Consider the following 57,671-nt stretch of genomic DNA (forward strand, 5'->3'; position numbering starts at 1 on the left):
CCCCCGATGAGCACCCTAGAATCTGCCCTGGAGAGCACCATGAGCGATGCATGCCCCACCCTTGTCACCGAGAAGCGGTTCTGTCCCCACTGCCAGGGCGAGCTGACCTACTGCCAGGCCCCGCCCTTCCACGTGGGCGACGGTCTGGGCTGGGGCTGCGAGGCCTTCTACGTCTGTTTCAACGACGAATGCCCGCTCTATGTGCGCGGCTGGAAGTTCATCGAGGCCAACTTCGGCCACTGCGCCTCCTACCGCTACATGCTGTCCGAGGGGGCGAGCGAAGGCTCCACCATGATGGTGGCGAGCCCCGATGCTTACAAGGGCTGCATCGTCGACCACGAGGCCTTGCGGCTGCAGGATGCCCGCTACCAGAAGGAAAAGGAGGCGGTGGCCAGCCTGGGCAGCTGTGTGGCCGAGCACAACCTGGCACCGGTCCTGCAACTCCTGCTGGACGAGGCGGCCCACCGGGAACATCGCCTGCAGGCCTGCGCCCTTTTGACCGAGCTGAATGACCTGGCCTGCGTCGACCCCTTGCGCAACCATACCTTCCGCACCTCGGATGTGGAACAGCAGGTGCACCTGGCAGTGGAAACGGTGCTGCGCCAGAACTTCAGCAAGATCTGCCCCCACTGTGCCGAGATCATCAAGGCCCAGGCCAAGCTGTGCAAGCATTGCCACCAGCCGCTCTGAGGCCCTGATTTGCCCTTGCCAACCACAGGGGGGCACACTATAATCCGTCGATCGTCGCAAGGCGTGTGGTGAGCGTGGCTCAGTTGGTTAGAGCACCGGGTTGTGGCCCCGGAGGTCGTGGGTTCAAGTCCCATCGCTCACCCCAGAGGATGCCTCAAGGTTACGGGCCCGCGCCCGTAACCTTTTTTGTTGCCCAGCCGCCGGATCGCGCCCTTGCGTGCGCCATCTGGCGGTTGCCAACGGCAGCCCGGTGACGCACAATGGTCAGGAGGCCGTGCCCCGCCGCCGGTCCAGCCTTCGCCATGCGCCGTGTCGATCTCCTGCGCCCCTTCTGGTGGGCGGCCCGCAACCGCCTTCTGCCCCCGGGCAGCGTGCCTCTCCGCTCCCTGGGCGCCCTCTTCCTGACCGCCGGCCTGTGCCTCATCCTTTACCTCACGGCCGTGCGGGTGGTGGGCTATTTCCACCGCCAGAATGAGCTGGGGATCATCCTCTCCCTCAAGCTCTTCCAGATGGCCTGGATCACCCTGTTTGCCATGCTGGTGTTCTCGTGCATGGTGTCGGCGGTCTCCACCCTCTTTCTCTCCCAGGACAACGAAATCGTGTACGCAGCGCCGGTATCGCCGGCCAGCATCTACTTTCTGCGCTACACCACCACCACCGTCTACACCTCCTGGATGACGGTGATCTTCTCCCTCCCGATCTTTGCCGCCTACGGCCGGGTGTTCGCCACTGACTGGCTGTTCTGGCCCCTGCTGGCCCTGGCGGTGACCGCCACCGCCGCCACTGCCACCGGATTCGGCATGCTGGTGACCGTCATCCTGGTCAACCTGTTCCCGGCCCGTCGCACCAAGGATATCGTCGTCTATCTGTCCCTGTGCTTCGGGGTGCTCATCTACGTGATGTTCCGCCTGATGCGGCCGGAGGAGCTGGTCAACCCGGACAGCTACGCCCATTTCGTCGACTATCTGTCCGGCATCTCCCGGCCCGCCGGTCCCTTTGTGCCGGCGGCCTGGGCCGCCAATGCCTGCGCCACCTATCTCCTGGACCGGGAGGTGGACTGGCTTCTGGTGGGCCTCCTGGCGGCGACGGCTCCGGCCCTCTTCATCCTCGGCGAGTGGAGCATGGAGCGTCTGTTCTTCTCCGGCTATTCCAAGGCCCAGGAGTCCTTTGGCGGCCACCGCCGCTTCCCGAGCCTCATCGGCTACCGGCCCCGTCCCTGGCTGTGGATCCTGGTCAAGGAGGCGAAGACCTTTCTGCGGGACTCGTCGGAGTGGGCGCAGCTGTTCATGATCGGCGCCCTGGTGGTGGTCTACCTGTACAACTTCAAGGTACTGCCGGTGGAGCGCTCCGCCTTCGAGGAGGAGTCCATCACCAACCTCATCGCCTTCCTGAACATCGGCCTCACCGGCTTTGTGATCACCTCCCTGGCGGCCCGGTTCGTTTTCCCGGCCATCGGCACCGAGGGCGGCGCCTTTGCCATCATCCGCGCCTCCCCCCTGCCCCTGACCCGCTTCCTCCTGGCCAAGTATCTCTACTACGTCCTGCCTCTCACCGCCCTGGCCCTGGTTCTGGTGCTGGCCTCGGACCACCTGCTGCGTATCGAGGGCCCGATGCGGCTGATTTCGGTCTACACCAGCACCCTCATCACCTGGACCGTGACCGCCCTGGCCCTCGGCTTTGGCAGCCTGTTCGCCGATTTCAAGGCCGAAAACCGGGCCGCGGCCCTGGGCGGCCTTGGCGCCATCCTCTTTCTCCTGGCCGCCTCCCTCTTCCAGGTGGTGATCATCGCCACGGCCGCGGTGCCGGTGTACCGGCTCATGCGCACCTGGCTCAAGGGCGGCTCTCCCGCCTCCTTCGACCTGAGCCTCCTGGTGGCCTGGGTGGTGGCCTCGCTCCTGATCGCGACCCTGGCTGTCCTGGTGACGGTGCGCCGCGGCCTGGCGCGGCTGGCCGCCGAAGGCGGCTGAGCCGGCCGGCAGCCCCCGGAATGCAAAGAGCCCTGACGCCACCGGGCGCCAGGGCTCTTGACCCCAGGAACCGTATCTTCTCAGCAGCCGCAGGAGCCGGAGGAGGTGCTGCAGCTGGAGCCGCAGCCACCACCGCCCCGCACCACCGGGACGGTGGAGGTGATGGCGAACCCGGAGCGGTAGCCGTCCTCCACAAAGTCCACCCGGATGCCGCCACTGCGGCTCAGAAGGTCGGATTCCACGACAAAGGTCAAACCATCCCGATCGAAGACCTGATCACTTCCTGTTGGCTCATCCAGAGCCAATCCCAGGCTGGGACCGGCTCAGCCACCGGTACTGACCATGACCCGCAAGGCCGAGGTGATGTTGCGGGCCTCCAGGTAGGCCTTGAGATTGCTGACTGCGCTGTCCGTGACTTCAAGCATGACCATGACCTCCATAAAGGAATGATTCCCCTTGCGGGGAAAGGTTGCGAGACATCAGCACGTCCGCACCCGCGGTTGTCGCCTGCTGAGCGAGGCGGACGCCGTCGGATCATTGTACCGTAAGGGGCGTCATCCCACAAGTCAAGAGCCGGCCGCCTTCGCCAGCGGTTGCAGGGCTTCCTGCCCCTGTGCTAGGATGAGCGGCACGCTGGCAGACACCTTCCTCTCCCTCTCTCGTGGCCCGGCCCACGTCCTTCAGGAGCCAGAATCTTCATGAAAAAGCTCGTCATCTCCACCGGCGGCGGCGATGCGCCCGGCCTCAATGCGGTCATCTATGCGGTGGTCAAGGCGTCGCACCTCCGGGGGTGGGAGGTCTATGGCAGCCGTTGCGGCTATCTGGGCCTGCTGGACCCGGACGAGCTGGTGCGTCTGGAGCCTGAGGACGTGGACGGCATCACCGCCACGGGTGGCACCATCCTGGGCTCCACCAACAAGGGCAACCCCTTTGCCATGCCAGTCCAGAACCTGGCTGGCGAATGGCAGATCCGGGATGTCTCCGACCGGGTGATGACCAACTACCAGCGCATGGGCTTCCACTGCCACATCGCCGTGGGGGGTGACGGCAGCCTGGCCATCGCCCATGCCTTTGCGGAAAAGGGTATGAACGTGGTCGGCGTGCCCAAGACCATCGACAACGATCTCCAGGCCACCGTACAGACCTTCGGCTTCGACACCGCCATCAGCACCGCCACCGAGGCCCTGGACAAGCTCCACTCCACCGCCAAGTCCCACGACCGGGTGATGGTGGTGGAGGTCATGGGCCGGGATTCCGGCTGGATCGCCCTCAACAGCGGCATCGCCGGCGGCGCCGACATCATCCTCATCCCGGAGATCCCCTTCGACATCGGTATCGTCAGCGCCAAGGTCGGGGACAACGACCTGCACGACAAGCATTACTCCATCGTCGTGGTGGCGGAGGGGGCCAAGCCCAAGGACGGCGAGGTGGTGCACAAAGGCAAGGGCGAGATCGGCCGGGAGGAGGTACTCCTGGGCGGCATCGGCGAATGGGTGGCCACCCAGATCCAGCAGCGGACCGGCAAGGATACCCGCTCCCTGGTGCTGGGCCATCTCCAGCGGGGCGGCAGCCCCACCACCTTCGACCGCCTCCTCGCCTTGCGCTTCGGCGCCGCCGCCGTCCGCCTGGTGGAGAGGGGCACCTTCGACCACATGGTGGCCCTGGCCTCGCCGGGCATGACCGCGGTGCCCCTGGCCGAGGCGATCCGGGAGCGCAAGAAGGTCGACCTCGACAACGACAAGGTTCTCACCGCCCGGGAGATCGGCACCTGCTTCGGCGACTGAGCCCCACCGGCACCGGTCGCCCCCCTTCTCCGCTCAGGGTGACGCAGGGGCCCCCGACAGTCTCAGCCTTGGGCCACCCCGGAAACTACCGGATCCCAAAGACCGTCTTCGGCGCCCATCGCCGGATCCAGGTTGACGAGCCAGATTTCGCCCTGCCTCATGCGAAATCCTCCCCGTCCAGGGCGCAAAGCACGGTCAGCTCCTGGTTGCTGGCATACTCCTCGGCCATCTCTGCCGCAATGGCCGACAGGCGGCTTCGCTTCTGCTCCTCGATGAACCGTTCCAGCGCCATCCGGTAAAGATCGGACCTGGAGACCTTGAGCTCCTTCCGGAGCGCTTCGACAGCACCGGCCAGGGAATGAGGAAGAGAGACGGTAATCCTGTCTACGCTGGTCGAAGCACGCATGGGCCCTCCTCACGTTCAGTCATAATATCCAGCATACTGTCCCGCACACGCATTGACAACGCCAAGGGTCGTCCGGTGACCGAGGGATGGCGCGGACCGGCCGCCGCCCCCTGCGCCACCCGCCCGCTAGCCGGCGGCCGGCGGCCCCTTGTTCTCCACGAAGCGCAGGCAGAGGATGCCCGCCTCGTACAGGAGGTACAAGGGGCCGCCCATGAGGGCCATGTTGACCACATCCGGGGTCGGGGTAAGCAGGGCAGACAGGACGCTGATGGCCAGGATGGCGTAGCGCCGGCCCTGGCGGAACCGCTGCCGGGAGCACAGCCCTACCTGGGCGGCAAAGACCATGAACAGGGGCAGCTCGAAGATGCTGCCAAAGCCGAGCAGGAACAGGGCCACGAAGCTCACGAAACGGTCCACGGAGATGACTGGCTTGAGCTGCTCGGACTGGAAGCCCAGGAGGAAATCGATCCCGAAGGGCAAGGTGACCAGGTAGCAGAACCCGGCCCCCAGGTAGAAGAGCAGCACCGTGCCGGCGGCGAACCCGAAGGCCGCCCGCCGGGAGAGGCGGAAGACCAGGGCCCGCCACAGCCAGAGCATCAGGACCGGCAGCACGGCAAACCGGGTGACCAGGACAGACAGCTTGGCCAGGGCGAGGAACGACTCGGTGACCGTAAACCAGGCCAGATCCTGACCGAGATGGCCACGGATGATTGCCAGGATCCGGGGGGAGAGCAGAAAGCAGGCGACGCTGCCGCCAGCGACCAGGCCTGCCACCCACAAGAGGGTGCGGCGCAGCTCGACGATGACCGCAATGATGGACTGGGCAACGTTCACGGCCGGGGCGGCCGGGCGGCTCAGACGAGATGGGCCCGGATGAAGCGGACGGCGTTCCGGAAGAGGCTTGCGCCCTGCCCTTCTTCGGGCAAATCCTCCCGGGTCCAGCGGGGATGGTTGGTGCGGTGCACAAAGGCCTCGGGATGGGGCATGAGGCCGAAAAGCCGGCCGCTGGGGTCGCAGATGCCGGCCACCCCCCGGGGCGAGCCGTTGGGGTTCTCCGGATAGCGGCTCGTGGGCGCTCCGGTTGCCGGATCCGCGTAGCGGACTGCCACCTGGTGCCGGGCGGCAAGCTCATCGAGGGTCCCCTGGTCCTGGGCCACGAACTTGCCCTCGCCGTGCCGGACCGGCAGATAAAGCCTTTCGAGGCCCTGGGTGAAAACGCAGGGCGAGGCCGGGTCCACGGCCAGGGTCACCCAGCGGTCCTCGAACCGGCCGGAATCGTTGTAGGTGAGGGAGACCAGCCGCTCGCCCTCCCGGCCAGGCAGGGCCGGCAGCATGCCCATCTTGACCATGAGCTGGAAGCCGTTGCACACCCCCAGGACCAGCTTGCCGGCGGCGACAAAGGCGGTCAGCTGCTCGAAGAGCCGCTCGCCGCTGCCCGCCACCCGGGCGTACCGCATCCGGAAGGCGGCCGCCTGGCCGGCCCCGAGGTCGTCCCCGTCCAGGAAGCCGCCGGGCAGGTTCAGGAAGTGGTAGTCATCCAGACGGCGCTCGCCATGCAGCAGCTCGCTCATGTGGACGATGTCCACCTGGTCAGCACCCGCCAGCCGGCAGGCGTGGGCCATCTCCATCTCGCAGTTGGTCCCGTAGCCGGTGACGACGATTGCCCGCACCTTGTCGGCCATGCTCACTCCCCCCGGATCTCCCGCGCCAGTTGCTGAAAGAAGGTCTCCATGAAGGCATGCCGGTCGTCAGCCAGCCGGCGTCCCACCGGGGTCAGCATCCCCTCCCGGACCCGGCAGAGCTTGACCGTAAACTCCCGGTAGGCGGTGTCTTCCTGGGAATAGGCCCGGGTGAGCTCCACTGCCACCTGGGCGCCGTTGTGCAGCCGAGCCCCCAGGCGACCGGCAAAGAGAAAGGCGCGGCCGATGCCCACCGCGCCGATGGAATCCAGTTTGTCGGCATCATAGAGGATGCGCGCTTCCAGGGTCAAGGGCGGCGGCCCGCCCCGGAAGCGGTGGGCCGCGATACAGGCCGCCACCGCCTCCACCGCGGCTGGCGCAAAGCCCAGGCCCGGCAGCAGGCGACAGGCGGCAGCAGCGCCAATGGCGGCATGGCAAACCGCCCCCTGGCGGCGGGTCTCTTCCGGCCGGCCGATATCATGGAGCAGAGCGGCGGCGCTGACGACCGACTCATCGGCACCCAGGTCCCGGGCCATGCGCACCGCCAGGCGATGCACCCGGGCCAGATGGTCCCGGCCGTGGACATCGTCGACACCGGCAGCGGCCACCTGGGCCAGAAGCTCTCCGGTCGTCTGCGGCCCCAGGGGAAACAGTGCCCGGTCCTGCAGGGCCTGGGGATGGAAAACCTCCTCGAAGACCATGGCCTCACCCCCGGGCCTGGCTGGCAGCAAGCCAGCTGGGCAGGCGATCCGCATGCCTGGCCAGCTCCGACAAGACGCTGGTGGCTTGGCACAGGAGGGCATAGGGGTCAGCGGCCAGCCCGGCCTGGGCCTCGGGCGCCAGGCCGTTCATGAGCACCGGGCCCAGGGGGCCGTCCAGGGAGCGGCTGAGCCCGTCGAGGTCATAAAGAATCCGGATCATGGCCAGGCCGAACTGGGGACTTCCGGCCAGGGCCTGCTGCACCACCGGCTGGCGCCGGGCGGCGAGAAAGGCGTCGTTCATCTCGTTGTAGACTCCAAGGCCCTGCCCCTGCAGCCAGTCCGGGATCGTCACCGGCTGCGGCTCGCCGAAGCCCAGGCAGTGCTCCTCCCGCACCAGCACGAAGAACTCCTCCAGCCCGGTTTCGGGATCATGGCGCACCGCCCGTCCCACCGGATAGGCCCGGCAGGCGCCGGGGCGGTGGGGGTAGACCGTGCAGCCTGCCGGCGCAACAAAGGGGCAGCTGGCCCGGCCATCGTCGATCATGGCCAGAAAGACCTGGGGGGTCCGGGCGCCTTCGGGGGTCTCGATCACCGCGTAGCGGTCCAAGAAGGTGTCCCAGTCCACGCCCAGGGCCTGGCGCAGCCGCAGCACGTCATAGGGATAGAGGGCCAGGTCCAGGGACCGGCAGCAGTCGGTGAAACAGGCCAGGCCGGGGTGGCAGCTGAAGCAGAAGGCCTCGCCGGCGGGCTGGGGGCGGATGGCAGGCATGGTCGGCTGGGCCTCAGCTCACCCGCTCCCGCCGCCACAGACAGAGAATCGGGCTGGCCACGAAGATCGAGGAGTAGGTGCCCACCACCACCCCGACCAGCAGCGAGAACGAGAAGTCATGGACGACGATACCGCCCAGGAAATAGAGGGCCAGGAGGGTCAGGAACACGGTCAGCGAGGTGACGACGGTGCGGCTCAGCACCTCGTTGACGCTGATGTTGACCAGGGAGGCGAAGGAGCCTGCCGCCACCCCTTTGTGCATGTTCTCCCGGATGCGGTCGAAGACCACCACCGTGTCGGTGAGGGAGTAGCCGGCCAGGGTGAGGAGGGCGGTGACAATGAGGAGGGTGACCTCCTTGTCCAGAAGATAGCAGACCCCCAGCACCGCCAGCACATCGTGGAAGGTGGCGGCAGCCGCTGCCACGCCGAAGCTCAGGTCGAAGCGGAAGGCCAGGTAGAGGACGATGCCGGCCATGGAGATGGCGATGGCCACCAGGGCCTTCTGCCGGAGGGATTGGCTCACCGAAGCGCCGATCTCGGCCTTGTTCTCCAGGGTGAACTGATGATCCGCCAGCTTGTCGGCCAGAAGCGCGCTCAACTGCTCTTCCACATGGCCCACCGTGGTCTCGCTGCGCTTGACCTTGACGATCAGCCGGTTCTCCCCCACCACCTCCTGGAGGTCGGAGTCGGCCAGACCGTTGGCGGCCAGCACCTGACGGACGGCATCCAGGGCGAAGGGCTTGGCGGCCTGATACTGGAGCAGGGTGCCGCCGGTGAAATCCACCCCCAGGCTGGCCTTGCCCCGGGCCACCTGGACAAAGGCCACCAGGCCGAGCAGACAGAGGACAGCGGACACGGCAAAGGCCACCTTCCGTAGCCCCATGAAATCGATGTTGGTCCGGGAGAGGATGTGCAGAAACGACAGGTCCCGCAGCCGGCGCTGGCTGTGCAGGACATCGTAGACCACCCGGGTCCCGAACAGCGCGGTGAACAGGTTCAGGATCACGCCCACGGACAGGGTGACGGCAAAGCCCTTGATGGGACCGGTACCGAAGAGGAAGAGGGCGAAGGCCGTGATCAGGGTGGTGACGTGGGAGTCGATGATCGTCCAGAAGGCCTTGTCATAGCCGCCATCCACTCCGGAGCGCACCGACTTGCCCAGGGCAAACTCCTCCCGCATCCGCTCGAAGATGAGGACGTTGGAGTCCACCGCCATGCCGATGGACAGGATGATGCCGGCAATGCCCGGCAGGGTGAGGGTGGCCCGGAAGGCGGCCAGGGTGGCGAACAGGAACAGCAGATTGAGCAGGAGGGCGAAGTTGGCGATCACCCCGGACAGGCGGTAGTAGACCGCCATGAAGGCCACCACGAGGAAGGCGCCCAGGAGGCCGGAGGACAGGCCCTTGTGGATGGAATCCAGACCCAGGGAGGGGCCGACGGTGAGGTTCTGGATGATGGAAACCGGCGCCGGCAGGGCGCCGGCCCGGAGGACAATGGCCAGATCCGTGGCCTCCTCGTGGGTGAAGTTGCCGCTGATCTGGGCGCTGCCGCCGGAGATCCGCTCCCGGATCACCGGGGCGGAGCGGACCACCTCATCGAGGACAATGGCCAGCCGCTTGTTGACATTCTTGGCCGTCACCTGGTCGAAAACCTTGGCGCCCCGGTCGGTGAGGTCCAGCCCCACATAGGGCTCGTTGAAGGTGCCGCCGATCTGCACCCGGGCGTCCTTGACCATCTCGCCGGTCAGGAGCACCTGGTTCTTGAGCAGGAGCGGCAGCTTATCCTCCCGTTTGGTGGTCGGGTCCACCCGGCGCTCGAAGTAGATCTCGGAGCCGGCCGGCAGCCTGGTCTGGAGGGCCAGGTTGAGGGCCTTGCGGCCGTCGGCCGGCTTCCAGGTCCCTGTTTCCTGGATCTCCCTGATGAGGCCACCCAGATCCACCCCCGCCTCCTGGTCCACCAGCTTGAACTCCAGCTGCGCGGTCTGACCAATAAGGCTCATGGCCCGCTTGGGGTCCCGAACCCCGGGCAGCTGCACCACCACCTCGTCGGTGCCCTGGCGGACGATCACCGGCTCGGCGACGCCGAACTGGTCGATCCGGTTGCGGATGATCTCCAGGGCCTGACTGACCGCATTGTTGCGGATGTCGCTGACCTCAGCGTCGGACAGGGCCAGGAAGACCCTGGGGAACCCCCCTTCCTGGGCTTCCACCGTGGCGTTGAGGTTGGGGAAATCCTCCTTGAGGATCTTCTCCACCGACTCCAGGGCACTCTTGTTGGGGATGACGAAGAGCACTTTGCCCGGCACGCCGCTGTCGCTGCGCACCACCGAGATCTGCCGCTCGGCCAGGCCATCCTTGAGATCCCGGGCTGCCAGATCCAGGGAGTTCTCGATGGCCCGGTCAAGATCCACCTTCAAGACCAGGTGCATGCCACCCTGCAGGTCAAGACCCAGCTGCAGCCCCTCGGGTGCCAGGTACTTCTTCCACCACTCCGGCACACCCTTCCACAGGGAAGGGGTCAGGGTGATACCGGCAAAGGCGACCAGGACGACAAGGAAGATGATCTTCCACTTCAGGGCCTTGTTCATGGGGCTGGAATCCTGGGGAAAAAAGGGAAGCCGGCGGCCCTTCAGGCGACCTGCCGGCGGAAGGCAACGGAGGGGAAATGATACCCACAAGGGGTCGGGATGTCAAAGCGGAAACCCGCCGCGGCGGAGGGATGGCAGCTCACCGGTGCGCCCGCGGATACCACCCCTTGAGGCGGAAGGTGTGTATGTGTATGCTGATGGCACCACCACATCCCAGAGGGGGACGCCTCCATGCAACAAGCTTCTGCGAACAACTTGATTCGCAAGCAGTTTCTGATTGCGCCGCGTCAGATTGAGAAGCTGAACCGTCTCGCCAGGGAGGAGCACACGTCCGTGGCACAACTGGTCCGGCGGGCCATCGACGCCTACGACCCGCATATCCCCCCGGACGTGGAAGCCCCAGAATTGATGGAGCTGGTGTCCGCACGGCTGAAGGAAGCCATCGCCGACACCCGCAGCACCCGCGAGCGTTTGCGGAGCACCCTCAGGAAGCTGGGATTGGAGGAAGGCTGATGTCGGGGTGGAAGGAGCTGCTCATCGACATGCTGAAGCTCACGGACGAGGTCAGGCGGCTGAACCAGGACATCGAACGGCTGGAGAGCCACGTGGTCGATGTGGACAAGAGGGTCGTACGCCTGGAGACCCTGGTGGAGATGGCAGCGGTGCCTACCCGCCTGGCCCGCGACACGTGAAGCCCCGCGGGGCCGCGGATCAGGGGCGGTTGATGGCCGCGGCCATGCAGGCGGCGCCGAAGCCGTTGTCGATGTTCACCACCGCCAGGCCCGGGGCGCAGCTGTTGAGCATGCCGAGAAGAGCGGCCAGGCCGCCGGAGCCGGTGCCGTAGCCGACGCTGGTGGGCACCGCCACCACCGGCCGGTCCACCAGGCCCGCCACCACCCCGGGAAGCGCCCCCTCCATACCAGCGACCACGATGAGGACCTGGGCGGCCAGGAGCTGCTCCTGCCGCCGGTACAGCCGGTGAATGCCGGCAATGCCGACATCGGCCAGCCGCTCCACGGGCTGGCCAAGCATGGCCAGGGTTACGGCTGCCTCCTCGGCCACCGGCTGGTCGGAGGTGCCGGCGGAGACCACCAGCACCGGGCCCCGGCAGGGGGCCGGGGGCGGGGGCGGGCCGGTGAGCATCCGGGCCTGGGGATGGTGGATGAGCCCCGGCAGGGCCTGGCACACCTGGGCCGCCTTGTCGTCGCTCACCCGGGTGGCGATCACCGGTCCACCGGCAGCCAGAAGCGCGGAGAGGATCTCCAGGAGCTGGGCAACGCTCTTGTGCTCGCCGTAGACCGCCTCCGGCCGGCCGGTCCGGAGCTGGCGCTGGTGGTCGAGACAGGCCCCGGCCAGCTCCTGGTCCGGCCAATGCCGGAGCCGGGCCAGGGCCTGGTCGACGCCGCAGGACCCCTGCCGCACACCGTCCAGCAAGGTCCGCAGCTGTTCTTCATCCATAAGGGTTCCGCCTCCCTTCGGGTCGCCCCTCGCACCCGGCCTTCATGCCCCGCCCTTGCGGCACCGCGTCCAAGCGGGCTCCTTGCAATCCGGGTCACGGTACCATAAAGTTGCCGGATGGTCACAGACAAGCCGCTCACGAGGGTTGCCGGGCTGGGGCTGGCGGTGGCAGTCGCCCTCCTGCTCCTCAAGCTGGTGGCGTACTACCTCACCGGCTCCAAAGCCATCCTCTCGGATGCCCTGGAGTCGATCATCAACGTCGTCTCCGGCCTCTTCCTTCTGTTCAGCCTCGCCGTGAGCGCGGAGCCGGCCGATGCCGACCACCCGTACGGCCATGGCAAGATCGAGTTCTTTGCCGCCGGCCTGGAAGGCGGGCTCATCAGCCTGGCCGCCATCCTCATCTTCATCGAGGCAGTACCGGCCTTCTTCAGCCCGGAGCCGCCCCGATCCCTGGATACCGGTATCCTCCTGGTGGTGGCGGCCGGGCTGGTCAATCTCGGGGTCGGCTGGGCCTTCGTCCGGGAGGGACGGCGGGTGCGGAGCGAGGCCCTGGCCGCCAACGGCCAGCATCTCCTGGCCGACTTCGTCACCAGCGCCGGCGTCATCCTGGGGCTGGTCCTGGTCCGGCTCACCGGCGCCATCTGGCTGGATCCCTTGACCGCCTGTCTGGTGGCCGCCCAGATCCTGTTCACCGGCTACCGTCTGGTGCGAGCCGCGGTGGGCAGCCTCATGGACACCACCGAGCCCCGGATCCTGGAGCGGGTGGTGGCGGCCTTGAACAGCATCCGCCAGCCTGGCATGCTCTGCCCGCACGCCCTGCGGGTGCTCCGCTCCGGCCGCCGGCTGCATCTGGATCTCCATGTCAGCCTGCCCCGCAACTGGACCCTGGAGCAGGTGCATGCCCAGGAAAAGGCCATCAGCCAGGCCCTCCTGGCCGCACTGGAGGAGGAAGGCGAAGCGATGCTCCATCTTGACCCCTGCGACCCCAGCTGCTGCCGGTGCTGCACCCTCGAGTCGTGCCCGCTGCGGTCGAGCCCGTTTGCCGAGGAGACACCCTGGACGACCAACGGCGTGACCGCCAAGCATGTCAACGCCTGCCCGCGACGGCTGGAGAGCGCCCCCCGGGCCGCCGCCAGCAAGGGCCGGCCATGAGCCCGGACGCCTGGCTGTGCCTGACCGTCGAGCCGGCTGCCGACCTCCTGGAGCCCCTGGCCGCCCGGCTCGGCGCCCGCCTGGGCGGGGTCGAGATCCGGGGTGGCTGCATCCTGGCCTACCTGGCCGAAGGACCGGAGCTGGCGGCGCAGGAGGCGAGGCTGCTGGCCGAGATCCAACAGCTGGCCGCAACGGCCCCGGACCTGCCGCCGCCCCTGGTCCGCCGGACACGGGTGGCGGCCGAGGACTGGGGCCGCAACTGGCAGGCCTTTTTCAAAGCCAGCCGGGTGAGTCCCCGCCTGGTGGTGAAGCCCTCCTGGGAGGCCTTCCCGGCTGCGCCCGGGGACGTGATCCTGGAGCTGGATCCCGGCATGGCCTTCGGCACCGGCCTGCACGCCACCACCCGTCTCCTGCTGGAGGCCCTGGATGAGGCCCTGGCTCCGGGCCAGCCCCTGCCGGCCCGGGCCCTGGATCTGGGCACCGGCACCGGCATCCTGGCCATGGCCGCCGCCGGCCTGGGGGTGCCGGCGGTCGTCGCCCTCGACAACGATCCCCTGGCGGTGGAGATCGCCGCGGCCAATGTGGCGGCCAACAGCCTGGCGTCCCGGGTGCGGGTCTCCGGCGAGGACCTGGCCGATTCTACCGGCCCCTTCGACCTTATCCTCGCCAACATCACCCAGGATGTGCTCCTGGAGCTGTCTGTGCCTCTGGCGGCCCGTCTGGCCCCGGGCGGCCGACTGCTCCTGTCCGGGCTTCTGGCCGGTGGCCAGGAGGAGCGGGTGTCGGCCTGCTACCAGGGGCTGGGGCTTACGGAAACCGGCCGCCGCTTCCGGGAGGAGTGGGCGGCCCTGACCTTGCGGCGATGATGGGCTCCGAGCGATGAGCCGGCACCGCTTCTTCGTGGCCCCAGACCAGCCGCTGGCCGGGGAGACCGTTCTCGACGGCGAGGAGGCCCATCACCTGAGCACGGTGCTGCGGCTGGGCCCGGGCGCGGCCATCGAGCTGCTGGATGGACAGGGCAGCGTCTACCAGGGGGAGGTTCTGGCCGCCAGCCGCCGCCAGGTGCGGGTGCGCCTCCTGGAGCAACGCTGGCAGCCGCCGCCGGCACGAAGGCTCATCCTGGCGCCGGCCCTCCTCAAGAAGAAGGGCTTCGACCTGGTGCTCCAGAAGGCCACCGAGCTGGGGGTGCATGCCCTCCTGCCTGTGCTGAGCCACCGCTGCGTGGCCCAGGCCAAGGACGAGGTTGCCCGCTGGCCACGCCTGGTGCGCGAGGCGGCCAAGCAGTGCGGGGCCCGCTATCTGCCGGAGCTGTTGCCGCCGCGGCCCCTGGCCGACCTGGCCGTTGGGCGCGGTCTGGGATTGGCCCTCCATGAAAGCGCCGGGGAGGATCTGGCTGCCTTCCTGGCCCGCTCCGCTCCGCCGGCAGACCTCCTGTGCCTGGTGGGCCCGGAAGGCGGCTGGGATCCGGAGGACATGGGGGACATCCGGGCCGCCGGGCTGGTGCCGGTGCGCCTGGGCCCGCGGATCCTGCGGGCTGAGACCGCAGCCCTGGCCGCGGCCGCCATTCTGCAGCTGTGGCTGGGCAATCTGGACAGTGGGGCGGTGTGACGGGAGGGCGCCGGCATGGACGGCATGGACAATGACGGAATGGACAATATGGACATGATGGACATGATGGACCACCTGCACCCTGTCCATGGGGTCCATACTGTCCATACCGTTCCCGCCACCGCACTCTGAAGCCAAGGAGCAGCTCATGCGGGCCGTGGTGCAGCGGGTGCAGGAGGCGGCGGTGGCGGTGGCCGGCCAGGAGGTGAGCCGCATCGGCCCTGGCCTGCTGGTGCTGGTGGGCGTCGACCGGGAGGACCGGGACCAGGACGCTTGCGCCCTGGCGGACAAGATTGCCCACTTGCGGATCTTCGACGATGAGGAGGGCCGCCTGAACCTCTCGGTGCAGGACAAGGTGGGAGCGGTGCTCCTGGTCTCCCAGTTCACCCTCCTGGGCGACTGCCGCAAGGGCCGCCGGCCGTCCTATGGCCGGGCGGCGCCGCCGGAGCAAGCGGAAGGGCTCTGCCAGCTTCTGGCCACGGCGCTGAGCCGCCACGGCCTGCCGGTGGCCACCGGCGTCTTCCGGGCCAACATGGCGGTGAGCCTGGTGAACGACGGCCCGGTGACCCTGCTCCTGGACAGCCGGCGGCTGTTCTGATCTTGACGGACCGGACGGCACCGGTTTTAATGTCATGATTTTTTTCGCTCCCTGCGACGCGGCCTCCGCGGCCCATCCGACCACCCCATCCCTGTGACCCTGGCGGCGTATACCTGGCTGACCCGTTTGGCCGCCCTGGTCGCTGGCCCACCCTTCCTGGCCTATGCCGGCCTCAGCGGCCGCCACCGGGATGGCCTGCGCCAGCGCCTCGGCCTCGGCCCCCCCCCGCTGCCGACTGCCGACCCCCGGCCGCGGCTGTGGCTCCATGCCGCCTCGGTGGGGGAGGTGCAGGTGGTGCGCTCCCTGATCGCGGCCCTGGACGGGATCCTGGGGGAGGTGGCGGTGGTGGTCTCCACGGTCACCCCGCACGGACAGGCCTGTGCCCGGCAGCAGCTGCCAGCAGAGATTCCCTGCTTCTTTGCGCCCCTGGACCTGCCCGCGGTGGTGCGGCGGGTGGTCCAGCAGGTGCGGCCGGCCCTCTATGTGCCGGTGGAGACCGAGCTGTGGCCCCATATGCTGGCGTACGCCCACGCCTATGGCAGCCGGCTGGTGCTCTTGAACGGCCGGCTGTCCGAACGGTCGTTTGACCGCTACCGCCGGATCCGGGGGCTCATCGCCCCGCTTTTGGCCCGCTTCGAGGCCCTGGCGGTGATCGACGCCGTGGATCGGGATCGCTACCTGGCCCTGGGCGCCGATCCATCCCGGGTGCGGGTGCTGGGCAACGCCAAGTATGACCTGGCCGCAGGTCCCGACGTGGCAGAGGCCGGCCGGCTGCGCCGCCGGCTGGGCCTTGCGCCCGGCCAGCCGGTGCTGGTGGCCGGCAGCACCCATACCGGCGAGGACGAGGTGCTGCTGGCCGCCTTCGCCTCGTTGCGGCCCCGTTTCCCGGACCTGGTCCTGGTGCTGGCGCCCCGCCACCTGGCCCGGCTGCCGAAGGTGGCCGAGTCGATCACCCGACTGGGCGCCGAGCACCGGCTGCTGAGCGCGGTGCAGGGCGATGGCCGGCCGGCGCCGGTCATCCTGGTGGATACCATGGGCGACCTGGGCCGGCTTTACGGCCTGGCCTTCATGACCTTCTGCGGCGGCAGCCTGGTGCCCAAGGGTGGGCACAACCTCCTGGAGGCCGCGGTGTGGGGCCGGCCGATCCTCTTCGGCCCCCATACTGCGGACTTCCAGGATGCCCGGGAGCTCCTGGAGCGGCGCGGAGCCGGCTTCCTGGTCGACGACGCCGGGGGCATCACCGGCACCTGGCTGCGGCTGGCCAGCGACCAGGCGGCCTATGCCACGTGCTGCCGGGCAGCCCGGCAGGCAGCCCTGGAGCAGCAGGGCGCAGCCCGGCGCCAGGCCAGGCTGCTGCACGAGATTCTGACCGGGCCGCTCCGGCGGGACCCGGCCCGTTCACACCCAACCACACCGGAGCTGCCATGAAAGCGCTCATCGCACTGGAAGACGGCACCATCTTCGCCGGCCAATCCTTCACCGGCGCCGGCGAGGCCGCGGGCGAGCTGGTCTTCAACACCGCCATGTCCGGCTACCAGGAGGTGCTCACCGACCCCTCCTACAAGGGCCAGATGGTGACCATGACCTATCCCCTCATCGGCAACTACGGAGTCAACCCCGAGGATATGGAGTCGGCGGCCATCCAGGTGGAGGCCTTCCTGGTCCGGGAATACTCGCCGTATCCCAGCAACTTCCGCTCCACGGGCTCCCTGGTGGACTTCCTCAAGAGGGACGGCATCCTGGGGGTGGAAGGGATCGACACCCGGGCCCTCACCCGCCACATCCGGCTGGGTGGGGCGATGAAGGCGTATGTCTCCACCGAGGACCTGGATCCCGTCAGCCTGGTGGAGCGGGCCCGCCGCTCGCCGGGTCTGGTGGGCCGCAACCTGGTGCAGGAGGTCACCTGCGCCGAGCCCTATGCCTGGGTGGACGGCCGTCCCCGTCCCGGCCTTCATCTGGCGGCGGCGCCGGCCGGCTGCCGGCGGGTGGTGGCCCTGGACTGCGGCCTCAAGTACAACCAGCTGCGCCTCATGACCGAGCGGGGCTGCTTTGTGCAGGTGCTGCCGGCCGGGACGCCGGCGGCCGAGATCCTGGCCCTGCAGCCGGACGGCGTCTTTCTCTCCAACGGCCCTGGCGATCCGGCGGCCCTGGCCGGCCTTGTCGCCACGGTGCGGGATCTCCTGGGGAGAGCACCGATCTTCGGCATCTGCCTCGGCCACCAGATCCTGGGCCTGGCCTATGGCGGCCGCACCTACAAGCTCAAATTCGGCCACCGGGGCTCCAACCAGCCGGTGAAGGACCGCACCACCGGCCGCATCGAGATCACGGCCCAGAACCATGGCTTTGCCGTCGATCTCGCCTCCCTGGATCCGGCCGAGGTGGAGCTGACCCACGAAAACCTCAACGACGGCAGCTCGGAGGGCATGCGCCACCGCCGCTTCCCGGCCTTCTCCGTCCAGTACCATCCGGAGAACGCCCCAGGCCCCCATGACTCGGTCTATCTCTTCGACCGTTTCCTGGAGCTGATGGCCGCCTGGAGCCCGGCCGCCGCCGCACCGGCACGCTGACCGCGGCCGGCCGTTCGTTTTCGTCCCCTTCGATCCCCCCTTGGCGGAAGGAAACCCCCATGCCCAAGCGCACGGATATCAAGAAGATCCTCATCATCGGCTCGGGACCGATCATCATCAGCCAGGCCTGCGAGTTCGACTACTCGGGCACCCAGGCGGTGAAGGCCCTCAAGGAGGAGGGCTTCCAGGTGGTGCTCATCAACTCCAACCCCGCCACCATCATGACCGATCCGGAGCTGGCCGACCGCACCTACGTCGAGCCGATCACCCCGGAGATGGTGGCCAAGGTTATCGAGATCGAGCGGCCGGATGCCATCCTGCCCACCCTGGGCGGCCAGACCGGCCTCAACACCGCCATCCGGGTGGCCGAGCTGGGCGTCTTGGAGCGCTTCGGGGTGGAGATGCTGGCCGCCGATGTGGAGGTGATCCGGAAGGCGGAGGGCCGGGAGCTGTTCCGGGCGGCCATGAAGCGCATCGGCCTTGCGGTGCCGGAGAGCGCCATCGTCCATACCCTGGCCGAGGCCCGCCAGGCCGGGGAGGAGATCGGCTTTCCCATCATCGTCCGCCCGTCCTTCACCCTGGGGGGCACCGGTGGCGGCGTGGCCTTCAACAGCCGGGAGTTGGAGGCCCTGTGCACCGCCGGTCTCGATCTGTCCTTGAACCACGAGGTGATGCTGGAAAAGAGCCTCCTGGGCTGGAAAGAATACGAGTTGGAGGTGATGCGGGACAAGAAGGACAACGTGGTCATCGTCTGCCCCATCGAGAACTTCGACCCCATGGGCGTCCACACCGGCGACAGCATCACGGTGGCACCGGCCCAGACCCTCACCGACCGGGAATACCAGGCGATGCGGGACGCCTCCATTGCCATCATGCGGGAGATCGGCGTCGAGACCGGCGGCTCCAACGTCCAGTTTGCGGTCAATCCGGCAGACGGCGAGCTCATGGTCATCGAGATGAATCCCCGGGTGTCCCGGAGCTCGGCCCTGGCCTCCAAGGCCACCGGCTTTCCCATTGCCAAGATCGCCGCCAAGCTGGCGGTGGGCTATACCCTGGATGAGATCCGAAACGATATCACCCGGGAGACCTACGCCTCCTTTGAGCCGACCATCGACTACTGCGTGGTCAAGATCCCCCGCTGGACCTTCGAAAAATTCCCGGAGACCGAAGACATCCTCACCACGGCCATGAAGTCGGTGGGCGAGACCATGGCTATTGGCCGCACCTTCAAGGAGGCCCTGCAAAAGGGGCTGCGCTCCCTGGAGATCGGCCGCTTTGGCTTTGGCGGCGACGGCAAGGACTCCCTGCGTCATCTCGATGCCTACGATCTGGAGCAGGGCCTCCGGCGGCCGCATTCGGCCCGGATCTTCCATCTCCACGAGGCCTTGAGCCGGGGGATGAGCGTTGCCGCCATGGCCGAGCTGACCGGGGTCGATCCCTGGTTCCTGCACAACCTGGCCCAGATCGTGGACGAGGAGCGGGCGGTGGCGGCGGGCGGCTTTGCCGGCCTCGATGCCGAGCGGCTGCGCGGTGCCAAGCGCCTGGGCTTTTCGGACCGCCAGCTCGGGCATCTCACCGGCACCGCCGAGGCGGATATCCGGGAGCTCCGGGGCCGGCATGGGGTGCAGCCGGTGTACAAGCTGGTGGACACCTGCGCCGCCGAGTTCGAGGCCTACACCCCGTATTACTACTCCACCTACGAGGAGGAGAATGAGGCCCGGGTCAGCGATCGCCGGAAGGTGATGATCCTGGGCGGCGGCCCCAACCGCATCGGCCAGGGTATCGAGTTCGACTACTGCTGCGTGCACGCCTCCTTCGCCCTGCGGGAGCTGGGGGTGGAAAGCATCATGGTCAACAGCAATCCGGAGACGGTGAGCACCGACTACGACACCTCGGACAAGCTCTACTTCGAGCCCCTCACCGCCGAGGACGTGCTCCACATCATCGGCACCGAGAAGCCCGAAGGGGTGATCGTCCAGTTCGGCGGCCAGACGCCTTTGAACCTGGCCCTGCCCCTGGCCCGGGCCGGGGTGCCGATCCTGGGCACCTCGCCGGACAGCATCGACCGCACCGAGGATCGCAAGCGCTTCAAGCAGTTCCTCCAGAAGCTGGGTCTCCGGCAGCCGGACAACGATACCGCCTTCACCCTGGAGGAGGCCCTGGAGGTGGCCGGCCGCATCGGCTATCCGGTGGTGGTGCGGCCCTCCTACGTGCTGGGTGGCCGCGCCATGCGCATCGTCTACGAGCCGGCCGGCCTGGTGAGCTTCATGTCCTCGGCCATCCTCGCCTCCTCGGAGCATCCGGTGCTCATCGACAAGTTCCTGGAGGATGCCATCGAGGTGGATGTGGACGCCATCTCCGACGGCAGCCAGACGGTGATCGGCGGCATCATGCAGCATATCGAGGAGGCAGGCATCCATTCCGGCGACTCGGCCTGCGTGCTGCCGCCCCACACCCTGGACCCGGGCCTGGTGGAGGAGATCCGCCAGGCGACCCGGGCCATGGCCGCGGAGCTCCGGGTGGTGGGCCTCATGAACATCCAGTTCGCGGTCCAGGACAACACGGTCTATGTGCTGGAGGTGAACCCCCGGGCCTCCCGGACCATCCCCTTTGTCAGCAAGGCCACCGGCGTGCCCCTGGCCAAGCTGGCCACCAGGGTGATGCTGGGCCAGAGCCTGGCCGAGCTGGGCCTCACCGGGGAGCGGCAGGTCAGCCACTTCGCGGTCAAGGAGGCCGTGTTCCCCTTCGATCGCTTCCCCAACGTGGATACCCTGCTGGGCCCGGAGATGAAGTCCACCGGCGAGGTCATGGGCCTGGACTTCTCCCTGGGCCTGGCCTACGCCAAGTCCCAGATCGCCGCCGGCCAGACCATTCCGGAGAAAGGCTCGGTCCTCATCTCGGTGCGGGACGAGGACAAGCCGGAGGTGGTGGAGATCGCCCGGGAGCTGGCCGAGATGGGCTTTGCCATCCTGGCCACCCGGGGTACCGCCGCCTATCTCGCCGAGCACGGGGTGCCCTGCCAGCGGGTGTTCAAGATCTCCGAGGGCCGGCCCCACATCCTGGACAAGATCCAGGATGCCGGCATCCAGTGGATCATCAACACCTCCATGGGCTCCCGCACCACCCAGGACTCCTTCCAGATCCGGCGTGCCGCCCTGGACTACCACCTGCCCTATTCGACCACCGTGGCCGGAGCCCTGTCCATGGTGATGGCCATCCGCACCGTGCGGGAGCGCCGGCTGGAGGTGAAGGCCCTGCAGGAGTATTTCTGAGCCGGCATTGTGCCCGCAGGACCGGTGAGCCGGGCGTTTCTCGGTCGCGGTCGCGGCACCAGGAAGCCGGCCCATGCCTCAGGAGGAACCGATGTTGACGAAGACCGTGGATGTCAAAGAGGGGCTGCCAGAGTTGAAGGGGTTGTTGTCCCTGGTGGCAGATGGCACCGAGGTCGTCCTCGTCGAGGGCGATACGCCCATCGCGCGCCTGCTGCCCGTAACCAAGCGGGTGGCGGGCCTGCACACCGGGTCCATTTGGACCAGCGAGGATTTCGATGAGCCTCTTCCCGATGCGTTTTGGACAGGAAGCGCATGAAGCTCCTTTTCGACACCCACACCTTCATCTGGTGGGACAGCGAGCCACTCAAGCTGAGCGCACAAGTCCTGGGCCTGTGTGAGGATACAGGGAATACTCTGCTGGTCAGCGTGGCGAGCCTTTGGGAAATGCAGATCAAGCTCCAGCTGGGCAAGCTCAGGCTGCGCACCCCATTGGCCGATCTGGTTTCGGGCCAGCAACGCATCAACCGGGTTGAAATCCTTGACGTCAGGCTCGAGCACGTCATGGCTCTGGAAGGGCTGCCGCCTCGTCATCGGGATCCCTTCGACCGCCTGTTGGTTGCTCAGGCACTGGTCGAGGAGGCTGTACTCCTGAGCAGGGACCCGATCTTTGCCGACTATCCAGTCCGGATCGAGTGGTAGGGACCACAGACAGCCTGGGCACGATCATCGCTTGGAAGCCGGCGGCAGGGCCACCCTGCACAAGGCCGGCTTCCCCGCGTGGCGGCCCGTCGGGTTTTCCGGCCGAGCCTCTTTTCTTTTGCTCGCTGCCCGAAGATGGAGTACAAAGGACGGAAGTCCGGGCACCAGGAGGCAGCCTTGGCCACCTGCACGGGCGGGCGGCCTGGCCGCCGGTCCAGGCGCCCGGCTCCACCCCGCCTCTTCGGGTTGACTATTCTGATGCAGTAGGGAGGCTTCCTTGAATTCGTTTTACAAAAATCTGTCCATGTGGCTGGTCATCGCCTTGACGATGATCCTGCTCTTCAACCTGTTCAACAAGCCGCAGGACACCGCCGTGGAGATGACCTACAGCGATTTCCTGGCCAGTGTCCAGGCCGGCGAGATCATGCAGGTCACCATCCAAGGCGACGAGATCCTGGGCAAAACCACCCACGCCACCGAATTCCGCACCGTCACCCCCCAGGACACCGAGCTGGTGCCCATGCTCCGGGACGCCGGTGTCATCATCGCGGTGAAGAAGAAGGAGGAGACCCCCTGGTACATGACCATCCTCATCTCCTGGACGCCGATGCTGCTCCTCATCGGGGTCTGGATCTTCTTCATGCGCCAGATGCAGATGGGCGGCGGCAAGGCGCTTTCCTTTGGCAAGAGCCGGGCCCGGCTCATGAACACCGAGACCTCCAAGGTCACCTTCAAGGACGTGGCCGGTATCGACGAGGCCAAGGATGAGCTGGGGGAGATCATCGAGTTCCTCAAGGACCCCAAGAAGTTCACCCGCCTGGGCGGCCGCATCCCGAAGGGGGTGCTTCTGGCTGGCCCTCCGGGCACCGGCAAGACGCTTCTGGCCCGGGCCATCGCCGGCGAGGCCAATGTGCCGTTCTTTTCCATCAGCGGCTCGGACTTCGTGGAGATGTTTGTGGGCGTCGGCGCCTCCCGGGTGCGGGATCTCTTTGTCCAGGGCAAGAAGAACGCGCCCTGCATCATCTTCATCGACGAGATCGACGCCGTGGGCCGGCCCCGGGGTGCCGGTCTGGGGGGCGGTCATGACGAGCGGGAGCAGACCCTGAACCAGCTTCTGGTGGAGATGGACGGCTTCGAGTCCAACGAAGGGGTGATCATCGTCGCGGCCACCAACCGGCCGGATGTCCTGGACCCGGCCCTCTTGCGGCCCGGCCGCTTCGACCGCCAGGTGGTGGTGCCCACCCCGGACGTCAAGGGCCGGGAGGAGATCCTGCTGGTGCACGGCCGCAAGACGCCGGTGGCGCCGGATGTGGACTGGAAGGTCATCGCCCGGGGCACCCCGGGCTTCACCGGTGCCGACCTGGAGAACATGGTGAACGAGGCGGCCCTGCTGGCCGCCCGGGCCAACCTGGAGCAGGTCAGCATGGAGATGCTGGAGAAGGCCAAGGACAAGGTGATGATGGGCGCCGAGCGCCGGAGCATGATCATCACTGAACGGGAAAAGACCATCACCGCCTACCACGAGGCAGGCCACGCCCTGGTGGCCAAGCTGCTGCCGGACGCCGACCCCATCCACAAGGTAACGATCATCCCCCGGGGCCGGGCCCTGGGGCTCACCCAGCAGCTGCCCATCGACGAGAAGCACACCTATCCCCGCCCGTATCTGTACAACAGCCTGTGCATCCTGCTGGGCGGCCGGGTGGCCGAGGAGTTGGTGTTCTCCGAGGTGACCACCGGCGCGGGCAACGATCTGGAGCGGGTCACCGAGCTGGCCCGCAAGATGGTCTGCGAATGGGGGATGAGCGAGGAGCTGGGGCCGTTGACCTACGGCAAGCGGGAGGAGCAGATCTTCCTCGGCAAGGAGATCTCCCGCCACAAGGACTACAGCGAGGCCACCGCGGTGCGCATCGACGAGGCCATCAAGGCCATGGTGCTCTCGGCCCATGAGCGGTCCCGCAAGCTCCTCACCGACAACGTGGGTCTGTTGCGCCAGATCGCGGCCGCCCTCCTGGAGCGGGAGACCCTGACCTCCGAGGATATCGAAAGGATCCTCCAGGGCCAGGTCCCGGTGCCCCAGGAAGAGACGGCTGCCCTGCCCGCCTGACCCCTGCCTTCCCGCCCCCTGGCGCGGCCCGCGCCAGGGGGCTTCTTGCCTCCGCCGCCATGCCCTTCGCCGTCGACCCCGCCCGCACCCTGGTGATGGGCATCCTCAATGTCACGCCGGACTCCTTTTCGGACGGCGGCGCCTTCCTGGACCCTGGCCAGGCCCTGGCCCAGGCCGAGGCGATGCTCGCTGCCGGTGCCGACCTGCTCGACGTGGGCGGCGAATCCACCCGACCGTTTGCCGCGCCGGTGGCCGCCGATCAGGAGCTGGCCCGGGTGCTGCCCGTGATCGAGGCCATCCGCGCCCGCTGGCCGATTCCCCTCTCGGTGGACACCCGGAAGGCGATGGTGGCCGAGGCGGCCCTGGCCGCCGGCGCCGACCTGGTGAACGACGTCAGCGCCCTGACCCACGACCCCGCCATGGTGGAGGTGGTGCGGCGCTGGCAGGTGCCGGTGGTGCTCATGCACATGCAAGGCCGCCCCGAGACCATGCAGCTCGCCCCGGCTTATGGCGATGTGGTCGCCGAGGTCAAGGCCTTCCTTGCCGAGCGCATCGCCTGGGCCCAGGCCCAGGGCATCCCCCGGCAGCACCTCATCGTCGATCCCGGTATCGGCTTCGGCAAGACCGTGGAGCACAACCTGGCCCTGCTGCGCGGCCTGCCGCAGCTCCGGGAGCTGGGCTGTCCGGTTCTGGTGGGCCACTCCCGCAAGGCCTTCCTGGGCAAGGTCCTGGGGATCGAGCGGCCGGCGGACCGGGATCTGGCCACCGCCGCCGTGTCGGCCCTGTGCGCCGCCGCTGGCGTGGCAGTGGTCCGGGTCCACGACGTGGCGGCCACTGCCCAGGCGGTGCGCATCGCCCGGGCGATCACCGGCGCCCACCCGCAGCCCTGACGGGCCGGCCCGGTGCCGGCTCGTCCATGCCGTCCATATTGTCCATACTGTCCATCAGCCAGCACGCCTCAGACACCGCGCCGGTTGCCGCCGGTCCGGCGGCCGGCAACCGCGCCCAGACCCAGGGGGGCCGGCCGGCGGTGGCTCTGGCCCGGGCCCGGCTGCCGCCGCTCGCCGGCAGGGGTGGACGGCCGGGCCGGTCGCGCCGGCCGGCTGCTGGGCCGGCTCGGCCGCCGGCTTTCTGCTGACGGCAGGGGACAGGGGGCGGCCAGGGCCTCCGGGGACAGGGTCACCTGCTGCCGGCAAAGGCGCTCGCCCAGGGTCCGCTCGATGACGCGGATCATGGCCGCATCCTCCGGGCTGGCGAAGGTGTATGCCTCGCCGGTGCGGCAGGCCCGGCCGGTGCGGCCGGTGCGGTGGGTGTAGGCCTCGGCGGAATCCGGCACGTCGAAGTTGATGACATGGCTGACCCCGGCCACATCGATACCCCGGGCCGCGATATCGGTGGCAACCAGGACCCGGAAGCGGCCACTCCGGAATCCCTCCAGGGCCTCCTGCCGCCGATTCTGGGACAGGTTGCCCTGGATGGCGGTGGCGGCCACCCCCGCCGCTTCCAGCTGCCGGGCCAGGCTCTTGGCCCGGTGCTTGGTGCGGGTAAAAACCAGGGTGGAGGTGAGCCCCGGATCGGTCACCAGGGTCTTGAGGAGGGCCAGCTTGCCTTCCGCCGGCACCGGGAACAGGCGGTGCGAGATGGTGGGCGCCGGCCCGGGCGTATCGGCCTGGACGGTCTTCGGCGCCCGCAGCACCTCGGCCGTGAGCACGCGGATCTCCTCGGGCATGGTGGCGGAAAAGAGCAGGGTCTGGCGCCGGGCCGGCAGGTGCCGGAGGATGCGGCGGATGGCCGGCAGAAAGCCCATGTCGAACATCTGATCCGCCTCGTCGAGGACCAGCATCTCCACCCGGGACAGATCGATGGCCCGGTCGCCCAGAAGGTCCAGCAGCCGGCCCGGACAGGCGACCACGATGTCGACCCCGGCCCGCAGCCGTTTCGTCTGGCCGACCTTGCTCACCCCGCCATAGACGGCCATGCTGGTGAGCCCGGTCTTGGGCCCCATGCCGTCGCAGGCCACTCGGATCTGCTCGGCCAGCTCCCGGGTGGGGGCGATGACCAGGGCCCGCACCTGACCCCGGGGGCCGGGCAGCAGGCGCTCCAGGATGGGCAGCACAAAGGCGGCGGTCTTGCCGGTGCCGGTCTGGGCCAGGCCCACCAGGTCATGACCGGCCAGGACCAGGGGCATGGCCTGGACCTGGATGGGGGTGGGGGTGGTGTAGCCGCAGGCCGCTATGCCGGCGGCTACCTGGGGATGGAAAGAAAACGCGTCAAAGCTCATGATGCTCCTTTTGTTGCTTGCGGGAAGAGATCGCCCGGCCCCGCCCCCGGCGGATGCCCTTTCCGGGAGACGGCGCTGGCGAGGGAATGGCGGTCCGCTGGCCGCCCCTTTCTTTGCGGGCAGCGGTCCATGGGTCACAGTTGGCTGGGCTACGAAGGTGACGAGCCGGGGCTGGTGGCTGGCCGGGGTCTCCGGCCAAGTCACGGACATCGACCGCCCCGTGACGGCCGTCAGGTGACCAGCAGCTTCACAGCATCAGACGAGGCGGAGGGTACGCGCGCGGGTCGGGGGGAAATGACGCGGAAAGAAGGTGCGGGGCACGTCCTTGAGTCGTGCAAGACAGCACTATGACCGAGATCCGCCCGACTGGCAAGGCCATTTTGATGTTCCCGGCCCAACCCCGCCATCGCTGAGACAACCATCCGTCGCCGCCAGCTGCCGTTCGTCGCAGCAAACCAGCCAGGCTGCACCCGCTCGGCTACCCTGGAGGAAAGGGAATCCTCCACCACTTCTCCAGGGGCACTGGCCATGGAACGACTGACGACCATCCTTCTTGCCCTGCGGGGCTGGCCCAGCCTGGGCCTCTTCTTCCTGCTACGGCAACATGGCGGCCCGGCCCCGGCCATCCTTGCCGGCCTGGCGTACAGCCTGGCCTACACCCTCCTGGCCATGGCCCATGGTCGCCCCAGCAAGCTCGATTTCGGCCTGGCCGGCTTCTGGGCCATGGGCGCCGCCAGCCTGGCCGGTCCGCCGGCCACCACCGCCGGCTTCGAGGCCCGGCTCGGCCTGTGGCTCAACCTGGCCCTCTTTGCCGCCAGCTATCTTCCTCTGGTGGCCGGCGCCGAGCCCTTCACCATGGTCTTCGCCCGCCGCCGCACCCCGAAAGAGCTCTGGAATACCGAGCTGTTCCGCCGCATCAACGAGCTGATGACCATCGGCTGGGCCGGGATCTTCCTGGCCGGCCTGGTGGCCAACGCCATTCTGGCCGGCCCGGCAGGCCTGGCCGCCTCGGGCCTCCTGGCCCTGGGCCTGGGCCTGCCCTTCACCCGGCGCTTCCCGGACTGGTATCTGGCCCGCCAGGGACAAGGAATCTCCCCCCGGCCGGGGACGCCGGCCCCGGCGCCGGTGCCGCGGGACGTGAGCCCTGCCCCGGACCAGGAGCGCCAGGCCGACGCCCAGCGCCTGGGGCCGATCCGAACCGCCCTGGTGATCTTCGGCAGCCCCCGGGGCCAGGAGGGGTTCACCTGGAAGACCCTGGACCGCTTCCTGGCCGGGCTCCGGGATGGCGGGGTCGCCGTGGAGGTGATCTCCCTTGCGGACCATGCCATCAAGCCCTGCCGCGGCTGCTTCTCCTGCTGGATCAAGACCCCCGGCGCCTGCATTCTTACGGACGACATGGCCGGGATCCTGCCCCGCCTGGACGCCGCGGACCTGGTGATCTATGCCCAGCCCCTGTACATCTTCAGCGTACCTGGTCCCATGAAGATCTTTCTCGACCGCTGCCTGCCCCGGTACCAGCCGTTCCTGGTGGAAGGGCCGGGTGGCCTCACCCGCCACCCCATGCGCCGGGGGGAGCGCCCGGGCCGGATGCTGGTCTTCTCCGTATGCGGCTTCCCGGAAAGAGAGCACTTCCAGCCACTTCTGGCCATGTTCCGGCACATGGCCCGGGTCAGCGGCTCCCGGATCGTGGGCGAGATCCTGCGACCGGCCGCCGAATCGCTGCGCTTCGCCTCCTCCCTGGGGCCGGCCCAGAGGCAGGTCTGGGACGCTCTCTACCAGGCCGGCCAGGAGGTGGCCCGGCAGGGCTTTGTCCGCCAGGCCAGCGAGGAGGGGATCGCGGCCCCCCTCTTCCCCACCGCAGGCGGATTCCGGGGCGTGGCCAACCGGTTCTGGGAGGCCTGTCTGGAGCATGGCGAGGCGAGGCGGCAGAACCGGCCCGTGCCGCCTCTGGAGACGTTTCTCCAGGAGGACCGGCGCCTCTTTTTCGCCGGCATGGCCGCCAGCTTCCGGCCGGACCAGGCCCGGGACCTCACCGCCACCCTGCGCTTCGTTCTCACCGACCAGCCGGCTGGCCAGTTCTCCCTGGCCATCGGCGATGGCGCCTGCCAGCTCTTCCCCGGACCGGGTCCGGAGCCGACCCTGACCGTGGAGACCCCCTTCGCCGTCTGGCAGTCCATCAGCCGGGGGGAGATCTCGGGCCAGGAGGCCTACCTGCAAGGGCTGTATCAGGTGCGGGGGGATGTGGGGCTTCTCACCCGGATGCGGGAGGTGTTCGGATCATGAGCTGCGCCAGCGCCTGCCTCCTCCTGGCCAGGGAGGCGGGGATCGTCGCCGGCCTCAACAGCCTCATTGCTCTCTTCATGCACGGCCTGGGCGTGGGCAGCGGCCTCGGCTCCTGCCTGCTGATCGCCCAGGCGGTGGGGCTGTCGGTCTATCCGGCCATGCGCCTGGTGCCCCGCTGGCTGGGCCATTGGCCGCCCCTCGGCCAGTTCGCAGCCCTGGCGGCGACCCTGGCTTTGGCCACCGGCCTGGGTCTTGCCGTTGGCAGCCGGCTGGCAGGCCTCGATGCGGTCCTCTGGCAGCCGCCCGCCCGCTTCTGGTCCATCTACGGCGCCAGCGTCGGCTTCGGAGCGGCGATCAGCACCGTCTTCATCAGCCGCAAGCGGCTGGCCGCCGCCCGCTCCCAGGCCCAGGAGGAGCGGCTTTGCCGCCTGGCCCGGGAGAAGGGCCTGGCCGAGATGCGCCTCGTCCTCCTCCAGGCCCAGATCGAGCCCCATTTCCTGTTCAATACCCTGGCCACCGTGGACAGCCTCCTGGAAGAGAATCCCTCCCAGGCCCGAGCCCTGCTCCAGGAGCTGGTCACCTTTCTGCGCCTGACCATGCAGGCCCTCCGCAGCCCGGACAGCACGGTGGGCCAGGAGCTGGATCTGGTCGCCAGCTTTCTGGCCATCTTCCGGCAGCGGCTGCCGGACCGGCTGCGGGTGGCCATCGAGGCGCCGCCGGGACTCCGCAGCCGGCCGCTGCCGCCTCTGCTCATCCAGCCCCTGGTGGAGAACGCCATCCGCCATGGCATCGAGCCGGCCAAGGCCGGCGGCGAGGTGCTGGTGCGGGTGAGCGAGAGCGGAGCACGGCTGATCATCGAGGTGGCGGATACCGGGGCCGGAATGGGCCAGGGGCTGCCGGGCAGCGGGGTGGGCCTGGCCAATGTACGGGAGCGGCTGGCCGCCCTCCACGGTAATGCCGCCTCTCTCAGCCTCTTTGAGAACCGGCCTTGCGGCGTCCGGGCGGTGCTGGAGATCCCTTGGGCATGAGACCAAAGGCCCTGATCGCCGATGACGAGCCGGCCCTGCGGGCGTCGTTGCGCCGGCAGCTGGGCGAGCTGATGCCAGAGCTGGAGATCGTCGCCGAGGCCGGAGACGGCGACGAGGCGGCGGCACTCCTCGCCGCGCACCGGCCGGAGGTGGCCTTCCTGGACATCCGCATGCCCGGCCGCTCCGGTCTGGCGGTGGCAGCCGAGGCGCCGGCGGGCACCCGGATCGTCCTGGTCACCGCCTTTGACCAGTACGCGGTGGCCGCCTTCGAGGAGAACGCCGTCGACTATCTCCTGAAGCCGGTCTCCCCCGAGCGCCTGGCCCGCACCGTGGCCCGCCTCCGGGAGCGGCTGGTCGAGGAGCGCTGGCAGCCGCCGGCCGCGGACCTGCTCGGCCGGCTGCAGGCCCTGCTGCTCACCGGAGCCGCCGCCCCCCGCCGGTCCTGGATCCGGGCCGGCCAGGGCGAGGAGATCCGCCTGGTGCCGGTGGCCGAGGTGGCCTTCTTCCGGGCCGAGGACAAGTACACCGTGGTCGCCACCCGGGACAACCAGGAGCATCTCATCCGCACCCCCTTGCGCCAGCTGGAAGCGGAGCTGGACCCCGAGCGCTTCTGGCGCATCCACCGCAGCATCATCGTCGCCGCCGGCGAGATCCTGCGCGCCCGCCGCACCTTCACCGGCGGCCTGGAGATCTCCTTGCGCTCCCGGCCGGAAACCCTGCCGGTGAGCCGGGCCTACGCCCATCTCTTCCAGAGGATGTGAATTTCCAGCCCCACCCCGCTGCCTCCCGCTCCAGTCACCTCACCCCGCCCGGGTCTGCCAGCGACGGGCGGCCAGGCGGTAACGGCAGCGGCGGGCGACCACTGCCAAGGGCCCGCACCACTGGGGCAGGAGCCGAGCCACCTGCACAGACAGGGAAAGGCCGTCCCGGCCCTCCCGCCCCAGGCGGCCTTCCACGGTCACCACCCGGCTCATGAGGAGCAGCCGGGCCCAGCGGGCCTGGGCCTCGGCAAAGGCCACCAGGTCAACGAGACCGGTCTCGTCCTCCAGGGTGACGAACATCACCCGCCGGCCGGAGCGGGTGGGCGGGGTGTGGACCATGAGCATGAGGCCCGCCACCCGCACCAGACGGCCGGCCGGGGTCTGGCGGAGGCTGGCCGCGGTCTGCACCCCGCTGGCCGCCAGGACGGGCCGGAGCACCGCCAGAGGATGGCAGCGGCAAAACACCTCCAGGCTGCTCTCTTCCTGGGCCAGAACGGCCAGCTCCTCTTCCCAGGCCGCCGCATCCTTCATCGCCACCCCTCCCCGCCACCGGCCGCGGCCAGAGGTCGCGGCCCGGCTGTCCCCAGGCTGCGGGGAGCGACCGGCGACCGTGCTTCCTTCTGCAGGCCGGCCAGGGCGCCGGCCCGGGCCAGGGTGGCCAGCAGCCGGGCCGGCAGGGCAAGGCGCTGCTGCAAATCCTCCAGGTTGCCAAAAGGGCCGCCGGTCTCCCGGTTGGCCAGCAGCCGCTGGGCAATGGCCGGGCCGACGCCGCGGATCACGGTGAGGGGCAGGCGGATGCCCGGCCCTTCGGGGGCATACTCCAGGCCGCTTTCGTTGACATGGGGCGGCAGGATGGGGATCCCCCGGCGGCGAGCCTCGTTGAGAAGGACAGAGGGTGGATACGACCCCACCTGACCGGCACCCAGGAGGCCGAGGTAGAGGGCCTGGGGGTGGTGGGCCTTGAGCCAGGCGCTCTGGTAGGTGATCTCGGCAAAGGCCACGGCATGTGCCTTGCAGAAGCCGTAGGCGGCAAAGGCTGCCACCTGGGCGAAGACCTCCCGGGCCAGGGACAGGGGATGGCCCTGGGCCTGGGCACCCGCCAGGAAGCGGGCTTCCAGGCTCGCCATCTCGGCGCTGCTCCCTTTCCGGTTCATGGCCCGGCGGAAGGCATCGGCCTCGGCGTAAGAAAAGCCGGCAAAGAGGTGGACGACCCGGAGCACCTGCTCCTGGAAGACGATGACCCCGCAGGTCTCGGCCAGGACCTCCGCCAGAACCGGATGGAAGACGTCGGCCGGCTCCTGGCCATGGCGCCGGGCCACATAGTGCTGCACCATGTTGCCCTCCACCGGGCCGGGCCGGAAAAGGGAGATCTCGGCCACCAGGTCGGTGAAGGAGGAGGGCTGCAACCGGCCGATGAGATGGCGCTGGCCCGGCGACTCCAGCTGGAAGATGCCCAGGGTGTCGGTGCTCTGCAACAGCTCGTAGGTGGCGGCATCGTCCAACGGCAGGCGGCCGAGATCGACCGGGATCCCGTGCTGCCGGAGGATGGCCGCAGCCCGGCCCAGGGCCGAGTGCATGCGCAGGCCTAAAAGATCCAGCTTCATCAGGCCCAGGGCCTCCACGTCGTCCTTGTCCAGCTGGCTCACCGGCAGGCCCTTGGCCGAGGTGGTAAGGGGCGTCCAGTCGGTGATCGCGCCGGGGGCCAGAATCACGCCGCCCAGATGCACCGAGCTCTGGAAGGGCAGACCGCACAGGCGGCTGGCCAGCGCCAAAAGGCGGGGCTCCTGGCGGATGGGCGCCCGGCGCAGCTCGGGCAGGGCCTCCAGGGCGGCGACGAGATCGTAGCCCCGGAGGGACCAGGGCAGGCAGTCGGCCAGCCGGCCGATGGCGGCCAAAGGGTAGCCCAGGGCCCGGGCCACCAGGCGCACGGCGCTCCGGGGTCGCAGGCAGTGGATGGTGGCCACCATCGCCGCCTGGCCCGGCAGGCGGGCCATGACCCAGGAGAGCACCTCGTCCCGCCGCTCGGAATCGAAATCGATGTCGATGTCCGGCAGATCCGGCCGGCCCTCGTTCATGAAGCGCTCGAAAAGAAGGCCGTGGCGGATGGGATCCGGGCCGCCCAAAAGGAGATGCACCAGGAGGGAGCCGGCGGCCGAGCCCCGGATGCTGCTCCTGATCCCGGCCTTCCGGGCAAAGGCCACCACCTCCTGCACCAGAAGAAAGAAATCCGCCAGGCCCCGGCCGCTGACCTGGGCCAGCTCGTGGGCCAGCTGCCGCAGATAGACGGGGGACACCGGCCGCTGGCAGCGGGCCAGGGCGACAAGGCCCTGCCGGGCCAGGATCGTATCACCGGGGCGGGCGCTCCCGTCCCTGGCGGGATATGAAGGTGGATGGCGGCGGCCCAGAGGCAGAACCGGCTCCTGGCAGCGCTCGGCCACCAGCCGGGTATTGGCGAGGGCCGCCGGCACCGGCACCGCCTCGGCCATGGCAGCGCCGGAGCGCAGGAAGAAGCGGTCATTGGGCAGCGGCGTCACGGCCCGGTGGTGGTACCGCTCCTGGACTGCCACCAGGGTCAGGTGCAGGGAAAGGTCGGCCGGGGTGAGAAAGGCGACGCTGTTGGTGGCCACCACCGGCAGATCCAGGTCCCGGGCCAGCTCCAGAAAGACCTGCCCAAGAAAGCCGTCCTCGGGCAGGCCATGATCCTCCAGGGCCAGGAAGAGCTGCAGATCCTGGTCGAACAGCCGGCGCAGCCGCACAAGGGCGGCCCGGACCGGGTGCCAGCCCCCGGCCAAGAGCTGCCGCCGCCAGGGGGAGGGCCAGCCCCCCACCAGGCCGATGAGGTCCCGGCCCTCGGCCAGAAGGAGGGGATCCAGGGGGACGATCCGCCGCTCCTGGCTGTGGGCCGCGGAGACGAGGCGGCAGAGCTGGCCAAAGCCGGCCCGGTTCCGGGCCAAGAGGGTGATCCAGGAGCCGTCGGCCAGGGGCAGGCGGCTGCCGACGATGGGCTGGATGCCGGCCCCCTCGGCGGCCCGGCAGAAACGGACCGCGCCGGGCAGGCCCAGGAGGTCGGTGAGGGCCACCGCCGGCTGCCCCAAAGCCTGAGCTGCCGCCACCAGGGCCTCCGGAGTGAAGGTCCCCCAGAGGAAGGAAAAAGCGCTCTGGACCTCCAGGTGGACGAAAGGATCCATGGGCAGCGGCCCCTCCCCGCGCTACGGGGCCGCTCAGGAGTGCCGGATGAGGCCTACCAGCCGGCCGAGGATCCGGACCTTCTCCTGCGCCTCGGCCGTGAAGATCAGGTCGGGGTAGAGGGGGTTGGCGGCCTGGAGGCGGATGGTCTCGCCCTGGCGGCGGAAAAACTTGAGGGTGGCCTCGGTGAGAAGATCGTCGATGAGCACCGCCACGATCTCGCCGTCGGCGGCATCTTCCTGGGGCCGGAGGATCGCCAGGTCACCGTCGGCGATATGGACGCCGATCATGGAGTCGCCCTGGACCCGCAGGGCGAAGCAGTCCTGGCAGCCGAAGAGGCGGGGATCCACCGGCAGGCCCTCGTCGCGGTCCTCCAGGGCCTCCCGGGGAGGGCCGGCGGCGATGCGGCCCAGAAGCGGAATCGCCGGCCGGGCCGGACCGGCCATCAGCCGCCAGGAGCGCTTCTTGCCGGCCTGGCTGGCCAGATGCCCCTTGGCCACCAGGGCCTGGAGGATGCGGTGCACGCCGGCCAGGCCCCGCAGGCCGAAATGCTCGGCGATCTCCCGCACCGAGGGGGCGATGCCGGTCTCCTCCTGATGACGCCGGATGAAGGTCAGAACACTCTGCTGCCGGGGGGTGAGATCCATGGCCCCATCATGGTGAACATTTGTTCACCTGTCAAGGGCTTGGCCCCATGAGACTTGCAGGACCAGCAGGTGGCCGGAATCTGGTCCTTGACCGGACCATGTTCCTGACCTAGAATCGAGGCATGATCACCCTCAATATCCACGAGGCCAAGGCCACCCTCTCTGCCTGTCTGGCCAGGGTCAGCAGCGGCGAGACAGTCATTCTCTGCAAGCGCAACCAGCCCATCGCCGAGATTCGCCCGCTTCGCAAGAAGCTCCGGAAGAGGCGGCCCATCGGACTCGCGCGGCAGGAGTTCCCGGATTTCACCGTCGACAAGGCCTTCTTCGAGCCGCTTCCCGAGGATCTCACCGACGCCTTTCTTGGTGAGGGCCCGTGAACATCCTGCTGGATACGTGCACCTTCCTGTGGCTCATCGCCGACAGCCCGGAGCTTTCCGGCCCAGCTCGGGAGGTCTTTGCGGACCCGGAGAACGAGGTCTATCTGAGCGTCGCCTCCTGTTGGGAGATCGTGGTCAAGTGGTCCATGGGGAGGCTTGCCCTGCCCGAGGAGCCCGGACGATTCCTGCCCAGACAGCGGCACCAGCATGAAATCGAGCCGCTGGCCCTGGTCGAAGAGGCCACCTGGCATCTCCCCAAGCTGCCGCTGCTGCACAAGGATCCTTTTGACCGGATCCTCATCTGCCAGGCCATCGAGCACTCCCTGATCCTCCTGACCCCGGACCCTCTCATCACCCAGTATCCGGTGCGGACCCTCTGGCCAAGCTGAGGACTCCCGGCCCCCTCACCCGCTCCGGTCCTGCCGGGAGGGGCAGCAGCCGGACGGGCGCTGCTCGCAGGCGCCCTGGCTGCAGGCGCAGCCCCGCTCCCGCCCCCGCACCACCCGCCACAGCCAGCGGCCGGCAAAGAAGAAAGCCAGCATCCCGATGAGCACCACGGTGAGCGTTTCCATACGAGGTCTCCTTGGCCTCAGGTCGTGACCAGGCCATAGCCCAGGGCAACCAGCACGATGCTGGCGGCCCGGAAGACCTGGCCATAGAGCACCAGCCGGCCGGCCAGGGCCGGCGAAAAGATCCCGGAGTAGTACGGCAGCTGGTGCCGCAAGGCCCGCATGGGGGAGGACAGGATGTTGCCCACCAGGAGGGCCAGCACCACCTGCCGCTCGGGCAGGGCCGCGCCCTGCAAAAGCGCGCCGGCCGCCGCCAGGCTGGCACCGATCTCGGCCGCCAGATGGAAGATGACGATGCCGACCGCCTCCGGCTGCAGGAAGCTCGACCCGCTCACCGCCCGGCCCATCTGCCCTTCCAGCCAGGCAAAGAAGCCCAGGCGCTGCAGGGCAAAGAAGGCCGAGTAGATGGGGATCGTCCAGACCAGCACCCGGCCGATGCGCTGCCGGAAGCGCTGCCAGCTCCGGCGGCCGATCTCCCGCCAGCTCCGGGACGGCTCGCCCGCCAGCTGGCAGGCCAGGCACAGATCCGGTCCGGCGGGCAGCAGCAGGCGGCCGGCCAGGACGACACCGGCGGTGCGCAGGCCTGCGGCCAGCAAGGTGAGCCCCACATAGATGAAGGCGGTACGGCCCAGGAGAGGCAAGGCCACGAAGAACAGGGTCGGCAGGTGGAGAAAATAGGTGGGCAGGCTGTTGAGCAGGTTGGCCAGGACCAGCTCCCGGCGGCTCAGGCGGCCCTGGTCATGGGCCTCGGCCAGGAGGCTGTTGGCGGCGATGCTGGAGAAGAAGGCCAGGGAGAAGCTGGCACCGGTGGTTTCCGACAGGCGGCCGAAGCGGATGAAGGGGGTGGCGAGCCGGGCCACGCCGTGGGTCCAGTTGGCCGCCTCGATGACGTTGGCCACCAGGAGGCCGGCGGCCACCGAGATCAGCAGCCGGCCAAGAGGCGCCACCAGGCCATGCGCCCAGGCTGCCAGCTGTTCCTCCACCATGCCCCTCCTCCCGGTCGGTCCGTTGCCAGCGCCGGACGGCGACCCGCGGCGGCCCGGCTCATGCCGGCCTCTTCCGCCGGCCGATGCCTAACCGTACCGCCGAAAGGGGCCAGGGTCAAAGGCCCGAGCCGCGGCACCGGCCGGGGGCTTGGCATTGACGCTGGGGGTGCCCTTTCAGTATCCTGTGTTCAACTCCACGGAAACAACGACCATTTTCACCCCAGGCGGACCACACCATGACCCAGACGAAAGGCAAGGATGTGGATATCGAGCAGCAGATCAGCTTCCTCAAGCGGATCCAGTTCTTCCACAACTTCGACGACTCGGAGCTCAAGCAGTTCCTGGTCGTCAGCCGCTGGCTCAAGGTGCCCAAGGACACGGTGATCATTCGGGAGAACACCGTGGAGCGGGTCTTCTACATCCTGGTCCGGGGCACGGTCTCGGTGTGCAAAGGCCTGGAAGGTAGCCAGGAGTCCATTGAGCTGACCAGCCTGTCCACCGGCGACTGCTTCGGGGAGATGGCCCTGGTCGGCGAGACCAGGCGTACCGCGGCGGTGGTCGCCACCTCCGATTCCTACATCCTGCGGGTGGAGCCGGACATCATCAGCAAGTCCTCCGTCTTTCTGCAGCTCAAGTTCTACAAGCGCTTCTGCGAGATCCTGGTGGCGCGGCTGATCCTGGCCAACGCCCAGATGGTCCGCCAGCAGACCGCGCCCCGGGAGGTGCCGCACCGGCGCCTGCCCCCGGAGCCGGAAGAGGAGATAGCCGAGCCTCTGGCGACCCCGCCCGGGGAGGGCACCCTGGCCCAGATCGACACCACGGCCACCATCCCGGAGCTGCCGCCGAAAAAGGAGTGGAGCTTCCGGGCCGGCTGCCGCCGCCGGGTGCAGTCCAACTTGGCGCTGCCCATCAACCCGGTGGTGGCCGACACCCTGACCCCCTACCTGTCCGGCGATGCCGACAACACCCGCCGGCTGGCCGAGCTCTTCAGCCTCGACCCCTGGATTGCCGCCCGGGTGCTGCAGCTGGCCAACTCTCCCTTCTACCGCCGCTCCGCTCATATCCTGTCCCTGCCCCACGCCATGATCACGGTGGGGATCAAGGACATCAGCAAGGTGGTGCTGGAGTCCATCCAGAGCCGGCCGACCCGGCCGGCCTTCGGCAGCTCGGCCCTGGCGGATGCCTTCTGGCAGCACAGCGTGGTCACCGCCCGCATCGCCCAGATCCTCAAGGACATCCTGCGCATCAACCTGCCGGAAGACGTCGCCCTGGCCGGCATCCTCCACGACCTGGGCATGCTGGCCGTGGACGCCCTGGAGCCCGGGCTCTACCCCCACCTCCTGGCCCAGCCGGCGGGGACCACTGTGGACGAGATGCTGCACCTGGAGCGAGACTACGCCGGGGTGGACCACGAGACCGCCGGCCGCTGGCTGGGGGACTGCCTGGGCCTGCCCCAGGCCTATGTGGATGTCATGACCTTCCACCACCGGCCGGATGGCCTGAAGGACAACGTCCTCCTGGTGGCCCTGGTGCATCTGGGCAAGGCCTTTGCCATGGCCCGGGGAATGACGGTGGGCAGCGGCCTGCCCCGGATGCCCCTGGTGGAGTCGCCGGCCTGGGCCTTGTTGCGGGAGGAGCATCGCCCCTTTGCCGACGTGGTGGCCGACGATTTCATCCAGGCCGTCCACGAAGAGCTCTCCAAGATGTGGCCGGAGATCACCGCCCTGGTGCCGATGTAACGGATGGCGTCTCTTCCCGCGCCGGGCAGCTCCCCTCTGGGCCGGTGGGCCCCCGGCCTCCTGCTGGCGGTGGCCGTGGTGGCCGTCTACGGCAACAGCCTGGATGCCGGCTGGCATCTGGACGACCGCGCCAACATCCTCGACAACCCCAACCTGCGCCTCACCGACTGGCGCTGGGCCAGCCTGGCCCGCGCCATGGCCGGCCCGCCCGCCAGCGGCCTGCTGCGTCCCTTTTCTTTCCTGACTCTGGCGGTGAGCTGGTCCTGGGGTGGGACGGCGGTGGCCGGCTACCATCTGGTCAATCTGGGCCTGCACCTTGTGGCGGCTTGCGGTCTGTTTCTCTTCCTGGCCCAGGCCCTGGACGAGCCCCGGGTGGGCGGCCGGCTGGCAGGACAGGGCCGGGCGATCGCCCTGGCGGCGGCGCTGTGGTGGGCGATCCATCCGGTGCACGTGCCGGCAGTCACCTACATCGTGCAGAGGATGGCCGTGCAGGCCGGGGCCTTCCAGATCCTGGCCCTGGCCGCTTTCCTGGCCGGCCGCCGGGCCCGCCAGGGCCGCGGCTGGCCCTGGTATGCCCTGACTGGCCTCTTCGGCCTCGTGTCCATGGGCAGCAAGGAGAACGGTCTCCTGCTGCCGGTGAATATCCTCTTGACCGAATGGCTGCTGGGGCCGCGGCCGGCGGGCCGGATCTGGCCGGCGCTTCTGGCCGGGCTGGGCCTCGCGACCATGGGGGCGGCCCTGGCCTGGCACGGGCCGGAGCGACTCCTGGCCGCCTTTGACCTGCGGCCCTTCACCCTGGAGCAAAGGCTGATCACCGAGCCGCGGGTCCTGGGCCGCTACCTGTCGCTCCTGGCCTGGCCGGCGCCCTCCCGGCTGATGCTCCTCCACGACCTGCCGGTCTCCACCGGTCTCTTCACACCCTGGACCACCGCCGCCGCCCTTCTGGCCCTGACCGCCGTGCTCGTGCTGTCGCTGGCCGGGCACCGCCGCGCGCCCCTGCCGGCCTTTGCCGGCCTCTTCTTCCTGGCCAACCACGCCATCGAGGGCAGCGTCCTGCCCCTGGAGCTGGCCTTCGAGCACCGCAACTACCTGCCGGCCATGCCGCTTTTTGCCCTGCCGGCCATGGGCATCGCCTGGCTGGGAAGCCGGCTGGGCCAACGGGCCGGGCCGGCGGTGCTGGCAGCCCTGGCCGCGGCTGGTCTCGTGGCCTGGGAGGCGGCGGTCACCCGGGGCCGCAACCAGGTCTTTGCCAGCGAGATCAGCCTGTGGGAGGACAATGTGGCCAAGGCACCGGGCCTGCGCCGGCCCCGGCAGAATCTGGGCCTGGCCTATCTGGAGGCCGGCCGGCCCCAGGAGGCCCGGGTCATGATCGAAAGTGCCCTGGCGGCGCGCGAAGACGTGGCCCGCCGCCAGGAGCACCGGATCCTCCTCGCCCTGGCTGCGACCCAGGACCGGCTCGGCGATTGGCCAGCCGCCAGGATCTCCCTGGAGAAAGCCCTGGCAGCGCAGCCCGGCTTCCTGCCCGCGGCCCTGGCCCTGGCCCGCCGCCTCTGGCAGGAAGGGGAGCTGGCGGCAGCCGAGGCCCGGGCCCGCCAGGCCCGGGACCTGGACCCCAGCCCGGAGAGCACCCGGCTGCTGGCCCAGATCCTGGTGACCCAGGGCCGTGCCCTGGAGGCGGTCCGGGAGCTGGAGGCCGCTGTGGCCCGCTGGCCCCAGGAGCCGGCTCTGGGCTATCTCCTCGGCGAGGTCCAGGGGCTGGCCGGTCTCCTGCCGGCCGCCCGGACCAGCCTGCAGGCGGTGCTGGCCGCCGATCCCGATGCCCTGCCCGCCCGCCTGGCCCTCATCGACCTGGCGCTTCTGGCCGGGGATCAGCCGCAGGCCCAGGCCCTGCTGGCGGATCTTGCCGCCCGTCTGCCCCGAACGGAGATCCTGGCCGCCAGCCGGGAGATCGAGACCGCCAACGCCCCTCTGGCCGCCGGCCGCAGCGACCGTTTGGCGGCGGCCCTCGCCGGCTCATCCCCCCAGCCCTGACCAGGGGACCCGTGAAACGGGTTCCCATAATTGTCCACTTCCACCCCTCACCCTTCACGCCCTGAAGCCCGTTCTCCAAATTTTGGAGACCAGAGAAGTCGTTTCACAGCGCCCTCCATCCGGCCGGCGCCGCGCCGCCGGCCGGATGGCTCCCCTCGGGCCTCTGGGCGCCTGGTTGCCTGGCTCTGGCACATCTGTTGCTTAAGGATCCAGGCACAGGCCGTTGTGCAGCACCGAACCTCTAGCACGCAGGAGACCCGATCATGCCAAAGGACAAAGCCGCCCGCACCACCCCCATCCTGGTGAGCCAACAGGGCTTCACCCTCATCGAGATCATCGCCGTGCTCATCCTTCTGGGCATCCTGGCTGCCGTGGCCGTGCCCAAGTACATCGACATGTCCAACGAGGCCAAGGTCAAGGCCCTGGACGCCGGGATCTCGGAGCTGAACTCCCGGGAAAACCTGGCCTGGGGCCGGTACAAGCTGACCTCGCCGGCGACCTGGGCCGACGCCACCCTCCTGGGCACGTACATGGACACCGACCTGGGATCGGAATACGCCTGGTCCGGGAACAATGTCTCCTTCCAGAGCGGCACCGCCAAGGCCTTCACCCGCACCGCCTCCACCGAGACCACGCCGGGCAACTGGACCCGCGCCCAGTGACGTGACGGCATCCAACCCCCTGCCCCTGGCAGCGACGTCCGCCGGCGGTGCCGGCAGGACGGCTGCCAGGGGGGCCTGGCCGAGGCGACCGGCAGCCATGCGGCAGCGGTGTGCGAGGCAGGAGGATCGCGCTCGGAGCAGCCCCGGGGGCCGGCCGGCCACCGGCGCCGCCGGCTTCACCCTGCTGGAGATCGTCGCCGTGCTCGTCCTCCTGGCCCTCCTGGCCGCGGTGGCGGTGCCCAAGTACCTGGACCTCACCGAGGAGGCCAAGCTCCGGGCCCTGGACGAGGCGGTGGCCCAGCTCAACTCCCGGGAGAACCTGACCTGGAGCAGCTACAAGCTGACCGACACCGCGACCTGGGACGATTCGGTGCTGCAGGCGCGCATGACCACGGCGCTGGGCGACCATTACACCTGGACCGGCAACGACGTCTCCTTCGAGGGCGGCCCAGCCAGGACCTTCAACCGCCAGGCCTCCACCGCCCAGGCCCCCGCCCGCTGGACCCGCTCCCCGTAGCTCGCCGGCTGGCGGTGCCCGCTATTTCAGGGCCGCCACGTCGATGCCGTACTTCTTCACCCGGTGCCACAGGCTGCGCTGGTTGATACCCAGGAGCGCCGCGGCCCGCACCTGCACCCCGCCGGTCCGCTTCAGGGCCTCGATGATCATCCCCTTCTCCAGCGCCCCCAGGCGGGCATCCAGGGAGGCCCCCGGATCGGCCTCGCCGGCCGCCGCCGGCGCCGGCGCTGCCTGCACCATGGCCGGCGGCAGGTGGGCCAACGTGATGAGCCCCTCCTCGCAGATCAGGGACGCCCGCTCGACGGTGTTCTTAAGCTCCCGCACATTGCCCGGCCAGCTGTAGTTGACCAGGGCCTGCAAGGCCCCATCGTCGAGGCGGGCCGGCCGGGGCGCCTGGGCCAGGAAATGCTCCACCAGGATCGGGATGTCATCCCGGCGCCGTTCCCGCAACGGCGGCACCTGGAGCACGAAGACGTTCAGCCGGTGATAGAGGTCCTCCCGGAAGCGGCCCTTTTCGACCATCTGCAGGAGATTCTTGTTGGTGGCGGCAATGAAGCGCACATCAAGCCGGATCGGACGGGTCCCCCCCACCCTTTCCAGCTCCCGCTCCTGCAGGACCCGCAGGAGCTTGGCCTGCAGGGACAAAGGCATGTCGCCGATCTCGTCGAGAAAGATGGTGCCGCCGTTGGCCGCCTCGAACTTGCCGATCTTGCGGCTGGTGGCGCCGGTGAACGCCCCCTTCTCATGGCCGAACAGCTCGCTCTCCAGAAGCTCCTCGGGAATGGCCACGCAGTTGATCGTGACAAAGGGCTTGCCCAGGCGGCGGCTGTGCTGGTAGATGCTGGCCGCCACCAGCTCCTTGCCGGTGCCGCTCTCCCCCAGGATGAGCACGGTGGAATCGGTGGGCGCCACCTTCATGACATGGGAGAGCAGGCCCCGCATGGCTCGGCTTTCCACGATCACCTCCGGGAAGAGGCTCTTGGCCTCCACCGTGGACAGCACGTCGGTGACCTGTTCGAAAAAGCGCGTCAGATGCTGGATCTCGTCCCCGGGCTCCGGCCGGCTGACGGGCGGCGCTGCGGCGGCCAGAACGGGCAGGCTCTTGGCGGTCGCCATGAAGCGCTCCATCGGCCGCAGGAGGAGACGGGCCACCACCAGGCCACAGCCGCTGCTGGCCAGGGCCATGCACCCGGCCCACAGGGAGATGGCCAGGCCCGCTGCTCCACCCTGGCGCAGGGTATAGCCGGTGAGATGATACGCACCGATGACCGACAGGAGCGACAGACCGGCAAAGATCAGGGGGATGATGACATGGAGGCTGACGGAGAAGCGGGGCAGGCTCATGAAGATCTCGGCGTGGACAAAAACGGCGGCAGCGTTTCCCAACTCCTGGAGATCATAGACAGGACCGAGGTTGCCTGTCAAAAGCAAAGGACTGGCCAACCGCGCCCCCGGCAGCCGATCCCCCTTGACGAAGGGGTGGCAGCCTCGTAGTGTAGGGGGCCAGTCCCGGGCCGCCTCCTGTCTTGCAGCCTGCCCGACCAATGCCCTCTCTCTGTGTGCATGCCAGCCGGAGCCTCGCCATTGCCTTCGCGCCCTGCCGGCTTTACCCTCCCTGGCCGCTCGCCGGTGCCCTGGCGCTCCCTGGCGCTGGTGCTGGCCGCCCTTTTCGCCGGGCTGCTGCCTGCCCAGCCGGCGCCGGCTGCCGAGCCGCCGGCCATCACCGAGGTCATCGTCACCAACTCCCAGACCGAGCTTCTGGTGTATCTCTCCGTGGCGGACGGCTTTCCGCCGGAGGTCGTGGAATGCCTCCACAGCGGCATGCCGCTGACCTTCACCTTCTTCCTGGAGCTTTCGGAGGTACGGCCGGCCTGGCCTGACCGCACCCTGGTGGAGCATTCCCTGGAGCGCATCCTGACCTACGACTCCCTCCGGGACGAATACCGGATCACCGAGGAGGAGGGCGACCGGGCGGTGGTGACCATCAAGGCCTGGCGGGACGCCAAGGCCCGGATGGCCGCGCTGGCCGGCTTCCGGATGGCCCCCCTTTCCGTCCTGGTGCCGGAGGGCCGCTACCGGCTGGCGGCCAAGGTGAAGCTGACCAGAAAGGGCCCGGCCGTGAAGCTCCTGGATCTCGTGCCCTTCCTGTCCTTCTGGGACCAGGAGAGCGACTGGCACGCGGTGGAATTCCGGTACTGACCGCCCCAGGAGCCACCCCCCATGACCTCCGGCCCGCCGCCGTCAACCCTGCCAGCCCCCGCCTCCGGACCGGATCGACCAGCTGCCGACCCGACCAGGAAGCGCCGGCGGCTGTGGCTGGTCATCGCCGGCTGCCTGGCCCTGGTCAGTCTCTTCACCTTTCTGGAGACGCGGCTCATCTCCTTGGGGCCAGTGCCTCTGCCGGTGAGCGGCAATGTCCTGGTCTTCACCCTCATCAACCTCAACGTCATCCTGCTCCTGCTCATGGTGTTCCTGGTTCTGCGGAACCTGGTGCACCTGGCCTTCGAGCGGCGGCAGCGGCTCCTGGGCTCGTCGCTGCGCACCAAGCTGGTCATTTCCTTCGTCTCCTTGTCCCTCATCCCCACCGGCCTCCTGTTCGCGGTCGCCCTGCAGTTCGTTTCCACCAGCATGGATTACTGGTTCAACAGCCGTGTCGAGGAATCCCTGGAGGAGTCCCTGGCCTTGAGCCGCAGCCTGTACCAGGAGGTGCGCCAGGACAGCCTGCGGGCCAGCCAGATCGTGGCGGCTCGTTTGGCGGCGGCAGGCCTGGCTGCCGATGCCGCCGGCGCCCAGCAGCAGCTGGCCGGCCTGGCCGCCGAGCTGGGCCTGGCCGGGCTGGAGCTCGTCACCCCGGCCGGCAGCATCCGGGCCGGCAGCAGCGCCCTGGCGGCCGCCGCCCTGCCCGAGCTGCCGGCGCCCCTGGTCCGCCGCGCCCTGGCCGGGGAAGCCGGTCTCAGCATTGTCCAGTCCCTGCCGGCCGGCGATGTCGTCCGGGGCCTGACCATGACGCCAGGGGGCCTGCTGGCCAGCGCCAAGCTCATCCCGGCCCAGCGGCTGCGGCAGATGGAGGCCGTTTCCCAGGGCCTGGGGGGCTACCGCCAGCTCATACTGCTCAAGGGGCCTCTCAAGACCAGCCTCTTGGTCCTCCTGCTCATTGTCACCCTGCTCATCGTCTTTTCCGCCATCTGGTTCGGCTTCTACGTGGCCCGAGGCCTCACCGGCCCCATCAAAGGGCTGGCCTTTGCCACCCGCCGGGTGGCGGAGGGGGATCTGGACTTCGTCCTGGCGCCGGAGTCCAGCGATGAGATGGGGGTTCTGGTGGAGTCCTTCAACCGCATGACCCAGGACCTCAAGGCCAGTCACCGGCAGTTGGCGGAAAGCAACCAGGCCCTCTTGGCCAAGAACATCGAGCTGGACAACCGCCGCCGCCACACCGAGATCATCCTCCAGAACGTGGCTGCCGGCGTGGTCTCTTTTGACGCGAGCGGCATCATCACCTCCTTCAACCGTTTTGCCGAGGAGCTGTTCCGGATCCCGGCCGCCAGCGTCGTGGCCCAGCCGTACCAGGCCATTCTCCCTGCCGCCTACCGGACCGTGCTGGAGGATCTCATGGCCGAGCTGGCCGGAAGCGACCGGCCCACCATCCAGCGCCCGTTGCGCCTGGCCATCCGCCGCCAGCCCCACTCGCTCGTGGCCAGCCTCACCCGCCTGGAGGATGAGGCCGGCAATCGCCAGGGCCATGTGCTGGTCTTTGAGAACCTGACCGAGCTGGAGAAGGCACAGCGGGTCGCCGCCTGGCGGGAGGTGGCCCGGCGCATCGCCCACGAGGTGAAAAACCCCCTCACTCCCATCGGCCTGTCGGCACAGCGGCTGCGCAAGCGCTACCTCCATGTCCTGGGCGAGAACGCCGAGGTCTTTGATCTGTGCACCCGTACCATCATCAGCCAAGTGGAGGAGCTTAGGCGCCTGGTGGGCGAGTTTTCGAGCTTTGCCCGCCTGCCGGCGGTGCAGCTGGCCCCGGGCCGCATCCAGGACATGGTGCGGGAGACCATGGCCCTCTATCAGGAGGCCCACCGGGAGATGGTGTTCGTCTTCGAGGAGGAGGACGTCATCCCGGAATTCTCCTTCGACCGCAAACAGCTCCAGCAGGTGGTGGTCAACCTCCTGGACAACGGTGTGGCGGCGCTGGCCGCCGGCGGCCGCCTCAAGGTGTCCCTCGCCCTGGACAGAGACCACAAACGGGTTATCTTGGAGGTGGCGGACAACGGCCCCGGGGTTCCGGACGAGGACAAGCCGCGGGTCTTCGAGCCGTACTTTTCCACCAAGAAGGGCGGCACCGGCCTGGGCCTGGCCATCGCCAGCTCGGTGGTGGCGGGCCACGGCGGCTACATGCGGGTGCGGGACAACCCCGGGGGGGGAGCCGTGTTCGTGGTGGACCTGCCCCTGGCATGAAGATGCTTCGCCAGAGAGCCCTTTTCCCATCCGTCCCATCCGTCCCATTGGTCCCATGAATCCCCTTGGCCCCACGGACAAGCCGCGCATCCTGATCGTCGACGACGAGGCCCGCATCCGGGAGTCCATCGCCGGTATCCTGGCGGACGAGGGCTTCCTGGCTCTGGAGGCCACGGATGGCCAGGAGTGCCTGAGCCGCCTCGAGGAGAGCCGGCCGGATCTGGTGCTCCTGGACATCTGGATGCCGGGCCTTGACGGCCTGGCGGTGCTCAAGACCATCAAGGAGAGCGATCCGACCCTGCCGGTGATCATGATCTCGGGCCACGGCACCATCGAGACCGCGGTCAAGGCCACCCGGATGGGGGCCTACGACTTCATCGAAAAGCCGCCTTCCTATGACAAGATCGTGGTCGCCATCAGCAATGCCTTGCGCCTGGCCCGGCTGGAGGCGGACAACACCATCTACCGCCAGCGGGAGGAGCATCGTCCCCGGCTGACCGGCGACAGCCCGGCCATGATCCGGCTGCGGGCCGAGATCGAGCGGGTGGCGCCCACCGACGCCTGGGTGCTCATCCGGGGCGAGCATGGCACCGGCAAGGAACTGGTGGCCCAGGCCATCCACCGCCAGAGCCGCCGCCGGGACCGGTTGATGGTGGAGGTGAACTGCGCCGCCATCCCGGAAGAGCTCATCGAGTCCGAGCTCTTCGGCCATGAGCGCGGCGCCTTCACCGGCGCCACCGCGACCAAGGAAGGCCGCTTCGACCAGGCGGATGGCGGCAGCCTGTTTCTGGACGAGATCGGCGACATGAGCCTCAAGACCCAGGCCAAGATCCTGCGTATCCTCCAGGAGCAGAAGTTCGAGCGGGTGGGCGGCAACCGCACCCGGCGGGTGGATGTGCGGGTTCTGGCGGCCACCAACAAGAACCTGGAAGAGGAGATCGCTGCCGGCACCTTCCGGGAGGATCTCTTCTGGCGCCTCAACGTGGTGCCGATCTTTGTGCCGCCGCTCAGGGAGCGCGCCAGCGATCTGCCAGTGCTGGCGGCCCTGTTCCTGGACGACTGCGCCACCAAAGGGCTGGGCAAAAAGACGCTGACCCCGGCTGCCCTGGAGGTGCTGCGGGCCCACAGCTGGCCAGGGAACGTCCGGGAGCTGCGCAATCTTGTTGAGCGGCTGGCCATCATGTGCCCGGAGCCGCTCATCAGGGACGATCTGGTGCAGGCCTTCCTGCGGCCGGCGGGCCAGCAGGGCGGAGCCGGTGCGACCAGCCCCGAGCCGGCGCCGGCCTGGCCCCTGGAATTCCGGGAGGCCCGCCGCCAGTTCGAGCGACACTTCCTGCGCCAGCGCCTGCTGGCCAATGGCGGCAACATCTCCCAGACCGCCGACCAGATCGGTCTTGAGCGCAGCCATCTGCACAAGAAGCTCAAGGCCCTCGCCCTGGCCCCGGAGGGCGACTGAGCCGTATGGATTCCGTCATGCCCAAGCCTGCCGCCCAGCCCCGGCACGATCTTCGCCAGCAGCCCCACGCCACCGACCCTCCCGGCCATGGCCTGCCCTCTCCCAAGGAGATCGAGCGGGACCTGGAGCAATACCTGTCCAAAAAGTATGGGGAGCGGGTCAAGGTGATGTCCCAGATCCTGACCCCGCAGCCCCAGCGGCCCGACGAGCCGGAAGCAGGACCGGCCACCGGGCCCGGCCTGCTGCGGGACTTCGCCCTCAAGCCCGAGGAGCTGGTGGCCTATCTCGACGAATATGTGGTCCGCCAGGACGAGGCCAAGGCGATCCTGGCCACCAAGATCTGCACCCATTTCAACCGCCTCCGCCGGGCGCTCGCCGACCCGAAGCGGGCCGGCCGGGAGCGGGGCCGCATCAAGAGCAATGTGCTGCTCATCGGCCCTACCGGCGTCGGCAAGACCTTTCTCATCAAGCTCATCGCCGACAAGCTGGGGGTGCCCTTCGTCAAGGGCGACGCCACCAAATTCAGCGAGACCGGCTACGTGGGCGGGGATGTGGAGGATCTGGTCCGGGAGCTGGTGGAGCGGGCGGGCGGTGACCTGGAGGCGGCCCAGCACGGCATCATCTACATCGACGAGATCGACAAGATCGCGGCCAGCCGCAACCTCATCGGCCCGGATGTCTCCCGCACCGGGGTCCAGCGCGCCCTGCTGAAGCCCATGGAGGAGACCGAGGTGGACTTGCGGGTGCCCCATGATCCCATCGCCCAGCTGGAGGCCCTGGAGCGGTACCGGGCCACCGGCAAGCGGGAAAGGCGCACCGTCAACACCCGGGACATCCTCTTCATCATGAGCGGCGCCTTCGCCGACCTGGACGACATCATCCGCAAGCGGCTGGGCAGCCAAGCCATCGGCTTTGCCAGCCCCATGCGAGCCCGGCGGGAGCAGCCGGACCTCTGCCGGGAGGTCCGGGCGGAGGATCTCCACGCCTATGGCTTTGAAAGCGAGTTCATCGGCCGCCTGCCGGTGATCGCCGTCTTTGATCCCTTGAGCGAAGGCGATCTGTTCGTTATTCTCAAGAATCCCAACAGCTCGGTGGTGGCCAGCAAGAAGCAGGATTTCCTGGCCTACGGGATCCGGCTGCTGTTCGAGGACGAGGCCCTCCAGGAACTGGCCCGGCGGGCCCAGGCGGAGGGCACCGGCGCCCGGGGGCTGGTGCGGGTGGTGGAATCGGTGCTGCTGCCCTTCGAAAAGCGCCTGCCGTCCACCGACATCCGCTTTCTGGTGGCGAGCGCCGCCCTGGTGTACGCCCCCCAGGCTCAGCTGCAGGCGCTGCTTGGGGATCCGGCGGTCCGCACCGGCCACGAGCGCCGCTACCAGGAGCTTCTGGCCAGCCAGCGCCAGGAGCTGGTCGCCTTTCTCCGGGAGCGCTCCGGCCCCTATCTGGAATCCCAGGGCCTGCCGCTTTCGGCGCCGCGGCTGGAGCTGATGGCCGCCCGCTGCCAGGAGGACCTGCTGGACACCCGGGCGGTCTGCGACCGGTGGCTGGAGCTGGCCCGGGCGGTCCACGACTGCGAGCCGGCCATCACCGAGCGCTGCGGCATGCAGGTCGTCTTTGGCGAGGATGCCGTGGACGCCATCCTCGCCACCTGGCCCCAGGGGCCGGAGGAGATCCAGGCCCTGGTTACCCGGCTGGGCCAGGCCTACGAATACGGCCTGCGGCTCATCAGCCACAAGAAGGGCTGGCCCCGGATCGTCATCCCGGCGGCCGGGGTCACCGAGCCGGCGGCCTTCATCAACGAGCTGGTGGATCGGACCTTCCACACCCAGGACTGATCCGGGAGACCGGCCCCACTGGCCGCCAGGCGGATGGTGGCCGGCCGGGCCCGGGCGAAGACGTTCATAAACGAATAAGCGTTTGCAGTATGGAGCTCCTGTCCGAGGCCGTGCTATACTGACCCCAGGCCGGTCTGTGTATGCGGCAAGGCCTTCAGACAGCGAAGCCACGGTGAATGACGTGCTGATCCGAAGAAGCGTATTGTTGGCAGGTCTTTTGGCTCTCGGCATCGCGGCTCCGACCAGCGCCCGGGTCACGGGCTTTCTGTGCAGCAACTGCCATACCATGCACAACAGCCAGGACGGCGGGCCAGTGGTCCGGACCGGGCTGGGCGCCGGCTGGGACAGCGGCACCCTGGACGGCGGCCTGCCGGGCGACCCCCAGGCGTCTCTGCTCCGGACCGATTGCGTCGGCTGCCACACCAGCGCCGGCACCGACACCATCGTCACGGTGGGCGGCTCCCGCATCCCCATCGTCTACAACCTGATGGCGCCGGTGGACCCGCTGGCCGGCGGCAATTTCTACTGGGTGGCCCACGATGGGGACAGCCGCGGCCATAACGTCCGCGGCATCTCCAACGCGGACGGGACCCTGGCCGTGGCGCCGGGCGCCATCGGCTGCTCCAGCAGCTGCCACACCTCCCTGGCCCTCACCGATGCCCAGACCTATGGCCAGCGCCGCAACGGCTGCCAGGGCTGCCACAACAGCGTCAGACACCATGGCCAGGACGACGCCGGGGTGCCGGTCACGGCAGACGGTGGCTGGTACCGCTTCCTGAGCGCCCCCTCCGGCCACGACATGCTGGGCGGCGCCGGGGTCAACGGCATCGAGGACCCGGACTGGGAGCAGCAGCCCACCGCCAACGCCCACAACCATTATTACAGCGGCACCGGTGCCGACAACGACACCCCCCAGTCCATCGGCAAGTTCTGCGCCGGCTGCCACTACAACTTCCACTCCCCGGGCTTCTCCACCACCTTCATGGGCACCGACAACGGCGGCGGCAGCAACCCCTGGCTGCGGCATCCGTCGGATGTGGTCATCCCCAACGAATACGAGTTCCAGGCCTTCACCGTCTACGATCCCCAGGTGCCGGTGGCTCGGCCCGAGGCCAGCCTGACCGGTTTCGATCCTGCCACCGTCCGTCCCGGCACCGACCGGGTCACCTGCATCTCGTGCCACCGCGCCCACGGCAGCCCGTACAACGACATGCTGCGCTGGGACCGCACCACCATCACCACCGGCGCCACCGGCGCGGCGGCCGGCACCGGCTGCTTCCGCTGCCACACCAGCAAGGACGGCCAGTAGGCGGCAAGGCCCCGGAGGGCCCCGCGCGACCCGGCAGGGGTCCGACCCGCCGGCGGCCCTCCCGCACCGGCCAGACCTCCCCCCCGGAGGCCGTGGCCGGCCGCTTTCGTACCGCCCCCCCGACCGCAGACCTCTCCTGACGCTGCTGAGCCTCTTCCCCGCCCTCTCTTTCCGGCCCTGACCTGGCGCCGCCGCTCCCGAGGCCGGCCGTCTGCTACCGCGCCGCCTGGATGTGAAGCTGGTCCACATTACCCCCTTCTTCGCCATAGACCTGCGACTGGCCTTATCCTGCCATTTTTCCTACCATAATTGATCGCCAACGGACGCCTTTCCCAGCCGCGCCCCCGGCCGTCCCCGGTGGCCGACGCCCCGCGTCGTTACGGTGAAGCGGGATTCAGCCATCAAGCCGGCGGCCTGCTGCCCCCGGTGCTTATCCTCTGTTTAGCTGTGAATAAACCTTCACCATATAGAGACCGGCTTTGCCGTCATGTTAGACTGATCGTGGGATCGCTTGCCGGTCAGCGAGGCGGCCCCGCGCCCTGCCCGGTCCCGGCCGGCCGGCTGCCGCTCGGCTCGGGCACCTCGGTCCACGACGGCCGGATGCTGAGCCGGGGCACGGCCCGCCCATGGAGTCAGTCATGAGAACCTTCCCCATCCGCATGCTCCCCCTGGCCGCTGTCCTGCTTCTGGGCTTGGCGGCATCGTCCCAGGCCGGCACCCTGGCCGGCGACTATCCTCGCCTGGCCTCGATCCGTACCGGCAAGATCACGGCCATGGCCCTGGACGGCGCGGAGCAGCTCTGCCTGCTGGAGGCGGGGGGAAGCCGTCTTCTGGTCACAAGCCGGCAGGGCCGGGTGCAGGCCAGCCTGGCCGGACTGGCCGACCCGATCAGCCTGGCGGCCGACCGCCAGGGCCGCTGGTACGTAGGCAGCGCCGAGACCGGCTCGGTGGAGGTGCTCGGCCCCACCCTGCGGCAACCCTTTGCCCTGGGTCAAGGCGCCGGGGAATTCGGGCGGCCGAGCGCCATTGCCGTGAGCCGGGCCGGCACCGTGTACGTGGCCGACAGCAAGGAGCAGCAGATCAAGGTCTTCGACCCCGCCGGCCGGCGGCTGTTCGCCTTCGGCTCCCCGGGCAGCGGCAACGGCTCCTTCCACTTCCCCACAGCCCTGGCCATCGACGAGGCAGCCGGCGAGGTGGTGGTGACCGACCTGCCCATCATCACCTCGCCCCGGGGCCCCCACGAGGGCGCCCGGGTGCAGTTCTTCACCCTGGACGGCGGCTATCGGCGCAGCTTCGGCACTTACGGCACCGGCGCCGGCCTGCTCATGAAGCCCCTGGGCGTGGCGGTGGATGCCGCCGGCCGGGTGCTGGTCAGCGATGCCCAGCAGGGGGTGGTGCAGGTGTTCGACCGTCAAGGCGCCTTCATCGGCACCCTGTACGACCCCGAGCATCCCTTGCGCACCCCCCTGGCAGTGGCGGTTGGCCCGGCCAGCGGCCAGCTCTTCGTCGCCTCCCTGAACAGCGGCACCGTGGAGGTCTACGGCCCGTCGCCGGAGCCGATCGTCCATGTCCTGGCCTCGGCCGGCGGCCGTGTCACCCCCTCCGGCGACATCCCGGTGCCCTTCGGCCAGGATCTCTCCCTGACCCTGGCCCCGGACCCGGGCCATCACGTGACCCAGCTGCTGGTGGACGGGAGCGACGCCGGCGCCCGGACCGCCTACACCCTGGCTGCGGTCACCGCGGACCATACCGTCGAGGCGCGCTTCGGCCGGGACAGCTTTGCCATCGCGGCTTCAGCCGCGGCGGGCGGCCGGATCGCGCCGGCGGGGCAGGTGCCGGCGCTTTTTGGCGACAGCCCCGTCTTTGCCATCACCGCCGATCCGGGCTTCGAGATCGCCGACCTCCTGGTGGATGGCATCTCGGTGGGTGCCACCGGCACCTATACCTTCACCCGGGTGACGGCCAGCCATACCATCCGCGCCCTGTTCCGGCCGGTGGCAGTGACCCGGACCTTCGAGGTGGCGGTGGCGGTGGCCGGCGCCGGCGTCGTCGAGGCCAGCGGCATCCGCTGCCCGGGCGACTGCACCGAGACCTGTGCCGGCGGCACCGAGCTGGTGCTGGTGGCCGCTGCCGCGCCGGAGCAGGTGTTTGCCGGCTGGGGGGGGGATTGCGCCGGCACCGGCCTGGAATGCCGCCTCACGGCGGACAGCCCCAAGACCGTCACCGCCCGCTTCGTGCCGGCCGCCGACCTGGACACCTTCGAGGCCGAGGGCCCGTCCAGCCTGCCGTGGCTTACCGGCGGCGACAGCCCCTGGACGCGGCAGGCCGTGGCGAGCCATTCCGGCACCATGGCCATGGCGGCCCCGACCCTGGCTCCGGGCCAGATGAGCTTCCTCGAGGTGCCACTTGCGACCACGACGGCCGGCGAGGTGACCTTCTGGTCCAGGATCGTGGCCGAGCCAGGGATGAGCGCCCTGCGCTTCCTGGTGGACAACGTCGAGCTGGGCCGCTGGTCCGCCGGCCAGGATTGGACCGACGCCGGCTTCAACATCCCCGCCGGCAGGCACGTCTTCCGCTGGGAGTATCTGCAGGCAGAAGGCCAGGGCTTCGACGGCCTGTGGCTGGACGATGTCATCTTCCCGGCCCACCTGCCGCCGGCGTGGCCGCTCCCCGACCTCAAGGTCAACCATGGCGATGGCCCTCTGCTCCTGGGGGCGGGCGGCCAAGCCCTGGTGAGCGTGGCGGTGGCGGCAGGCCCGCAGGCCGGCAGCCCCAGCACCGGGTACCTGGCCCTCAAGGGTGGCAAGAGGCTGTTCTTCCTCGATGGCGCCACCGGCCTCTGGCAACTGCGACCCGCAGCGCTGGCGGCAGCGCCTCTGGCCGAAGACAGCTTCACCCACACCCGGGTGGCAGACCTGGGCGGCTTGCCCGCCGGGCTCTACACCCTCTATTACGTCACCGATGTGGCGCCGCCCGGGGCGGCGAGCCACCTGATCGCCGCCGATCAGGCAGTGATCCAGGTACGCCGGCGCTGATGGCCTGGCACCGGGCGGGTGCCGGATCGCGCCATGAAGGGAGCGAGGGTCCGAGGATGGGCACGAAGGCAGGCATGAAGACGACCATGCGCACAAAGGCGGCCCTGGCGGCCCTTTTCTTCGGGCTGGTCCTGGCTGCGCCGGCGGCGCTGGCGGACCAGCTCGGTATCGACTACCCCCATTACCAGCCGTCGGGGGTGGGCTGCGACTCCTGCCACTACATCGCGGAGGAGCCGCCGGCCTGGGTCTCCCACGTGGCCCAGGACATCGACGACACGCCGTCCAACAACCTGTGCTGGAGCTGCCACAACGACGTGCGCGCCCAGTTTGTGGAGCCCCATTCGGCGCTGACCACCAGCACCCGCTATGGCACCACCTGGTCGGTGGAATGCCGGACCTGCCACTGGCCGCACCACCAGCTGCAGCCGCGGACATACGGCGCGGCCAGCCACGTGGCTGCCGGCAGCTCCACCGCCCTCACCGCCAATAGCCTGAGCCTTGCCGGCGCCGGCTGGATCCCGAACAGCTTTGCCGGCTATCTCCTCATCCCCAACACCAGTCAGCTCAGCTACAGCTACCGGATCACCACGAGCACCAGCGACACGGTCTGGGTCGAGCCGGCCATGGACCTGAGCAAGGCCGCGGTGGGCAACCCCTTTGCCATCGTCTACGGCAAGCTGGTGAAGAACAGCCTTGCCACGCCCAACAGCGGCACGAAGACCGTGCGGCTCTTCCGGCGGGAAGGGCCCAACTCCTTTGCCGACGGCGATGCCACCTACGACGGCGTCTGCGAGGTCTGCCACACCCAGCCCAGCCACTTCCGCAACAACGGCGCCGCCCCGGACCAGCTGCACAACAACCTCAACGGCTGGCAGGGGGGCAACTGCATCCTGTGCCACACCCATGCCAACGGCTTCGGTCATGGCCCGGATGGCGGCGGCACCGCCTGTGCCGACTGCCACGGCAAGGACCAGGACCAGGGCGGCAAGGGCTCCTTTCAGAGCCACTCCACCCACACCGAGACCGACGCCGACGACCTCAAGGGCGCTGGCGGTCTCCTTTGCAACGCCTGCCACGACACCACCGACTATCCCTTCTTCAAATCCGGCACCGACATAAGCGGCGACGGCCGCCTCAGCCTGGCGGAAACGGACGTCTGCGACACCTGCCACAGCCCGGGCGGCGCCTACGATGGCGTGAACGCCCCGGCCTCCGGCGCCAAGGCCAACTGGAAGAACGGGATCTATGCCGGCCTGGGCCTGCGGCCGGGCAAGGAGACGTGGTGTCTGGGCTGCCACGATGACCTGCCAGCCAACAGCCGGCAGGACGGCTCCGGCATCGTTGCGCCCAACAAGGCGGGGGATGGCCTCACCTACGGCTATTTCCTGACCGGCCATGGCCGCACGACCCCCTTCAACGCCACCCTGCATGGCCAGAACGGGCCGGGCTATGCCTGCGCCGTCTGCCATGAGACGACCGCAAGCCATCTCAACCACACCGCCGGTGACCGGCGGCTGATGGCGGTGCCCGGCGACGGCCTTGCCTCCACCTCGGCGGCCACCGAAGTCTGCCAGGACTGCCACCAGGTCGGCCAGAGCGCCAACGGCGCCCTGGGCTTTGACGCCAGCGCCGAGGCGACGATCCATTCCGGCGCCATCACCGGCAAGTACAACACCAACGCTGCCGCCGCCTTCCCGGCCTACGGCAACAGCGCCGACTACGCCACCAGCCCCGGCTACCAGTGCGAGGACTGCCACGATGTCCACGGCACCGGCAAGCTGGCCATGCTGCTGCCGGTCATCGACGGCCGCCTGGCCGGCGCCAGCAATCCGGTGGCGATCACCGGCCTCGGCTCCGCGGACAGCGATCTTCTTGATCTCGACCCCGCGGCAGGGCCGGACAACGGCGTCTGCGACGCCTGCCACCAGGCGGGCAACGATCCCCATCCGGACACCAGCCATGCCGGCAACCACTACCAGGGCGAAACCGGCAACGCCTGCATGGCCTGCCACACCCACACCCGCTCCTTTGCCCATGGCGGCGGCGCCGGCATGAGCTGCGGCACCGCCAACTCCTGCCACGGCACCTTCGACTCGCACCCCACCCACGTCAAGGACAGCGCCATGGTGCTGGTGGACTGCGATGCCTGCCACAACACCGGCAGCTTCCCGACCTTCGCCGACGGCCAGACCCTGGCCGGCACCTCGGTCTGCGCCGGCTGCCACGGCGGTGGCTCGGCCCTGGCCAAGACCTACTGGCAAAGCCCCGGCTCCGAGGCCATGGCTGCCGGCAGCTGGCTGGCGGTGGAGGGGGATGCCAACTACTGCGGCACCTGCCACGGCGGCAACGAGAGCGCCGACCACAACAACCTCAATGCCTCGGCGGGCTGCAGCAGCTGCCACCAACCCCTGGGCACCAAGGTCGAGATGCTGGCTCTCCACAATGGCGCCGCCTGCTCCACCTGCCACCTCTCGGCGGACGTGGCGGTCACCGCCACCATCAGCACCGGCAAGTCCGGCGGCGGCAACACAGCGGTCCAGTGCACCTCCTGCCACACCGGGCCGGGGGGCAATGCCATGCATGGCCTGGCCACCATCGATGCCGAGCTGCAGGCGCGGCACAACATGCTGTCCGTGTCCGCCAATGCCGGCAGCGATCCGGCCGACTGCGCCATCTGCCACACCATGGGCTCGGCCCAGGCGAGGCTGGACCTTCATCCCGGCTGTCTGGCCTGCCACACCAGCGCCGATCCGGATGTGGTGGCGGCGATCAGCGGCGGCATCGCTGGCAGCACGATCAACTGCGAGACCTGCCACGACGCCCAGGGTGAAAACCGACTCCACGGCCTGACCATTGCCGCGGTGGCCGGCGACCACACCGGCTTCGGCACCAGCCATACCGGCGAGAGCGCCTGCGGCAACTGCCATCTCATGGCCACGGCCAGCGACAGCCTGGATCTGCACCCCGCCTGCTCCAGCTGCCACACCACCCATGCCACGGATGCCACGCTCCGGACCGCGGTGGTGAACGACGGCCGGGAGCCGGGACATCAGGTGGGCGGCGGCAACGGCAATGCCCAGGACTGCGAGTCCTGCCACAGCACCCTCGGCCAGTACCGGCTGCACGGTCTGACCGTGGCCGACGTGGCCGGCGACCACACCGCCTTCACCACCAGCCACAGCGCGGAGAAGGCCTGCAGCAACTGCCACACCATGGCCTCGTCCAGCCAGAGCCTGGATCTGCACCCCAGCTGCACCACCTGCCACACCACCCATGCCACCGACGGCTCGGGCCGCACCACGGCCATCAACAACGGCCGCGAGGCCGGCCACCACGTGGGCGGCGGCAACAACGTCACCCAGAGCTGCGAATCCTGCCACAGCGCCAAGGGCACCTATTCCCTGCACGGCCTCACGGACGACAACGGTGCCGACGGCGTGGCCGATGCCCACGACCAGCTGGTCACCTCCCAGGGCGCCTGGGTGTCCACCGGCAACCAGGTGCCGGCCTACCGCAAGGCCGACTACAGCGGCAAGATCAAGTACGGCGTCTACGGCGGCCTGCTCGCTCCGGACTACAACTGCGCCGACTGCCATGCCGCGGACCGCGCCACCATCACCACCCTGGAAGCGGTGCAGCTCCACACCAGAGCCAACGGCACCGGCTTCGGTGACTGCCGGACCTGCCACACCGCAAGCGGCATCAGAAACGAGGTGGACAACGGCCGCGAGCCCGGCCACCACATCGGTGGCGGCGGCAACCAGGCCGTCAGCTGCGAGACCTGCCACCAGGCGGCCTACGACGCTGCCAGCCCCAGCGGCCAGAAGATGTACCAGTACGACGGCGTGCGGCACCACACCACCGCCTACGCGCAGGCCGGCGACTGCACCTATTGCCATGCCGACCCGCGGCCGGCCACCCCCACCCAGGCCACCGGCTATGCCGCCACCGCCGACACGGTGGGCACCTCCAGCACCGGCTGGAATACCGACTACGCCCTGGGCTATGCCGACGCCAACGTCCCGAAACAGCCTGCCTGCCGTCTGTGCCATACCAATGCCATGACGTATTCCGTGAACGTGGACGGTGGCAATGGCAACCATGGATTCAACATCGGTGGGCCGACCAATGGTCTCACCGTGTATGCCAATGACTTCAACGCCACCACAACAAGCTTCATCAACACGTCCACCCGACCCGTAAACGCCACGAAGATGACCCAGACCGGGTTGGCCTCGCACCGCATCGCGGCCAACGACGGCGCAACGCTGATCCAGGTTGAGAACATGGGTGCCTGTTTCACGTGCCATTCGGTGCAGATCATGCACGCAGCCCCAAAACCAGGCGCCGACTACCCTGCCCCTGGCTGTGGGCAATATGCGCCCCTGGACAGTCTGCGCTACGCGCCTGGCCGGTCGGTTTTCAACCTCCTCAAAGGAAGCGCCACCGGCAACACCACGTCGTGGGACGATCATCGCT

The 57,671-nt window shown here is 68.9% G+C and carries 47 protein-coding genes and 1 tRNA gene (1 of these 48 only partly in view); 33 read left to right on the plus strand and 15 right to left on the minus strand.

The genetic code is table 11. The features are described from left to right. The first annotated feature begins 39 nt into the window (after positions 1-39). The 3 genes from AB1634_00170 (at position 40) to AB1634_00180 (ending at position 2,657) form a co-directional block, all read left to right on the plus strand. The gene (locus AB1634_00170; protein MEW6217932.1) at positions 40-690 is read left to right on the plus strand and encodes a zinc ribbon domain-containing protein; all 651 of its coding nucleotides are present in this window, start codon (positions 40-42) and stop codon (positions 688-690) included. A 68-nt stretch (positions 691-758) separates the two neighbouring features. Then, positions 759-835, plus strand: a tRNA-His gene (locus AB1634_00175). Between the two features lie 157 nt (positions 836-992). Continuing rightward, the gene (locus tag AB1634_00180) at positions 993-2,657 is read left to right on the plus strand and encodes a hypothetical protein (protein ID MEW6217933.1); all 1,665 of its coding nucleotides are present in this window, start codon (positions 993-995) and stop codon (positions 2,655-2,657) included. Between the two features lie 80 nt (positions 2,658-2,737). Here AB1634_00180 and AB1634_00185 read toward each other — a convergent pair whose 3' ends face one another. After that, on the minus strand, positions 2,738-3,082 hold the full coding sequence (locus AB1634_00185) for an IscA/HesB family protein (protein MEW6217934.1): 345 nt from the start codon (positions 3,080-3,082) through the stop codon (positions 2,738-2,740). Between the two features lie 273 nt (positions 3,083-3,355). Between AB1634_00185 and AB1634_00190 the strand changes: the two genes are divergently transcribed. Then, positions 3,356-4,441, plus strand: coding sequence for a 6-phosphofructokinase (locus AB1634_00190; GenBank protein ID MEW6217935.1), 1,086 nt, complete (start codon positions 3,356-3,358; stop codon positions 4,439-4,441). 157 nt (positions 4,442-4,598) lie between these two features. Here AB1634_00190 and AB1634_00195 read toward each other — a convergent pair whose 3' ends face one another. The 6 genes from AB1634_00195 to secD all read right to left on the minus strand — a co-directional run bounded on the left by AB1634_00195 (position 4,599) and on the right by secD (position 10,583). Next, on the minus strand, positions 4,599-4,847 hold the full coding sequence (locus tag AB1634_00195) for a ribbon-helix-helix protein, CopG family (GenBank protein MEW6217936.1): 249 nt from the start codon (positions 4,845-4,847) through the stop codon (positions 4,599-4,601). A 126-nt stretch (positions 4,848-4,973) separates the two neighbouring features. Further along, a complete protein-coding gene (locus AB1634_00200) occupies positions 4,974-5,681 on the minus strand; it encodes a twin-arginine translocase subunit TatC (GenBank protein MEW6217937.1) in 708 nt (235 codons plus the stop codon). A 20-nt stretch (positions 5,682-5,701) separates the two neighbouring features. Next, positions 5,702-6,529 (minus strand): phosphoribosylformylglycinamidine synthase subunit PurQ, encoded by an 828-nt coding sequence (locus tag AB1634_00205; protein MEW6217938.1) that lies wholly within the window; start codon positions 6,527-6,529, stop codon positions 5,702-5,704. A gap of 2 nt (positions 6,530-6,531) precedes the next feature. Beyond that, positions 6,532-7,227, minus strand: coding sequence for an HD domain-containing protein (locus AB1634_00210; protein ID MEW6217939.1), 696 nt, complete (start codon positions 7,225-7,227; stop codon positions 6,532-6,534). A 4-nt stretch (positions 7,228-7,231) separates the two neighbouring features. After that, positions 7,232-7,996: a YkgJ family cysteine cluster protein gene (locus AB1634_00215; protein ID MEW6217940.1), complete on the minus strand. Its 765-nt coding sequence runs from the start codon at positions 7,994-7,996 to the stop codon at positions 7,232-7,234. Between the two features lie 13 nt (positions 7,997-8,009). Beyond that, positions 8,010-10,583: a protein translocase subunit SecD gene (secD, locus tag AB1634_00220; protein ID MEW6217941.1), complete on the minus strand. Its 2,574-nt coding sequence runs from the start codon at positions 10,581-10,583 to the stop codon at positions 8,010-8,012. A 231-nt stretch (positions 10,584-10,814) separates the two neighbouring features. On the opposite strand from secD, the gene AB1634_00225 reads away from it, so the two are divergent. Together AB1634_00225 and AB1634_00230 are read left to right on the plus strand one after the other, a co-directional pair. Continuing rightward, the gene (locus tag AB1634_00225; GenBank protein MEW6217942.1) at positions 10,815-11,096 is read left to right on the plus strand and encodes a ribbon-helix-helix protein, CopG family; all 282 of its coding nucleotides are present in this window, start codon (positions 10,815-10,817) and stop codon (positions 11,094-11,096) included. Beyond that, positions 11,096-11,275, plus strand: coding sequence for a hypothetical protein (locus AB1634_00230; GenBank protein MEW6217943.1), 180 nt, complete (start codon positions 11,096-11,098; stop codon positions 11,273-11,275). The genes AB1634_00225 and AB1634_00230 overlap by 1 nt, the downstream gene beginning before the upstream one ends. Before the next feature lie 19 nt (positions 11,276-11,294). Here AB1634_00230 and larB read toward each other — a convergent pair whose 3' ends face one another. Beyond that, positions 11,295-12,041 (minus strand): nickel pincer cofactor biosynthesis protein LarB, encoded by a 747-nt coding sequence (gene larB, locus AB1634_00235; protein ID MEW6217944.1) that lies wholly within the window; start codon positions 12,039-12,041, stop codon positions 11,295-11,297. 117 nt (positions 12,042-12,158) lie between these two features. Here larB and AB1634_00240 point away from each other — a divergent pair, with 117 nt between their 5' ends. From AB1634_00240 to folP, 11 genes are all read left to right on the plus strand, one after another. Then, positions 12,159-13,193, plus strand: coding sequence for a cation diffusion facilitator family transporter (locus AB1634_00240; protein MEW6217945.1), 1,035 nt, complete (start codon positions 12,159-12,161; stop codon positions 13,191-13,193). After that, positions 13,190-14,059 carry a 50S ribosomal protein L11 methyltransferase gene (locus tag AB1634_00245; GenBank protein MEW6217946.1) on the plus strand — a complete coding sequence of 290 codons (870 nt, stop codon included), beginning with the start codon at positions 13,190-13,192 and terminating at the stop codon, positions 14,057-14,059. The genes AB1634_00240 and AB1634_00245 overlap by 4 nt, the downstream gene beginning before the upstream one ends. A gap of 13 nt (positions 14,060-14,072) precedes the next feature. Then, a complete protein-coding gene (locus AB1634_00250; GenBank protein MEW6217947.1) occupies positions 14,073-14,801 on the plus strand; it encodes an RsmE family RNA methyltransferase in 729 nt (242 codons plus the stop codon). Between the two features lie 148 nt (positions 14,802-14,949). Further along, on the plus strand, positions 14,950-15,399 hold the full coding sequence (gene dtd / locus AB1634_00255; protein ID MEW6217948.1) for a D-aminoacyl-tRNA deacylase: 450 nt from the start codon (positions 14,950-14,952) through the stop codon (positions 15,397-15,399). Positions 15,400-15,492: 93 nt separating this feature from the next. Beyond that, positions 15,493-16,827, plus strand: coding sequence for a glycosyltransferase N-terminal domain-containing protein (locus AB1634_00260; protein ID MEW6217949.1), 1,335 nt, complete (start codon positions 15,493-15,495; stop codon positions 16,825-16,827). Further along, the gene (gene carA / locus AB1634_00265) at positions 16,824-17,966 is read left to right on the plus strand and encodes a glutamine-hydrolyzing carbamoyl-phosphate synthase small subunit (GenBank protein ID MEW6217950.1); all 1,143 of its coding nucleotides are present in this window, start codon (positions 16,824-16,826) and stop codon (positions 17,964-17,966) included. Before AB1634_00260 ends, carA begins: the two co-directional genes overlap by 4 nt. 59 nt (positions 17,967-18,025) lie before the next feature. Beyond that, positions 18,026-21,238 (plus strand): carbamoyl-phosphate synthase large subunit, encoded by a 3,213-nt coding sequence (gene carB, locus AB1634_00270; GenBank protein MEW6217951.1) that lies wholly within the window; start codon positions 18,026-18,028, stop codon positions 21,236-21,238. Between the two features lie 91 nt (positions 21,239-21,329). Further along, a complete protein-coding gene (locus tag AB1634_00275; GenBank protein ID MEW6217952.1) occupies positions 21,330-21,554 on the plus strand; it encodes a toxin-antitoxin (TA) system antitoxin in 225 nt (74 codons plus the stop codon). Then, positions 21,551-21,937: a type II toxin-antitoxin system VapC family toxin gene (locus tag AB1634_00280; GenBank protein MEW6217953.1), complete on the plus strand. Its 387-nt coding sequence runs from the start codon at positions 21,551-21,553 to the stop codon at positions 21,935-21,937. The genes AB1634_00275 and AB1634_00280 overlap by 4 nt, the downstream gene beginning before the upstream one ends. A gap of 277 nt (positions 21,938-22,214) precedes the next feature. Continuing rightward, positions 22,215-24,041, plus strand: coding sequence for an ATP-dependent zinc metalloprotease FtsH (ftsH, locus tag AB1634_00285; protein MEW6217954.1), 1,827 nt, complete (start codon positions 22,215-22,217; stop codon positions 24,039-24,041). Positions 24,042-24,100: 59 nt separating this feature from the next. Further along, positions 24,101-24,931, plus strand: coding sequence for a dihydropteroate synthase (gene folP, locus AB1634_00290; GenBank protein ID MEW6217955.1), 831 nt, complete (start codon positions 24,101-24,103; stop codon positions 24,929-24,931). A 68-nt stretch (positions 24,932-24,999) separates the two neighbouring features. Here folP and AB1634_00295 read toward each other — a convergent pair whose 3' ends face one another. Continuing rightward, the gene (locus AB1634_00295; protein MEW6217956.1) at positions 25,000-26,322 is read right to left on the minus strand and encodes a DEAD/DEAH box helicase; all 1,323 of its coding nucleotides are present in this window, start codon (positions 26,320-26,322) and stop codon (positions 25,000-25,002) included. A gap of 528 nt (positions 26,323-26,850) precedes the next feature. Between AB1634_00295 and AB1634_00300 the strand changes: the two genes are divergently transcribed. Genes AB1634_00300 through AB1634_00310 form a run of 3 tightly spaced genes read left to right on the plus strand, consistent with a single transcriptional unit; the run spans position 26,851 to position 30,394 of the window. Next, a complete protein-coding gene (locus AB1634_00300) occupies positions 26,851-28,605 on the plus strand; it encodes an NAD(P)H-dependent oxidoreductase (protein ID MEW6217957.1) in 1,755 nt (584 codons plus the stop codon). Further along, positions 28,602-29,633, plus strand: coding sequence for a histidine kinase (locus AB1634_00305; GenBank protein MEW6217958.1), 1,032 nt, complete (start codon positions 28,602-28,604; stop codon positions 29,631-29,633). The genes AB1634_00300 and AB1634_00305 overlap by 4 nt, the downstream gene beginning before the upstream one ends. Next, on the plus strand, positions 29,630-30,394 hold the full coding sequence (locus AB1634_00310; GenBank protein MEW6217959.1) for a LytTR family DNA-binding domain-containing protein: 765 nt from the start codon (positions 29,630-29,632) through the stop codon (positions 30,392-30,394). The genes AB1634_00305 and AB1634_00310 overlap by 4 nt, the downstream gene beginning before the upstream one ends. 39 nt (positions 30,395-30,433) lie before the next feature. On the opposite strand, the gene AB1634_00315 is transcribed toward AB1634_00310, so the two are convergent. The 3 genes from AB1634_00315 to lexA are packed head-to-tail and all read right to left on the minus strand — an operon-like array spanning position 30,434 to position 34,227. Beyond that, entirely contained in the window at positions 30,434-30,925 is a 492-nt protein-coding gene (locus AB1634_00315; protein ID MEW6217960.1) for an OB-fold nucleic acid binding domain-containing protein, read from the minus strand. Continuing rightward, positions 30,922-33,582 carry a DNA polymerase III subunit alpha gene (locus AB1634_00320; GenBank protein MEW6217961.1) on the minus strand — a complete coding sequence of 887 codons (2,661 nt, stop codon included), beginning with the start codon at positions 33,580-33,582 and terminating at the stop codon, positions 30,922-30,924. Before AB1634_00320 ends, AB1634_00315 begins: the two co-directional genes overlap by 4 nt. A 33-nt stretch (positions 33,583-33,615) precedes the next feature. Beyond that, positions 33,616-34,227, minus strand: coding sequence for a transcriptional repressor LexA (lexA, locus tag AB1634_00325; GenBank protein ID MEW6217962.1), 612 nt, complete (start codon positions 34,225-34,227; stop codon positions 33,616-33,618). Positions 34,228-34,349: 122 nt separating this feature from the next. Here lexA and AB1634_00330 point away from each other — a divergent pair, with 122 nt between their 5' ends. Both AB1634_00330 and AB1634_00335 read left to right on the plus strand, forming a co-directional pair. Next, a complete protein-coding gene (locus tag AB1634_00330) occupies positions 34,350-34,604 on the plus strand; it encodes a type II toxin-antitoxin system Phd/YefM family antitoxin (GenBank protein ID MEW6217963.1) in 255 nt (84 codons plus the stop codon). Continuing rightward, positions 34,601-34,993, plus strand: a complete 393-nt coding sequence (locus tag AB1634_00335; protein ID MEW6217964.1) for a type II toxin-antitoxin system VapC family toxin — start codon at positions 34,601-34,603, stop codon at positions 34,991-34,993. Before AB1634_00330 ends, AB1634_00335 begins: the two co-directional genes overlap by 4 nt. 15 nt (positions 34,994-35,008) lie before the next feature. On the opposite strand, the gene AB1634_00340 is transcribed toward AB1634_00335, so the two are convergent. Together AB1634_00340 and AB1634_00345 are read right to left on the minus strand one after the other, a co-directional pair. Next, positions 35,009-35,176: a hypothetical protein gene (locus tag AB1634_00340; protein MEW6217965.1), complete on the minus strand. Its 168-nt coding sequence runs from the start codon at positions 35,174-35,176 to the stop codon at positions 35,009-35,011. Between the two features lie 17 nt (positions 35,177-35,193). Next, a complete protein-coding gene (locus tag AB1634_00345; GenBank protein MEW6217966.1) occupies positions 35,194-36,159 on the minus strand; it encodes a hypothetical protein in 966 nt (321 codons plus the stop codon). 236 nt (positions 36,160-36,395) lie between these two features. Here AB1634_00345 and AB1634_00350 point away from each other — a divergent pair, with 236 nt between their 5' ends. From AB1634_00350 to AB1634_00365, 4 genes are all read left to right on the plus strand, one after another. Then, positions 36,396-37,898 (plus strand): HDOD domain-containing protein, encoded by a 1,503-nt coding sequence (locus AB1634_00350; protein ID MEW6217967.1) that lies wholly within the window; start codon positions 36,396-36,398, stop codon positions 37,896-37,898. Between the two features lie 3 nt (positions 37,899-37,901). Beyond that, positions 37,902-39,929, plus strand: a complete 2,028-nt coding sequence (locus tag AB1634_00355; protein MEW6217968.1) for a hypothetical protein — start codon at positions 37,902-37,904, stop codon at positions 39,927-39,929. Between the two features lie 263 nt (positions 39,930-40,192). Beyond that, the gene (locus AB1634_00360) at positions 40,193-40,591 is read left to right on the plus strand and encodes a prepilin-type N-terminal cleavage/methylation domain-containing protein (GenBank protein ID MEW6217969.1); all 399 of its coding nucleotides are present in this window, start codon (positions 40,193-40,195) and stop codon (positions 40,589-40,591) included. Positions 40,592-40,688: 97 nt separating this feature from the next. Continuing rightward, on the plus strand, positions 40,689-41,108 hold the full coding sequence (locus AB1634_00365) for a prepilin-type N-terminal cleavage/methylation domain-containing protein (protein ID MEW6217970.1): 420 nt from the start codon (positions 40,689-40,691) through the stop codon (positions 41,106-41,108). 21 nt (positions 41,109-41,129) lie between these two features. On the opposite strand, the gene AB1634_00370 is transcribed toward AB1634_00365, so the two are convergent. Next, positions 41,130-42,494 carry a sigma-54 dependent transcriptional regulator gene (locus AB1634_00370; protein MEW6217971.1) on the minus strand — a complete coding sequence of 455 codons (1,365 nt, stop codon included), beginning with the start codon at positions 42,492-42,494 and terminating at the stop codon, positions 41,130-41,132. Between the two features lie 198 nt (positions 42,495-42,692). Here AB1634_00370 and AB1634_00375 point away from each other — a divergent pair, with 198 nt between their 5' ends. The 7 genes from AB1634_00375 to AB1634_00405 form a co-directional block, all read left to right on the plus strand. Beyond that, a complete protein-coding gene (locus AB1634_00375) occupies positions 42,693-43,307 on the plus strand; it encodes a DUF4390 domain-containing protein (protein MEW6217972.1) in 615 nt (204 codons plus the stop codon). Between the two features lie 21 nt (positions 43,308-43,328). Then, positions 43,329-45,560 (plus strand): ATP-binding protein, encoded by a 2,232-nt coding sequence (locus AB1634_00380; protein ID MEW6217973.1) that lies wholly within the window; start codon positions 43,329-43,331, stop codon positions 45,558-45,560. Positions 45,561-45,615: 55 nt separating this feature from the next. Next, positions 45,616-47,016 carry a sigma-54 dependent transcriptional regulator gene (locus AB1634_00385; GenBank protein MEW6217974.1) on the plus strand — a complete coding sequence of 467 codons (1,401 nt, stop codon included), beginning with the start codon at positions 45,616-45,618 and terminating at the stop codon, positions 47,014-47,016. A gap of 17 nt (positions 47,017-47,033) precedes the next feature. Beyond that, on the plus strand, positions 47,034-48,848 hold the full coding sequence (locus AB1634_00390; protein ID MEW6217975.1) for an AAA family ATPase: 1,815 nt from the start codon (positions 47,034-47,036) through the stop codon (positions 48,846-48,848). Between the two features lie 217 nt (positions 48,849-49,065). Beyond that, positions 49,066-50,157 (plus strand): cytochrome c3 family protein, encoded by a 1,092-nt coding sequence (locus tag AB1634_00395; protein ID MEW6217976.1) that lies wholly within the window; start codon positions 49,066-49,068, stop codon positions 50,155-50,157. 638 nt (positions 50,158-50,795) lie between these two features. Then, the gene (locus AB1634_00400) at positions 50,796-53,192 is read left to right on the plus strand and encodes an NHL repeat-containing protein (protein MEW6217977.1); all 2,397 of its coding nucleotides are present in this window, start codon (positions 50,796-50,798) and stop codon (positions 53,190-53,192) included. A 74-nt stretch (positions 53,193-53,266) separates the two neighbouring features. Next, positions 53,267-57,671, plus strand: partial view of a hypothetical protein gene (locus tag AB1634_00405; GenBank protein MEW6217978.1) — the 5' portion only. It continues 2,759 nt past the right edge of the window; only the first 4,405 of its 7,164 coding nucleotides appear in the window; its start codon is at positions 53,267-53,269; its stop codon lies off the right edge, out of view.

It is taken from the genome of Thermodesulfobacteriota bacterium (assembly GCA_040755095.1).
Classification (GTDB): Bacteria; Desulfobacterota; Desulfobulbia; order Desulfobulbales; family JBFMBH01; genus JBFMBH01.

Bases quoted from the DNA above. Each gene is read 5' to 3' on its own strand.
- AB1634_00240 (MEW6217945.1), top strand. From the start codon at position 12,159: ATGGTCACAGACAAGCCGCTCACGAGGGTTGCCGGGCTGGGGCTGGCG.
- AB1634_00380 (MEW6217973.1), top strand. From the start codon at position 43,329: ATGACCTCCGGCCCGCCGCCGTCAACCCTGCCAGCCCCCGCCTCCGGA.
- AB1634_00310 (MEW6217959.1), top strand. From the start codon at position 29,630: ATGAGACCAAAGGCCCTGATCGCCGATGACGAGCCGGCCCTGCGGGCG.
- AB1634_00230 (MEW6217943.1), top strand. From the start codon at position 11,096: ATGTCGGGGTGGAAGGAGCTGCTCATCGACATGCTGAAGCTCACGGAC.
- folP (MEW6217955.1), top strand. From the start codon at position 24,101: ATGCCCTTCGCCGTCGACCCCGCCCGCACCCTGGTGATGGGCATCCTC.
- lexA (MEW6217962.1), bottom strand. From the start codon at position 34,227: ATGGATCTCACCCCCCGGCAGCAGAGTGTTCTGACCTTCATCCGGCGT.
- AB1634_00390 (MEW6217975.1), top strand. From the start codon at position 47,034: ATGCCCAAGCCTGCCGCCCAGCCCCGGCACGATCTTCGCCAGCAGCCC.
- AB1634_00210 (MEW6217939.1), bottom strand. From the start codon at position 7,227: ATGGTCTTCGAGGAGGTTTTCCATCCCCAGGCCCTGCAGGACCGGGCA.
- AB1634_00170 (MEW6217932.1), top strand. From the start codon at position 40: ATGAGCGATGCATGCCCCACCCTTGTCACCGAGAAGCGGTTCTGTCCC.
- AB1634_00215 (MEW6217940.1), bottom strand. From the start codon at position 7,996: ATGCCTGCCATCCGCCCCCAGCCCGCCGGCGAGGCCTTCTGCTTCAGC.
- AB1634_00365 (MEW6217970.1), top strand. From the start codon at position 40,689: ATGCGGCAGCGGTGTGCGAGGCAGGAGGATCGCGCTCGGAGCAGCCCC.
- AB1634_00180 (MEW6217933.1), top strand. From the start codon at position 993: ATGCGCCGTGTCGATCTCCTGCGCCCCTTCTGGTGGGCGGCCCGCAAC.
- AB1634_00305 (MEW6217958.1), top strand. From the start codon at position 28,602: ATGAGCTGCGCCAGCGCCTGCCTCCTCCTGGCCAGGGAGGCGGGGATC.
- AB1634_00400 (MEW6217977.1), top strand. From the start codon at position 50,796: ATGAGAACCTTCCCCATCCGCATGCTCCCCCTGGCCGCTGTCCTGCTT.
- secD (MEW6217941.1), bottom strand. From the start codon at position 10,583: ATGAACAAGGCCCTGAAGTGGAAGATCATCTTCCTTGTCGTCCTGGTC.
- AB1634_00315 (MEW6217960.1), bottom strand. From the start codon at position 30,925: ATGAAGGATGCGGCGGCCTGGGAAGAGGAGCTGGCCGTTCTGGCCCAG.
- AB1634_00300 (MEW6217957.1), top strand. From the start codon at position 26,851: ATGGAACGACTGACGACCATCCTTCTTGCCCTGCGGGGCTGGCCCAGC.
- AB1634_00340 (MEW6217965.1), bottom strand. From the start codon at position 35,176: ATGGAAACGCTCACCGTGGTGCTCATCGGGATGCTGGCTTTCTTCTTT.
- AB1634_00355 (MEW6217968.1), top strand. From the start codon at position 37,902: ATGGCGTCTCTTCCCGCGCCGGGCAGCTCCCCTCTGGGCCGGTGGGCC.
- AB1634_00295 (MEW6217956.1), bottom strand. From the start codon at position 26,322: ATGAGCTTTGACGCGTTTTCTTTCCATCCCCAGGTAGCCGCCGGCATA.
- carA (MEW6217950.1), top strand. From the start codon at position 16,824: ATGAAAGCGCTCATCGCACTGGAAGACGGCACCATCTTCGCCGGCCAA.
- AB1634_00350 (MEW6217967.1), top strand. From the start codon at position 36,396: ATGACCCAGACGAAAGGCAAGGATGTGGATATCGAGCAGCAGATCAGC.
- AB1634_00245 (MEW6217946.1), top strand. From the start codon at position 13,190: ATGAGCCCGGACGCCTGGCTGTGCCTGACCGTCGAGCCGGCTGCCGAC.
- AB1634_00360 (MEW6217969.1), top strand. From the start codon at position 40,193: ATGCCAAAGGACAAAGCCGCCCGCACCACCCCCATCCTGGTGAGCCAA.
- AB1634_00275 (MEW6217952.1), top strand. From the start codon at position 21,330: ATGTTGACGAAGACCGTGGATGTCAAAGAGGGGCTGCCAGAGTTGAAG.
- AB1634_00320 (MEW6217961.1), bottom strand. From the start codon at position 33,582: ATGGATCCTTTCGTCCACCTGGAGGTCCAGAGCGCTTTTTCCTTCCTC.
- AB1634_00250 (MEW6217947.1), top strand. From the start codon at position 14,073: ATGAGCCGGCACCGCTTCTTCGTGGCCCCAGACCAGCCGCTGGCCGGG.
- larB (MEW6217944.1), bottom strand. From the start codon at position 12,041: ATGGATGAAGAACAGCTGCGGACCTTGCTGGACGGTGTGCGGCAGGGG.
- AB1634_00225 (MEW6217942.1), top strand. From the start codon at position 10,815: ATGCAACAAGCTTCTGCGAACAACTTGATTCGCAAGCAGTTTCTGATT.
- AB1634_00330 (MEW6217963.1), top strand. From the start codon at position 34,350: ATGATCACCCTCAATATCCACGAGGCCAAGGCCACCCTCTCTGCCTGT.
- AB1634_00280 (MEW6217953.1), top strand. From the start codon at position 21,551: ATGAAGCTCCTTTTCGACACCCACACCTTCATCTGGTGGGACAGCGAG.
- carB (MEW6217951.1), top strand. From the start codon at position 18,026: ATGCCCAAGCGCACGGATATCAAGAAGATCCTCATCATCGGCTCGGGA.
- AB1634_00385 (MEW6217974.1), top strand. From the start codon at position 45,616: ATGAATCCCCTTGGCCCCACGGACAAGCCGCGCATCCTGATCGTCGAC.
- AB1634_00190 (MEW6217935.1), top strand. From the start codon at position 3,356: ATGAAAAAGCTCGTCATCTCCACCGGCGGCGGCGATGCGCCCGGCCTC.
- AB1634_00205 (MEW6217938.1), bottom strand. From the start codon at position 6,529: ATGGCCGACAAGGTGCGGGCAATCGTCGTCACCGGCTACGGGACCAAC.
- AB1634_00345 (MEW6217966.1), bottom strand. From the start codon at position 36,159: ATGGTGGAGGAACAGCTGGCAGCCTGGGCGCATGGCCTGGTGGCGCCT.
- dtd (MEW6217948.1), top strand. From the start codon at position 14,950: ATGCGGGCCGTGGTGCAGCGGGTGCAGGAGGCGGCGGTGGCGGTGGCC.
- AB1634_00195 (MEW6217936.1), bottom strand. From the start codon at position 4,847: ATGCGTGCTTCGACCAGCGTAGACAGGATTACCGTCTCTCTTCCTCAT.